A 57,671-nucleotide genomic window follows, 5' to 3' on the forward strand; every position below is an offset into this window, starting at 1 on the left:
TGATCGAATGTCGTAATATCAGCTACATAAGCAAATATAGCTGGCACAAGTAACGCAGCACCAATTCCGCCGACAACACGAGAAGCATACAGCAGCCAAATGGAATTAACGGCATAGAAGATAAACATGGACAGCGTCAAGCCAACTAGTCCGTAGATAATCATCTTTCTACGACCGTATTGATCCGTCCATTTTCCCGCAATCGGAGAAAAAATAAGTTGAGCTCCTGCGAAAATTGCAATCATAAGTCCTGCAGCAGTTCCACCTTGATTAATGGATGCTAAGTATGCTGGTAAAATGGGAATAATAATTCCAAAACTTCCTATTGCTATAAACATATTGATCATAAGAACGATCATCTTTTTACGTTGTTCTGTTGACATATATTACCTCTCTTTCTACAGTTACTCAAATCAACCATTTAATTGGCATGATTCATTTTTTGGCACGCTCCCTATCTTATAGTTTTTGATGGATTGTTGTCAATTAGAAAGGATTGTATAACATGGATGATTCAGGTGAATTATTTATGTTGCATACAGGGATTAAGGAGCGTGACAGCTTCTCACAGGAATTAGTAGAGCCGTGATTGGTTGCATACGACTTAACTAACGTGCAAACATGCATGAGAATGTATTGTCTTAAAGGAACCTATGGCTGTAAAAACATTGCAGAACAGTTAAAAATTAATCCTGCTACTGAAACAGCAAATGGATCGGCTTGAACGGAAAAAGTTAATTCAACGAGTACACGGCGAGGATGACCGACATGTCGTTCATATCCAATTCACTGATACTGGGAGAGAAACATATCATTCCATACATCGGCGCTTTTCAAACATGTTTCGCGATTTTTATAACGTTTTAAATGATGGGGAACTGCAACAACTTGAGCAAATCGTGGTATAACTAACTGCGCACGCCACGTTACGTACAGAGAATGAGATGGAGAATGCGTGAAGAAGAGCTTTTATATAGAGCGATCCAGTCTCTTCTATTATATAAAAAACAATTCCGCAAAGAGTGAAAGATTGTTCAGGGATTTTATAGATCATTACTGTGCTCTTACAAAAATAATAAATAATCTGAAAGCTGTTTTTAATTGATAAATCTATTTCAGTATATTTAAAAATAATAACAGTCGTATTTGGGGGATAAGAAAAGGTGGCTTCGAATAAAGGTAAGCCACCTAAGAATTCGTTGATGTTAGCTGTTTTATTTTTTTAGATGATAAGGTACAGTCGTTATAACCACGTTTCTGCGATAAAGCAAGAGTGTACGAATCAGTATACTTGATTGGTTATGAAGAATATTGTGCCAGCCTTTCTTAGGGATAAATTGTGGAATAATGACTGTAACTTGATAATTCGATTCACTTGCTTTATGTTCAACGATATCAATAAATTTGGTCAGTGGCTGAATGATACTTCTGTAATAAGAATGCAGTGTCACAAGTCTAATATCAGGTTGCCATTTTTTCCACTTTTCTTCGAATTTCTTCTCATCTTCTCTTTCAAAAGCAACATAAACGGCAATAATCTGTTCTGGCGAGAGAGATTTAGCATAGCTTAATGAGTTCTCTACGACTTGAGTAATGCCAGCAACAGGTACTATCATTACATTGCCTGCAATTGGTATGGAAAGTTCAGAATTGGCAACCCTGAGTTGATCACTTACTGCTTCATAATGCTTTTTAATTTGATAAAAGATAAAAATGATGATCGGTAAAAAAATTAAGACTGGCCAAACCTGTGTGAATTTAGTTAAAAAGAACATGAGCATAACGATAAAGCTAATCAGGGCACCGATTGTATTAATCGTTAGCTTAGGGATCCATCCTTTAGGCTTTTCGCGAATCCATTTAACGATCATGCCCGTTTGGGACAAAGTAAATGGGATAAATACTCCGACAGCATAAAGTGGGATAAGATGTTCTGTTCGTCCTTTAAAAGCGATAATTAAGATGACAGAAGCAATCCCAAGTATCATAATTCCATTAGAATAGCCTAAACGGTCACCTCGAATTGTAAACATTCTTGGGATAAACTTATCTTTGGCAAGGTTAACTGCTAACAAAGGAAAAGCAGAGTATCCCGTGTTAGCTGCAAGGATTAATATCATAGCAGTTGTACCTTGAATAAAGTAATACATCAAATTTCGCCCAAATGTATCTTCAGCAATTTGAGACACAACAGTTACTTTCTCGCTGGGAACAATTCCGTAATAATAGGCTAAAAATATCATTCCACTAAATAAAACAGCAAGCAAGGCCCCCATCGCAATGAGGGTTTTTGCGGCATTATTAGGAGCTGGATTTTTAAAGTTTGGTATTGCGTTGGATATGGCTTCAACCCCTGTTAAAGCAGAGCTACCTGATGCGAACGCTCTTAGAAGAATAAATAAGCTGATTCCCGCTACCGGTGTACCGAGTGGTGTATGCAAGGCTGGGGGAACTTGCCCCGAAACTATATGGTAAATACCTACTCCAATTAATATAAATAACGCTAAAACAAATAAATAAACCGGATAAGCTAAGATAGAAGCAGATTCAGTTACCCCTCTTAAGTTCAAGAGAGTAATAAATATTACAAATATAATGGCAATCTCTACATTATAAAAATGTAATGCAGGAAAAGCAGAGGTGATGGCATCTGTACCTGCAGACACACTTACTGCCACGGTTAAAATATAGTCCACTAGCAATGAACCGCCCGCTATTAACCCTGGATTCATACCTAGATTTTCTTTCGATACTATATAGGCTCCTCCCCCGTGAGGATACGAAAAGATAATTTGTCGATAAGACAAAATCAAAGCCGTTAATAAAATCAATATCCCTAAGGCAATAGGAATCGAATACCAAAATGCTGTAGCGCTCACTGTAACTAGGACAATCAATATTTGTTCTGGACCATATGCAACTGATGATAGTGCGTCAGAGGAAAGGATCGCTAATGCTTTCGTTTTGTTAAGCTTCTGTTCCCCTAATTCAGTTGATTTTAATGGACGTCCAATTAAAAATCTCTTTACTGAAGCAACCATTGATATTCACCACCAAATAGTAATAAGTGTACAATTCCTAGACATTTAAATAATTATCTCGGCAAACAGCATCATTACATAATTAAAGTGGAAACATACCTACAAGTCATAGTTGAATAGACTTGTAAACAGCAATTTTTTTCTCACAAGTACACCTTCCTTCTCAATATTTGCTTACGAGGTTAGCTGTCGGATTTGGGCCTTGAGTAGCCCTACCTTAAAAGGATTCACCCCCTGGGTTATGTAACAACCCATAATATCGGTTCCCCCGTACCATATGGTTTCAGCAACTTAGAAATTTGAAACTGGAGATTATCATACTCCCGTGTTTTAAAAAAGTAAATGAAAAATGTGAAAAATATGAAAATTTAAACGTGGAGTGTTATTTTCAAAATGAATGATATTCCTTCTTGTGTGAACAATAGCTAATAATATATCAAGATAGTGTAGGAGAAATAATATGTTTCAAGAAAATAATCCTTTATTATCAGATGATTTTTTAAATGAAATAGTAAGAAAGATTATCCAAGAATTTGGTGGCCCTATAAAGGAACCAGATGAGGATCTGACAACGAACGATTTGAATAATAAAATAGAAGAATAGGCGTTGTCAAAAGCGCCTCAATAAGTATAACTAGCTACAGTTTCCTTGGTGTTCTCTTTATGTGTTCCATTTTTTAAAAAGCGGCTTTACAAAGTTTATTTGAGCGCGTCTATCCTTGATGGGCTTGACCAGTTCTCGCCATTAAATGATCTTGGTATAGCGGGAAAGATTTAATAGGACACTTTTTGAGTCATCATTAAGGGGAACAACTCTTCTTTAGATTGTATTTCCCTGCACGTCAGAAATTGACTTTTTCCTATATTATGATATATTAATATAAAATTACTTTAACGCTCGAAAGCGTTAATATAGAATAGAATAACTTGATTTTGATGTAATTGAATAGTAAACAGATATTCATTAGGAGAATGGAAAATATAACAAATGAAAGAAAGGTATGAACATCGTGGGAGAAAATCATCATGATTTAAGAAGGGGCTTATTGCCGCGACACGTCCAGTTTATTGCATTAGCAGGAATGATTGGAACAGGTATTTTTAAGGGAAGTTCAGATACTTTAAATTTGGCTGGTCCAAGTGTAGTAATAGCCTATTTAATAGGTGGACTCTTATTATTTATTGTAATGGCAGCCCTAGGAGAAATGGCTACTGTTTATCCCAATTTAAATGTGCAACACTTAATAAATAAAGCTTTTGGATTTCGAATCTCCTTTATCGTAGGATGGCTCTATTGGGTTAACTGGGTAATTGTGACCGTTGTAGAGTTGATAGCATCTGGAAGCTTTTTGCAATATTGGTTTCCGAATATCCCATTATGGTTTTTAAGTTTAATTTGTACAGCCCTAATAGTAAGTATTAACTTGTCTCAAGTAAAATACTATGGGGAGCTCGAGTTTTGGTTTGCAGGTGTTAAAATTATCGCCTTAATTGCTTTTATTATTTTAGGTTCTTTCATTTTACTAGGAGTATTCTCTAGTACCATTCCAGTTGGATTTTCTAATTATACGGCACATGGCGGTTTTTTTCCTCATGGAATTAGTGGAACTTTAAGCGCATTTTTAGTTGTCATGTTTTCCTATGGGGGAGCTGAATTAATTGGTATAGCTGTCACAGAGACAAAAGACACGAAGAAGGTCTTACCGAAAATAATTAAAGGAACCGTATGGCGAGTCATTCTATTTTACATCCTACCTATTCTTATTATTTGCGGTATCATACCTTGGGACAAAGTAACGACAGAAGAAAGTCCTTTCGTACAAGTATTCAGTATCACAGGACTTCCTGGAGCTGCACATGTAATGAATTTCGTTCTTTTAACAGCTGTACTGTCCGCTGCAAATTCAGGAATATACGCGACATCTAGAACTTTATTTACTATGTCTCAAACGGGGGAAGCACCTAAAGCATTTTCTAGAACAACAAAAAATGGAATCCCGTTAAATGGAATAGTAATCACTGCATTATGTATATTAGTTGGTGTGTTTTTATCTTATTTAACTCCTGATCAGGTCATAAGCTATCTTATGACGATTCCTGGTTTTACCGTGTTATTATTATGGATCAGTATTTGTTGTGCACAATTGAAGCTTCGTCAGCAATACACGGACACACCATTTTTCCGTGTGAAATGGTACCCATACACAACGATATTTGCAATCACGGCTTTAACTCTTATCTTTATTACTTTTATTTTTAATAAACAAAATGTGATTGGTACCAGTGTATGTCTGATAATGGTAGGATTAATTGCCATCCTTTCATTTATAAAGAAACAAAAAAAGTAAAGCTAACTTCATAAAATAAAGCAGTCCAGGGATTTCAAATGAATTCCTGGGCTTTTCGATTTAATAGACTACAGCGTAGACTGAAGGGAAGTATCCCTCGGTGAGTTAAAAATTGCAATGGATTTCAATTGTCATGGATTAATCTGTTTGAATAAGCTGTTTTAAGACTTTCGGTTTATTTTACGGCTTTACAATAATAGAGAAGCTCTTTCAAGTGAACCGTTTTATATATTGGGATGGTGTGAAAGATGTCATTTTTTTGAAAACTCTACTAAAATAATTGAGATCATTGAATCCGACCATAAAAGCAATTTCTGTAATCGATACATTTCCTCTTTGGAGGTATAACTTAGCTTCTTCTACCCTTTTTTGATTAATATAATCGATGATATTCATAGTCGTCTCTGACTTAAATTTGCGAGAAAGATGGGAAGGATTCACGTGTAAAGTAGCAGCGAGATCATGAAGTGTTAAAGGGGTTTCTAAGTGTAAATGAATATAATCAACTGCCTTTTTGACGATGAAGCTATAATTACGTGTTGAAAATGTTTGGACAAGTTCACAGTATTCATTAATCATCACGATACCCAATTTCTTTAAATGAGGTAGATTCGGTGCTCTTTCAATCAAGATAGCAAATTTTTCTGAAATAGTATGAATATAAATGGGATGTACTCCTCCTCTTTCAGCAGCTTTTCTACAAACCGTGTTCATAACCAAAGTTATATTTTTGGCAGATCTAATCGGACTTTCGGGGATTCTATCTGAAATATGTAAGAGACTATTACTTTCATTTGCAATCCGAGCGATTTCTTCTCTGTCTCCTTTTGCGATCGCATCCATTACTCTCTTCTCAAATTGATATCTAGCCTCGATCATCGTTTTACTTTCAGCAATATTGGTTTTTAGTTGCTCTTTATTTAGTGGTGGGGTGATGATTTCAGAGGTTATGAGTTGTGAATCAATATGTTTATGGATACACATATTAACAAGTAAATCGCCGATGCTATTAGAATCCATACTACTAATAACGGTTAAGGATGTATAGAATTCTTCGAGCTGTTTTCGTTCACTAACAGGCAGCTTGTTTGTAGATAAAATATCACTAATAAATCCAATACTAGGAATACTTGAAATAAAAGGACCTATTAATGCGGAACCATAAAATATGCTATTTCTCCAAATACCAGCTGCAATATACTCAAGGCCAAACGAATTTACATGATAATAGTAGCTATTCGTTTCATTCTTTCTTAGTGTTTCATTAATTGTAAAATACTCATTGTTGATGTTTTGTAGTACAGCGGGAATATGATGATTAACGAGCTGTAAAGTAGCATTCCCGTCTTTATCAATTAACCGGACATCCATTTTAGTAATCGCATTTATTATCGTACATTTTTTATAGAAATCATTAAAATAAAATCCTGATTCCTCTGACATATAATCACCTCTTCGATGGATTCTTTCAATTATTATATCTGTAAATATGCAAAAAAAGTCGTTTTTATGCTAATTATGTCAAAAAAATGCGATTATAAATATTAACCTTACAATATAATGAACGTAAGAATACGGAATTAGTCATGAAGGTACTTATAGTTGATAGTTGTTTTATCTGAAATGTAATCGTTCCCATATATGAAAAGATAAATTTAGGAGGAATTACAATGAGAAAAATTATTAATATGAATGATGAATGGAAATTTATAAAGCAAGATGAAGGACAAGCAATGGACCAAGCTTATAATGATGAAAGCTGGGAAGTTGTTCATGTACCCCACACATGGAACGCTATTGATGGAGCAAATGGCTTTGATTTTTATAAAGGGGCTTGTTGGTATCGAAAAGAGTTTGTCGTAGATACATTAGCAAAAGGGAATAAAGTATATATTGAGTTCAACGGCTCTAACAGTATTACGGATGTTTATATGAATGGCCAACATCTGGGACAACATAAAGGCGGTTATTCTACTTTTAGATTTGATATAAGTGATGTGATTCAATTTGGAACGAAGAACACACTAGCTGTAAAGGTAGATAATACTGTTGTTGATGATGTTTATCCACAAATGGCCGATTTTACTTTTTACGGTGGGATCTATCGTGATGTAAATCTAGTGATTGCTAATCATGTTCACTTTGATTTAATGGACTATGGTTCACAAGGAATCTATGTCATTCAAGAAGAAGTAAACGAAGAGAAGGCTTCATTAACGATTAAATCTAAAGTAGTCAATGATCATGAAGAAGAAAAGAAAGTAAGACTGTGGGTCGATTTAGTAGATGCACAAGGAAAAACAGTAGCTTATGCTGCAAAAGAAGTCGTGCTAGCTTCACGTGAAACAAAAGAAGTTGAAGTGCCAGTTGTGATCGATAACCCAACATTATGGAATGGTAGAAAAAATGCGTATATGTATGAAGCGAAAGTATCTTTGCAGAGCTTTAACGATACTGTAGATGAGCTATCGATTCCTTTCGGAGTAAGATACTTTGAAGTGGATGCTGAAAAAGGTTTCTTCTTAAACGGTGAACATCTTGCTTTAAATGGTGTTTCAAGACATCAAGATCGCAAAGATATGGGCTGGGCAATTACTAAAAAAGAACACGAAGAAGATATGGACTTAATTAAAGAGGTAGGGGCTACTTCAATTAGATTAGCTCACTATCAACATGACCAATATTTCTATGATTTATGTGACCAAGAAGGAATGGTTATCTGGGCTGAAATTCCATTTATTTCTGTGATGTCAAAAACGGAATTAGAAGGAATAAATGCCAAACAACAAATGATTGAATTAATTAGACAAAACTTTAACCATCCATCAATTATGTTCTGGGGAATTCAAAATGAAATCCAAATTAGTGGTGAAAGACCAGAACTTAGAAAACTTGTGAAAGAATTAAATGAGCTAACAAAAAATGAAGATCCAACAAGATTAACGACAATGGCGAATGTGATGTTCGTGCCAGATAAAGATGATTATAACTATATGACAGATATCGTTGGCTATAATAAATATTATGGTTGGTATCAAGGCAAAGCAGAAGATTTTGCCGGTTGGCTTGATGGATTCCATAAGACGAATCCTACGGTGAAATTAGGGATTTCAGAATACGGGGCAGAGGGTATTTTACAATATCATAGCAATGATCCGAAAGTAAAAGACTATACGGAAGAATACCATACGCTCTATCATGAAAAGGTTTGGAAAATTTTCTCGGAACGTCCTTACCTCTGGTCCACATATGTATGGAATATGTTTGATTTCGGTGCCAATATAAGAGATGAAGGCGGCGTTAAGGGAAGAAATAACAAAGGGTTGATCACATACGATCGTAAGATTAAAAAAGACGCGTTTTATATGTATAAAGCAAATTGGTCAGATGAAAAATTCGTGCATATTACAAGCAAACGCTATATCGATCGCGCTGATCGCGCCATTTCTGTTAAAGTGTATTCGAATTGTGAGGAACTCACGCTTTATGTAAACGGCAAAGAATTAGAAACGAAATCAGGTCATAGAACCTTTACTTTTGAACATATTGAATTACAAGATGGCATGAACGAGATCAAAGTTATTTCGAACCATGATGGTGTTGAATTACAAGATGTAGCTAAGTTTAACAAAGTGACAGAACCTAACCCAAGTTATGAGGCTCCTGAAGCGGAAACAGGTGGACTAGTAGCAAACTGGTTCCAAATGCCTGATCTAGGTGATGATGAAGAAGTTGAAGAAATTCACATTACTGATGATGTGTATTCAACAGCTGACACATTTAAAGATCTTATGGAAAATGAAGAAGCGAAAGCCGTTCTTGAAAAATATTTAGGTAATTTCTCAGAACACCCAATGTTTGGAATGGCACAGGGAATGCAGTTGGATTTCATCGCGTCTATGGACGAAGACTTGTTCAATGAAAAATTGATGTATCGACTAAATAAAGAACTAACACAAATTAAAAAGTCATAATTGAAGCGCAATTACGAGTGGCAGATTCGTGGATCAGCATCTGTAAGTAACAGTACGCTCCTAGCAACGTGAAAGATGTGAATAAGTGGAAAAAGAGTTGCTTACATGAGCAACTCTTTTTCCACTTATACGAGATTTATCGCAATCGGCTTTCGACGCTCAAAAGTGAATATCGATGTAAAACCACATTGTATCGCCATATCAACAGCATCCTCAAAATTCGAACCAACGGCGTCCGCAAAATGAGAATCAGAACCGATTGTTAGAATTTCGCCACCTAAATCTTTATAAAGTTGTACGATATTAATAGAAGGAAGAGCTTGCTTCAAGTTTCCTCTAAGTCCTGAAGTATTAATTTCAATGCCAATGTTTCGTTTGATCGCCTTCATTAAAATCGCTTCTAATATCTCTTTGTGATCTTCAAAATGATACATGCCAATCGTTTTGACGGCATAGCGTTTGAGTAAGTCTAAATGTGCAATCACATCTATATCTGCTGAACAAACCATCTTGTACACTTCTTCAAAATAGCTTTGATACGCTAAATAGGTATCCTTATTCTCCAAAAATCTACGTAATTTAAGGTTGTTAATATTATGTACAGACCCTAAGATGAAATCTAAATCCAACGGTGACAGTGCCGCTTCATATTCCTGTTTAAGCAGGTGTGGTTCACAAAGTTCAATTCCAACTTTGATAACCAAGTGATTGCCGTATATTTCTTGACATTCCTCGATCTCGTTAAAATAATGTGTGAAATTCATATGACCATAAGTAGGAGCAAGGGGGTTAACCGAAAAGTGTTCCGTGAAACAAATTTCTCTGATTCCTTTCTCAATGGCGGTTTTACATACATCTTTCATGGAAGCGGTAGAATCAAACGAATGATTTGTATGGTGATGATAATCGATTAAATACATAGCAGGGCATCCTCTCCGTTCATGACTGATGATACATGATTCTAACAAAAGAAACAGTACGTGGCAATGAAGGATGTCTACTTAATGGGGGAAAGAACGCAGTATACTTGTAACTCCAATTAATCCTTATATTTTTATCAATTTTGGAACGAAGGATCGTAGAACATGATATGGTTTATATGATGATAACTGTACTCAAATTCATATAGAAATGTAATGGAGGAAACACAATGAATTATGACAAAGCGCAGCGAAAGCAAATAAATAAAGTAGTGGAGTTTATTGAAGATCATATAGATGAAAATCTTTCGCTAGACCAGTTAGCTAAAGTATCTACGTATTCTCCTTTTCATTTTCAACGATTGTTTAAAGGGATCATTGGCGAAACACCGGCTGGCTATGTGAAACGTCTTCGTCTTGAGAATTCTGCACATATGTTGATATATGAACAGCAGATCCCGATTACTCAAATTGCGTACATATGCGGTTTTGCGTCTCTATCATACTTCACTTATTCATTTAAAGCATATTTTAATATGAGTCCTAAACGGTGGCGAGATGGTGCTTATTTAGAACGGTTCCCCAGAGAGTATGATAGCAAGAAATCTAAACTTTTAAGCACAAATACGAAAGTAGAAAATGATCAAAACCCTTATACTGAATTTAAGTGGCTAGACTTATCAAAAGTGAAAATCGTACATTTTCCAGCGTGCACAACTGTTAACAGGCATAATATTGGCTCTTACATGAATGGAATACCAGACGCATGGGAAGATATTTATCGATGGTCAAGTGTGCGAGGGTTAATCAAACAAAATACAATGATCTTCGGTGTCCCAAGGAACAATCCGTATATCACACCTCCAGAAAAAAGTCGCTACGATTGTCGTATAACCATTCCTCATGGTGAAGAGGTCAGACGGGATGACGAAGAAGTATATCCTTTTAGTGGTGGGAAATATGTGTTGTATGAGTTTGACGAGCCTGTCAGTTATCGTGAAAGAAGTAAACTGATAGAGTGTTACTCAGAGTTGTATAGCTTTTGGCTGCCCAAGAGTGGCTACAAGTATTTAGGAAATCCGATTGAACTTGTTGTAATTGAAGAAGTAAGGGGCACATTAACTCTTACTTGTAAAATCAGTGCAATAGCTTTAGCCATTGAACCAAAATAGACCGGAGGAATTGTATGTTATTTAATGTGAGTGAACTTCATTATATGGCAATTATCGCAGGTGGATTCTTGTACATGATATATGGAACCATCTATTATTCGATATTACTAGGGAAGAATAAAGAGGGTGGGCAAAGTGAAGGCCCATTGAAATATATTATCTCAGTTATCGTTGCATTTATTAGTTCATTTTTTGTTGCCCTACTCGTCCAAGTCTCTAGCGCTGAAGGATTAATAGAGGGGGCAGCTGTAGGTATTATCATTGGGATCCTCATTATGATTGTTTATTTGAAAAATACATTATTTGGACTTGTAACGAAAAAAGCTTTTTTACTTGTTATAGGCGACCACCTTATCATTTTTACGTTACTAGGAGCGCTGCACGGTCTTTTACAATAATATCAGAAACAATTGTTGTAGGTTTTGATAGGGTAATTAGCTACAAATCAGTCAATGGTTCGTTCTAAAAATAGGCGCTTTCCTTTTTAAGGATAAGCGCCTATTAGGCATGAAATCCATAATACTTAACGACAACAAATTATCTATTTATCCAACCTAATAGGCGCTTTATGATATTCAGTTATTTCCTAATTTATAAGTAAAGAAAGGCAGAATGCACGAAAGTTAATGCGTTCTGCCTTTCTTAGTCTTTAAAATTCATAATAACGACGAAGTAAATACGAAATCCATTTACAATGAGGATGATTTCGAATATTTTCTAGTAATCCTTTCACAATAGCAGGACTTAAAGTTGGTTCAAGAAGCTGTTGCTTTAGCAGGATTAACGATTCTTTTTCAATCGACTCATCAATTTCTTCAATTTTTTGCTCGATGTTTTCGAGTATTTGTTCCTTCGTTACGTCTTCTTTCGTTGGATGGTTAATCATTTCAACAAGATCTTGTGAAATAAATGGGATGGTAGTATGTCTTGCTAGTAAATTTGTTTTTTCCACAAGGGATTGAGACAGTAACTCCAAATCTAAAGGTACGTTATAGAATAAAAATAACTGTAAATAAGTACTCATGAAGCCTTTGATACAATAAATCAAATCATATTTGATCAGTTCGACTTCTTCTCTATATAAACGTTTAATCATTGATAAGATAATTTTCTCGTTTAATTGATTATAGTTATGCATTCTTTCGATTAGTACTTCATTAAATGACAGTATTTGCTCTTTAATAAGAATTTTGGCGAAATCAGAATGCTTATGAAACGTATGAAACATGGTGTAATAAAATTCGTATAAAAGTTTTTTATCATCATTTGTGTTTCTGACCGTATAGTCAATATCAGAAGTGATTTGCATCATAAAATGATCAATCAATGCTAAAATCAATTCGTCCTTTGACTTGAAAGATAAGTAAAAAGAGCCTTTGGAAATCCCGCAATGTTCTGTTATTTGTTGAACAGAAGTGGCTTCAAAGCCTTGTTTTGCAAAAAGATCTAACGCCTTTTCCATAATTAATTGTTTTTTAATCATTATTTATATCGCTCCTAGATACCCTATCGTTGACAAATGACTCACTAGTCATTACTATAAATAAATAAGCTTGATAAGTCAATTTAAGGTGGGTGTAATAGTGAAAGGGTTAGTCAATTTTGTCTTAAAGAATAAACTAGCGGTATGGCTGCTTACTATTATCATTACAGTATCTGGTATTTATTCAGGTACAAAAATGAATATGGAGACGATTCCTAATATATCGATTCCTTACTTAATGGTCATGGACGTATATCCTGGAGCAACTCCTGAAAAAGTAATGGAAGATGTGTCCATGCCGATAGAGAAAGCGGTAGAAAATCTTGAAAACGTGAAATCCGTTTATTCAAATTCCTATTCTAACATGGCAAGTATTCAAGTGGAATACGAATACGGTGTGGATATGGACGAGGCGAAACGTGCCTTGCAATCTGCGTTAGATGCAGTGAAATTACCAGAAGGAGCACAAGAGCCGACAACTACAGCGATTAGCATGAACATGATGCCAGTTGTTGCCTTAAGTGTAAGTAGTTCAAAAGAAGATATCGTTGAATTAACGTCAACGGTAGAGGAAAGTTTACTGCCAAAAATCGAGAAAATCGATGGTGTTGCGTCGGCAGCGATTACAGGTCAGCATATTGAAGAAGTAGACCTTACGTATAACAAAGCAAAAATGACTGAACTCGGCTTAACAGAAGATCAAGTAAAGCAAATGATTCAAGCGAGTAACGTAGCTGTTTCACTAGGTCTTTACGAGTTTAAAGCAGGAGAACAAGCCGTAGCAATCGACGGTAAGTTCATGACAGCTGATGAATTAAAGAATATGCTTATTCCGGTAACACCAACAGCTGCAAGTCCGTCACCATTTGTGAAATTGAGCGATATTGCTACCATTGATGTAGTTGGTAAAGTACAATCCGTTTCACGTACAAATGGCAAAGAGGCTATTGCGATTCAAATTGTCAAAGGGCAACAAGCAAACACTGTTGATGTTGTAAACAGTGTGAAGAAGTTAGTGAAAGAAGAAAAGGCAAAATACGATGGTCTTGTCATCGATGTAACGCTTGACCAAGGTGCACCAATTGAAAAATCCGTTTCAACGATGATTGAAAAAGCGTTATTTGGTGGTTTAATTGCCGTATTAATTATTCTTCTATTCCTACGTGATTTTAAATCAACGATTATTTCGATCGTATCGATTCCCGTTTCAATTTTCATGGCTTTACTGATATTAAACTGGATGGATATTACGCTAAATATTATGACACTTGGTGCGATTACGGTTGCCATCGGTCGGGTAATTGATGACTCCATCGTAGTCGTTGAAAATATTTATCGTCGTTTACATTTAAAAGAAGAGAAGTTAACAGGTCGCGCACTTGTACGTGAAGCGACAATTGAAATGTTCAAACCAATCATGTCATCTACATTAGTAACAGTTGCGGTATTTGCGCCACTTATCTTCGTTGGTGGTATGGTCGGCGAGCTATTCATGCCGTTCGCATTAACAATGGCGTTTGCGCTTTTTGCTTCATTAATTGTTGCGATTACAATCGTTCCGGCACTATCTCACTTCTTATTTAAGAAGAAGTTATATGGTGAAAAAACCGAAAGTAGCCATAAAGAGGCTGGTAAATTAGCGAAATGGTACAAAGGGGTCCTTAATCGGGCACTGAATCATAAAGTGATTACTTCCCTAATTGCGATTGTTTTATTAGCTGGTAGTTTGGCGTTAACGCCTTTAATCGGCTTTAGTTTCATGGGTAGTGAAGAAGATAAAGTGATGTACTTAACGTACACACCAAAAGCAGGCGAGCTTAAGGATGATACATTAGCAAACATTCATGTTGTCGAAGAGAAGTTACTTAAACGTGATGATATTGATATTGTTCAAGTTTCTGTAACAGATAGTGGCGATCAGATGTCAGCGATGATGGGTGGCGGAGCAGGCGGCGGATTAATGTACTTAATCTTTGACCCGGAAATGGATAACTTTCCAGAGGTTCGCACAGAAATTGAAAAGTATGTGACGAACATTGGTCAAACAGGCGAATGGAAGAGCCAAAACTTCTCATCTATGTCGGGATCGACAAATGAAGTAAGCTACTCATTTTATAGTGAAAATCTAGATAAACTAAATGAAACGGTAAAACAAGTAGAAGACGTAATGAAGAAAACGGACGGTTTAAAAGATGTTTCTTCAAGTGCAGAAGATGCCTATGTTGAATATACGTTCAACGTAGCACAAGATGAATTGCTGCAGTATGGGTTAACAACAGGGCAACTCGTCATGATGTTAAGCCCAGCAAAAACACAAGATGTTTTAACAACGGTTGAAAAAAATGGTGATACATTAGATGTAATTGTTCAGCAAGAACAAGCTGCACAACCAGAATCAATCGATGATATTTTAGCAACACCAGTACCGGTAGCGCAAGGCAATACAATGCCACTTTCTGAGCTTGTAACCGTGAAGAAAGGGACAACTTTAAATACACTTGCACGTAGTAAAGGTGAATACTACGCAACGGTTTCAGGGGAAATCATTGGTGATGATATTTCCAAAGTAACAGCTAAAGTAGATAAAGAGATTGATCAATTAGATTTACCTAAAGGTGTTACAGTGGATGTTGCTGGTGTAACGGCAGACATGACTGAAACATTTACACAACTAGGTGTAGCTATGGCTGCAGCAATTGCGATTGTGTACTTCATCCTTGTGGTCACATTCCGTGAAGGTGTCGCGCCATTTGCAATCCTATTCTCGTTACCATTTGCAGTGATTGGTTCATTTGTTGGTTTATTAATCGGCCATGAAACGATCTCAGTCTCTGTTATGATGGGTCTATTAATGTTAATCGGTGTCGTTGTAACGAATGCCATTGTACTTGTAGACCGTATTATTCATATGGAACGTGATGGTATGAATATGCGTGAAGCGATTCTTGAAGCTGGCGTAACGCGTCTACGTCCAATCCTCATGACCGCAATCGCAACGATCGGTGCATTAATCCCATTAGCGATTGGCTCAGGCGGCGGTGGATTGATCTCCAAAGGCCTTGGTATTACAGTAATCGGTGGTCTAGCAAGTTCGACGTTATTAACATTAATTGTTGTACCAATCGTTTATGAAATCCTATCGAAGCTATTCAAGAAAAACCGTAAAGAAGTAGAAGAGAACTAATGGTTTAAGCCCTACAAGAACATGATCTTGTAGGGCTTTTTAAACCCCAATTTGAGGGGGACTAAATTTAATACGAACAGGTAGATCAAACATGCTACATCAGTTTGGAGACGCCTAGTATGCGTTCAAAATAACGACCTGTTTGATTGTGTGTCAGCTCATGCTATAATGAGAAACTTAGGATAGTTACGACTTTTGCTCATGATTGAACGGATGCCAAGAAAAGCCTCCGCTAAAGCGTAAATATGGAGGTGTTAGAGAATGAATAAACGATGGACGATCAGTAAGATTAAAGAATTTGTTGCGAACAATTCGGAAAGTAAGTTACTATCGACGGAATATCACGGTTTTTCGCAAAAGTTACTATTTAAATGTGCATGTGGTAGCAATTTTGAAAAAACATTTACGAAATTTAAAAATAATAACCAACGTAAATGTGAAGTGTGCCAACCGACAAAAGCGTCACGCTAAACGTATAGCGAATAAACGAAGTGCCGATTTCTATTAAGATAGAAGTTGGCGCTATTTTTATTGAAAAGAGACCGAGGCTTATCCTAAAGACAGGGCAGCCTCGGTCTCATCTGATTAATTCACTTCATATTCCCTCACATTGCGCTCGACAACTCTTGCTCCTTTTGCGCTAATGAATGATCCGGACGCTGTTGTGAACACATTGCTCGCTATGACTGCATCCATAGCCGTTTTCACTTTTTCTACGTCAACGGGTTCAATTGGATCGGCAACGGAAAGTGTTGCTGATTTACCGCCTTCGGTTAGAAACAATAATTCTAGTGTTTTTGCCATTTTCTTCACCCCTTTCATTTTTTAAAAATTAATTGGATAGAACCGTTGTCCCAATTTGAGCGACTTTTGAGAGAGGATGCATTTGTAACCCTGCGATTGCTTGAGTTGCCACTAAAATATCATCTGACGCAGCATCTGTTTTTACATTGGAAAATGATTTACGCTTCACAATCGGTATGCCTTTTTCATCCATGCCTGTTTCAAACTCTAAACGGATTGTTACAGCTTCAAGAATTTCAATTGCCACGTTGCTCACCTCCTTTCACTTTCTTTATAAGCGTTAAAGCAGAAAAAGTAGCATCGGGGGGGAAGTTTTTAAACGAGTTTATAGATTGAATTCCGCCTTTTTTAAAATTAATATCTGAAAACTTTAACTTCAATCAGTAGTTGCGGCCCAGGCTGCAGCGAGTTAATTTCCAAAGGTCTTGGTATTACAGTAGTCGGTGGTTTAACCAATTCGACGTTATTAACATTAATTGTTGTACCAATCGTTTATGAAATATTATCTAAGCTACTCAAGAAAACCGTAAAGAAGTAGAAGAGAACTAATGGTTTTAGCCCTACAAGAACACGATCTTGTAGGGCTTTTTTATTTAGATGAAAGTTATATCCGTTAAAAGGAATAACGCATAGAATCAAATAACTCGATGCGTTAATTTTATAATTCATTAAACCATTCATCATCGACAGGTTCTAACCAATCCGTTTCTCCCGGTGTCATTGCTAAGTGTACAAACCAACTGTCTTTTGTCGCACCATGCCAATGTTTTACATTCGGCGGAATATTCACCACATCTCCCGTTTTGAGTAACTGAGCTGTTTTTCCTTCTTCTTGATACCACCCCTCACCACCTGTAACTAACAAAACTTGTCCAACTTTATGAGCGTGCCAGTTATTGCGAGCTCCTGGAGCAAAGGTTACATTCCCGATTGATGTATTGAGGGGCGCCGGATCGGTAAACACCATTTGTAAGTATGCATCCCCGATAAAGTTTGCTTCAACTTTTTGTCCTAATGGAAAGATTGTGCTATTACTTAATTGTTCATTTGTCATTTTTTTAATACCTACTTTCTTTAACTTTTCTGTATTTAACTTTGTCTAATTAAAAAATGATTATTCATACTTCATCCATAGCCCAGCTCCTTCAAAACCATCACAACTCTACTTTTTTACAGTATATCGAAGCCAGATACTATCATCACAAACAGGCTCGACACTTTTAAGTGAAAATGCTACAGGCGCTTTTGGTGGTAAATAGTCTGCCTTTTCAAAGAGTGTCACAGTACTCGGTTCGCCATCAGTCACTGGTGCCATCACGATGCTTAATTCATCTATTAATTCTTCCTGTAAAAATGCCCAGTTGATAAAGCCACCACCAGATAGCATGAGTACCTCAATCTCAAATAACGATTTTAGTTTTTCAACAGCTAACGTACAGTTTAAGCGATCGACACCAGCAAAAATATAGGAGATTTCATACTTTTGTAAATACGCGATATAGGCATCAGACACCTTATTTGTCAGTACTTCAATAATGTGTGCTCTCGGTCTTTTCATGTAATCAACATAATTTTGTGTCCATCCTAGCTTGCCAGAAGGGTCAACAGAGACAATATACATTTTGGCATTTTGCTTTGCGACATAATCTGTCCGGGGATAAACAAGAGCATTTTCATCAAGCTCTGGTTGATGCCCCTTCGTAAAATTCTCCTCCATTGTGACACGTCCGCAAAGCCATGCATGTGGCTGAAATGTAGCATTTGTACGCTCATATTCTTGATCTGCCAACCTTATTTCAGGTAATTTCATAAATGGACCTGCAATTTTCCCGTTTAACGATGTCATCATATGACAAACGATATAAGGACGATTAGCACTTTTTACATCATATTGTGTGCCCATTTTAAGACCTCCACTATTAAAATTACATTAACCGACTTGTACTGTTGGACGAACAATTATTTCATTGATGCCTACCTCTGCTGGTTGCTCGATAGCAAATGCGATTGTATGGGCAATATTGTCCGCTTCAATCGCCACTTGGTAGAAATCATCTAGGCCTGCTCTCATTTCTGCATCTGATGTAGTGTCTAATAATTCACTGCTAATAGCCCCTGGCGAAATATTTGTTACACGGATATTTGTACCACTCATCGCTTCTTCTTGACGTAATCCTTCAGAAATGGCTCTTACCGCATGTTTTGTACCACAATATACTGTTCCACCTGGATAAATATTGTGTCCTGCTACTGAAGAAAGGTTGATAACATGACCTGATTTACGTTCTCTCATGGAAGGTAGCACTGCTGCAATTGCATAAAGAACCCCTTTAATGTTTACGTCAATCATCTGATCCCATTCCTCAATTTTTTTCTTGAATAGGAAAGCTTGTGGCATAATGCCCGCATTATTCACCAACACATCGATTTTTCCAAACTGTTCTAGCGCATATGCAGCTAGTTCTTCCATTTGTTCATGGGAAGTCACATCAGCCATTTTATAAATCGCTTGCCCACCATCGTTTTGAATCTCTTCTTGTAATTTTTTTAAACGGTCTTCACGACGAGCTGCTAGGACCAGCTTTGCACCTTGAGAGGCAAGTTTTTTTGCAGTAGCTTCTCCAATCCCACTAGATGCACCCGTAATAAGGACAACTTTATCTTGAATATTAGACATCCTATTTAACATCCTTTCTTAAATAAATGAGTCTTTAAATTTTTATTTTTACTCTTCTATTTGGCCGAAGGTAGTTAAGTTTGATTTCGACAAAAAATACATATTGATGCATTAATGCTCATCTGTGTATAATGTAAAATAAAAACAGGGTGTTTTCAATGACCAAATGACCACGATTCGTGCATTAGCGCACAAATCGATTCATATTGTGCAATTATTTTTAAGAAAGTTTGGTGACTCTCACAATGTCTAAAGTAGATAGAAGAATACTCAAATCGCAAGAAGCGATAAAAAACGCTTTTGTTGAACTGATGTCTGAAAAAAGTTTTGATGAAATCACGATGCAGGATATTGCCGACAGAGCAAATGTTGGTCGAAGAACCATCTATCTTCATTACATGGATAAATATGATCTACTAGATAAGCTTACAGAAGAACATATTAACGAACTAAGTAAACTGTGCGAATTGGCAGCTGAAATGAATTATATAGATGCCGAATTGTTATGGTTCGAATATTTTGAGCGCCATTATTTATTCTTCTCAACGATGTTAGCGAGTAAAGGGGCTCTTTATTTTCGTAGTCGGTTCCTTGAATTTGTCCTCGAAGAGTTAAAGAATGAAGTGGATATAAAAGAAGGAAAAAATCATGGCGAAGATGTTACTCTTCAATTTTTTGGAGCAGCGATCGTAGGTGTAGTGGAATGGTGGTTCAAGAATGGAAAGCCTTACTCACCTCAAGTGATGGCAGAACGAGTGGGGAGTTTGTTAGATAGGAATCTATAGTTATGCCATATGGAAAGAGTTAAAAATCATATCGAATATTAATCAGGAGGTAGAAAATGGAGTTAAGAGTACTGCGGTATTTTCTGACAGTTGCACGTGTAGAAAGTATTACTCATGCAGCTGAAATTTTACATATAACACAGCCCACATTAAGCAGACAATTGGCGGATTTAGAAAAAGAGTTAGGAGCTCAACTACTTGTACGTGGAAAAAGAAAGGTATCGTTAACCGATGCTGGTATGCTTTTATGTCAGAGAGCAGAAGAAATTCTTACGATTTCTGATAAGACAGAGAAAGAATTTAAAGATCAGAAAAATCTAGTTGGAGGAACAATATCTATAGGCAGTGTTGAATCACTGACATCGCAAGTTTTATCTAAATTGTTAAAAGCATTTTACAATGAATATCCACAGGTAAGTTATCATATTTTTAGCGGAACAGGGGATGATATAAAAGAAAAAATAGATAAAGGAGTACTCGAGGTCGGAATTTTATTAGAGCCTATCAATATTGAAAAATATGATTTTATCAGATTGCCACTAAAGGAACGATGGGGAATTCTTACAAAGACAACGTCTCCTCTTGCAGAGAAAGAATATGTGACTCCAAAGGATCTTATTGGAGTGCCTTTATTCATTTCTAGTCGAACTGTAGTACAGAATGAAATTGCTAGTTGGTTTTCCGATGAATATTCTCAATTACATTTTGTAGCTACCTATAACTTAATTTCAAATGTAGTTAATCTTGTGGAAAATGGTATGGGAACGGCAATCTGTATTGAGGGTGCTCTTATGATGAAGGATTCTGAACATCTTTGTTTTAGACCGTTTCATCCTGAACTCAAAGTAGGCTGTGTCATTGTTTGGAAAAAACACAAGATTTTTAGTCCAACTACTACTCGCTTTATTCAATTTATCAAACATGCCTTACAGGCATAATAAAGCATAGATTATAGGTATTGGATATAGTTATTTATGTGGTGCTAATATAAAGGTGTAAACGGATTCAGCCTTTTATTATTGCCGATAAATAACTTTTTTATTTTGTAAAAAAGTTATTGGACTAGTTATGTTATGGAGGTGAATAAGGTAAAAGAAATTTTAAGCAGCGGTTATGACATAGAGGGTAAATCTTGTTTTAGAATTTATCTTTAAGCACAATGGAATAATTAATTTTACTCTTTTATTTTTACTTTTTTGTATCAGCGCTTTCTTAACATAACTAGCATTCAAGTTGGAATCGTCTGAAGTACACAGAGGGAACAGCCATAAATAAATACCAAACATACATATTCTTTTTGAATGCGTACTCATTGTAATAATTTACAGTTGATCAGTTATATTAGCAAAAATTTTAAAGAGAGAGGGCATTGTTGTATGAGCAAAAAATATGAAAAATTAGCTCAGGATATCGCAGACAAAATTGGTGGCAACGAAAATGTTTCGACACTAACCCATTGTATGACCAGACTTAGATTTGCACTAAACGATAATCAAAAAGCGGATCTAGAAGGTGTTAAAGCGTTAGAGGGTGTTATTAATGTCGTCGAAAGTGGAGGACAATTTCAGGTTGTCATTGGGACACATGTGGAAGAAGTCTACGAAGAAGTCATTAAGCATTTAAAACCCTTAGAAAATTCCGAGGGTAAATCGTCTAAAAAGAATAAAGTAGGTCTTTTAGACAAATTAATAGATTTTATTTCCGGAACGTTTAGTCCAATTGTTCCAGCTATTGCTGGCGCAGGGATGATAAAAGCACTTTTAGCTTTACTCCTTTTGTTTAATTTGATTTCAAGAGATTCCCAGACCTATTATGTAGTGAATTTTATAGCCGATGCCGCTTTTTATTTCTTACCGTTTTTGTTAGCTTATTCAGCTGCAAACAAATTAAAATGTAATCCTGCCTTGGCAATGGTGCTAGCGGGAATATTACTACACCCTAATTTTGCGCAATTAAATACAGCTGGAGAGGCAGTGGAGATCTTTGGAATGCCTATGAGACTTGTTTCATATGGCTCATCTGTTATTCCAATTCTATTAATCGTTTTCGTGCAGTCTTATATAGAACGATTTGTAAAAAAAATAATTCCAGATGCAATAAAAATTATCTTTGTGCCGATGATCACCATTTTCGTAACTGCAATCTTAGCTTTAACAATAATAGGGCCACTCGGTTCTTTTGTCGGAGATTATATGGCGATGGGATTTGAGTTTTTAGGATCTCAAGGAGCTTGGTTGGTGATTTTCTTAGTTGCTACCCTTTGGCCAATACTCGTTATGTTTGGTATTCACCATAGCATTGTTCCTTTATCTTTAGCACAAATAACAACAGCAGGATATGAAAATATTTTAGGTCCAGGAGCCATCATTTCAAATATTTCACAAGGTGTCGCTGCATTAGTTGTAGGTTGGAGAACGAAAGATACATCATTTAAACAAATCGCAAATGCTAGTGGAATTACAGGTTTGATGGGAATTACAGAACCAGCACTTTACGGTGTTAACTTACCTAAAAAATATCCTCTAATTGCTGCTATGATTGGTAGTGCTTGTGGAGGGCTGTACGCAGGATTAATGGGAGTTTCACGTTATGCAACAGGTGCGTCAGGTATTCCAGCCATTCCACTTTACATCGGAGAAAACATTTGGAATTTGTATAGCATATTAATTGCATTAGTAATTACAGCTGTTGTTACTGCAGTAGTGACCTATGCCTTAAGTCTTAAATATGAAAAAGATACACCTAAGCAGAAGGAAAATAGCAAAGATGATAAAACACTGAGAATTAAAGATACAGTAATAACAAATCCAATTAAAGGTCAAATTGTTGCATTAAAGGATGTAAAGGATAATGCCTTTGCCTCAGAAGCGATGGGGAAGGGAATTGCGATTGAACCAAGTGAAGGAAAAGTGGTTGCCCCTTTTAGTGGGAAAATTGTTTTACTATTTCCTACGAAACATGCAATTGGTTTATTATCGGATGACGGGGTTGAGATACTTATCCATGTTGGATTGAACACAGTTGAATTGAATGGAAAGTATTTTGAAGCACACGTTGAACAGGGTCAAAAAGTCACCAAAGGACAGACTTTACTGACGTTTGATTTAGAGAAAATTAGACAGGCAGGATATGTAACTCAAACCCCGATTATTGTTACGAATACTCACAATTATTCTGATGTGATAACAAATAACAGCAATCGAAATATTGATTTTAATAATGAATTGTTAGTTTTAAAAGGATAACATTATTTAATTAAGGAGTGTATGTAAAATGACTTTAAGAAAAGATTTTCTGTGGGGAGGAGCAACTGCTGCGAACCAATGTGAAGGTGGATATTTAGAGGGGAATAAGGGATTATCTACGGTAGATGTTATTCCAGCAGGTAAGGACCGCGTTTCTGTAATGAAAGGTAAAATGAAAATGCTAGAATGCGATGACCAGCATGATTATCCAAGTCATGAAGCCATTGACTTTTATCATCATTATAAAGAAGACATAGCTTTATTGGCAGAAATGGGTTTCAAATGCTTCCGATTATCTATTGCGTGGACTCGAATCTTTCCTAATGGCGATGATGCAACACCAAATGAAGAAGGTTTGAAATTTTATGAAAATGTTTTTGATGAATGCTTGAAATATGGTATAGAACCTTTAGTTACAATCACTCATTTTGATGTACCTATACATTTAGTAAAAACAATCGGTTCTTGGAGAAGCCGTAAAATGGTAGATTATTATGAAAGACTATGTGAAACCATCTTCACTCGTTATAAAGATAAAGTAAAGTATTGGCTTACTTTTAATGAGATCAACATGTTATTACATCTACCTTTTGGGAGCTCGGGATTAGTGTTTGAAGAAGGAGAAAATGAAGAAGCTGTAAAATATCAGGCAGCCCATCACCAATTAGTGGCAAGTGCAAAAGCAACTGAAATTGCCCATAGAATAAATCCTGAATTTAAGATAGGTTGTATGTTAGCAGGTGCCAGCACGTATCCTTATACATGTGCTCCAGAAGATGTATGGAAAGCCATGACAAGAGATCGTGAACATTACTTCTTTGTTGATGTGCAATCCCGTGGGGAATATCCGAATTATGCAAAAAAGATGTTTGAAAGAATGAATATACACATAGAAATGCAAGAGGGTGATGTGGAACTTCTAAAGAAAAATACAGTAGACTTTGTTTCATTTAGTTATTATGGATCACGATTAACAAGTGCTGATCCAGAAGTAAATACACAAACCGCTGCTAATCTATTTCCAACATTACGAAACCCATATTTAAAAGCAAGTGAATGGGGATGGCAGATTGATCCACTTGGGCTTAGAATTACATTGAACGCATTATATGATCGCTATCAAAAACCATTGTTAATAGTGGAAAATGGATTGGGAGCCGTAGATACACCTGATGAAAATGGGGATATCGAAGATGAATATAGAATCGAGTATATTCGTGAACATATCAAAGCATTGAAAGAAGCGGTAGAAGAAGATGGCGTGGACTTGCTAGGCTACACTACCTGGGGATGCATTGACTTAGTAAGCTCTAGTTCTGGAGAGATGAACAAAAGGTACGGGTTCATCTATGTGGATAAAGATAATGATGGAAACGGAAGTATGAGACGAAGTAAAAAGAAGTCATTTCATTGGTACAAAAAAGTAATAGCTAGTAACGGTGAAGATTTAGAATAAAGACTTAAATAATAAATTTCAGGTTTAAAGGGGCTTTTGCAAAAGACTGATCTTTACGGGCAGACCATATGTGTATAAAAAATCAGCCCTTTTAAATAAGTGGCACGGGATTGTTACTACAAGCAGGCAAAACTTAAATCGCAGAAATTAAGCACGCTTTGTGTCTTCAATTCTAGTGATTTAGGTTTTTCCTTTTTTGCTAAAATCAATTTAGCTTTAACGAAGTAACTTAAAATGATAGATGGAATAACATGAGATCTTTTACTCAAGGAGGAATGCAAATTGGAACGCCTATGGACAAAATCGTTTATTCTCATGACCGTAGGGATGTTTTTCCTATTCACAGCATTTTATATGTTGTATCCAACATTGCCACTGTTTATTAAAGAGATGGGTGGCAACGAATCACAGGTCGGTCTGGCAATGGGGGCTTTTATGCTGTCTTCTGTTATTTTTCGCCCGTTCGTCGGATGGCTGTTGGACCGGTTCGGTAGGCGCCCGTTTATCGTCTGGGGACTGCTATTCTTCGCTATAGCAATGTACATGTACAATTGGATTGGCGGAATCGCTGTTTTAATGGTCCTCAGAATATTGCATGGGGTGACTTGGGCCGTTTCCACAACCGCGATTCTCACCGCGGTTACGGATTTGATTCCGTCCAAACGCCGCGGGGAAGGTCTAGGGTGGTCTGGGATGGCGATGACTTTAGCTATGGCAATCGGTCCGATGTTCGGTCTATGGGTTGCACAGAACTTCTCGTATCATTCTTTATTTCTACTAGCAGTTGGAATCTCTGCCGCAGCTCTGTTCTTAACGTTTGGAGCCAAAACGTCTTTTAAGCCTCAAACGAGGGCAAGGAAAATCGAGCTTTTCGAAAAATCGGTCTTGCCCGTTATGGCATCAATCTTTTTGCTGTTTATCGCTTATGGCGGCATTACCACCTTTGTACCGTTGTTTGCCGACTCGATCCAGGTCAATTCCGGGACATTCTTTCTCGTTTATGCAGCCGCGCTTGTCCTAATCCGTCCCATTGCGGGGAAACTTTCAGACCGGTACAGTGAGACGTTTGTTATTATACCTGCACTAGTGATTACGGTTTCGGCTTTGATTGTCTTGAGTTTCTCGACCAATTTGTTCGGCGTGATCATTTCGGCGGTTATGTACGGGATTGGTTTCGGTTCCGCGCAACCTGCTCTTCAAGCGGCAACGATCCGTCTTGTCAGTCCAGAACGTACAGGGGTAGCCAATGCTTCATTTTCGACTGCTACCGATCTCGGAATCGGACTTGGTGCAATCATACTAGGTTGGGTTTCCCAGTACACGAGCTACCAAGTATTGTTCACGGTCAGTGCCGTGTCGGTCGTGTTTTCCCTGTTGCTGTTCATTTTCTTTGTAAAGCGTTTGTTGAAAAGCAAAGAGCTTAGCCAACTTAAAACAGGTACTCTATCCTAAAAATAGGTTAACCGCTGCATCTCGCAACAAAGTATGGCGGCTCGGTGAACCTTACCATAAGTAAATAAGGTTTTTAAGTAAAGGTGTCTCCTAAGACTAGATAAAACGGAATACACTATATGGTGGGATAATTTTGGTGGAAATTTCAACAAAATATTAGATACCTAATCGTTCGCTAACATGTGAAGACCATTGGAGAAAATTCTCTGATGGTTTTTACTACTATGTAAACAATGCAGTGAAGGAATTCCTGTATAGATAGTAGTAGGATAAATAATAGGTAAAATACACGTTCATTTTTGTTAAACAGAAAAATAGTAACGGTAGTTTCCTTGAATAAGTATGTTTCTATTTAGGAACAAGTATGCTGTAATAGTGATAGAACAATCGTTCATCCTGTTCTAAGTAGTCAAAGAAGTGAGGAATTGATCGTGAAAAAATTTAAGAAGTTTTACTTAGAGATTACAAGTGTATGTAATCTTGCATGCAGCTTTTGTCCGCCAACAGAACGGCAGAAGCAATTCATTTCTGTGGAGGATTTTTCTAAGAGATTAGACCAAATTAAACCGCACACAGACTACATTTATTTACATGTAAAAGGTGAGCCATTGCTCCATCCTAAAATAGGCCAATTGTTAGACGTAAGTCATGAAAAAGGGTTTAAAGTTAATATTACAACCAATGGAACATTAATTAATAAAAAGAGAGAAAAATTATTAAATAAGCCTGCGCTAAGACAAATGAATTTTTCACTCCATAGCTTTGATGGCCATATTGGTTCTAAAGATAAGGAAGGGTATGTGAAAAGTATCCTTTCTTTTATTAAAGAAGCAACGAGTCAATCAGAAATGATTGTTTCCCTGAGATTATGGAACCTTACACAAGACAATACGACGAATATTGAAAGAAAACGAAACAGAGAATTACTAGAAATGATTGAGAAAGAATTTGATTTAGACTACAAAATTGAAGAGAAGGTCGTACCAGGAAGCGGCGTGAAAATTGCGGACCGCATCTTCATCAATCAAGATTACGAGTTTCAGTGGCCTGCGTTACATGAAGAAGAAGATGATGGGAAGGGCTTCTGCTATGGCATGCGAAATCAAGCAGGTATTTTAGCAAACGGAACTGTTATTCCTTGCTGTCTAGATGGTGAGGGAGTGATCAACCTTGGAAATATTAATGATGATTCATTTTCTGATATTATCGAGATGGATCGAGCAAAAAAACTTGTAGACGGTTTTTCACGAAGAGTGGCAGTGGAGGAACTATGTAGAAAATGCGGATATCGCAAAAGGTTTGGAAAATAGATAGGCAAATGGCTAGGATTTAGTAAGTTAGATGAAGTCATTCCAACTCATTATCTCATTTAGATATAACGCGAAATGCTTGGAAAATAAAACGAATCATTAGAAAATGATTATGTTAGATCGTATTAAGAGGCCGAGGCTGTCCTAATTACAGGACAGCCTCGGCCTCTTTTAATTAATTCACTTCATATTCACTCACATTGCGCTCGACAACTCTTACCCCTTTCGCGCTCATGAATGATCCGGACGCTGTTGTGAACACATTGCTCGCTATGATTGTATCCATAGCTGTTTTCACTTTTTCTACGTCAACCGGTTCAATTGGATCAGCAACGGAAAGTGCTATTGATTTACCGTCTTCGGTTAGAAACAATAATTCCAGTATTTTTGCCATTTTCTTCACCCCTTTCTTTCCTTCGAAAATTAATTAGATAGAATAGTTGTCCCGATTTGAGCGACTTTTGCAAGAGGGTGCATTTGTAACCCTGCGATCGCTTCAGTTGCCGCTAAAATATCATCTGAAGCAGCATCTGTTTTTACCTTGGAAAATGATTTACGCTTCACAATTGGTATGCCTTTTTCGTCCAAACCCTTTTCAAATTCTAAGCGGATCGTTACAGCTTCAAGAATTTCAATGGCCACGTTGCTCACCACTTTTCACTTTCTTTATAAGCGGTAAAAGATAAAAAGTAGCATCGGGAAAAAGTTTTTAAAAGGGTTTCTAGATTGAGTGATTGTATCCCGACTTTTCTATGGAAAAGGGGCGGTTTTTACATTTGAAAATAACTAACTTTGTTTTAACCCCGTTCTAAAATCAGAACAGGGTTATGCGTGTTTGTGGTTTTAAAATTAAAGAGCTATATTGTCTTACAAAAGCGACTAGCATTTATATAACATTTATACTCACAACCCGAATTTAATTTGAAAAAAATGGTGTTATATAAGGGGTTTTATTAATAGATTATTAAAAAAATGTTATAGATTAACAAGATGTACCGTTATTTACAATTATCAAAAATTAAAATCAGTTAATATGAGATTTAAATCGATGGTATCCAAAAGAGTACACTGATAATGGTACTTTCTTATATTCACGGATGCATTAGATGAGAGTAATTTAGGATATAAATCGAAAAAATTTGGAGGTGTCTAATGTTATTGAGAGAATAATAATAACAAATTTTAACATGGTTCGAACGTTAATATTTGTAATTTTCAGAATGTGATAAAAAGCAATATGCGTGTAAATGAATCATCTATCGTAACATAAAGCCAATTAGTAGAATTTGTTGGACTAATATAAAGGGAGAAGAGATATGGAAGCATTAAAACTTAATGAAGAACCTCGAAAACATAATGAAAAGGAAAGTAAACGTAACAAGACCTCTATTTATCGAATCGTTTGGAGATGGCATTTTTACGCAGGACTTATATTTTCCCCATTTTTAATTATTTTGGCTTTTAGTGGTGCAGTATATTTATTCAAGCCACAAATAGAATCCTTTCTATATCAGGACCTCTACTATGTGAAGGAGAGTCATTCATCTCTGATTTCTCCTTCAGAGCAGATAAGTCTGGTAAAAGAAAAGTACCCTGAAGGGATTGTAAATTCGTATAAAACGTATGATGACCCATTACGAACATCAGAAATTAGTATTTCTAATGCTGGCCAATCACTTTCGGTATTTGTAGATCCATATACAGGTACAATAACTGGATCGCTAAATTCAGAAAAGAAATTTACAGAGATATTTAAAAAGCTGCATAGCGAATTAATAATAGGTGGTACATTCGCCAACCGCTTGGTGGAACTTGCTGCATGTTGGTGTGTAATCTTGCTTATAACTGGTCTATATATATGGTGGCCTAGAAATAAGGCGTCTATCTGGGGGACTATTCTACCTAGATTCAACAAGAAAGGCCGGATATTCTGGAGAGATATGCACGCTGTTCCTGCCTTTTGGTTATCGATATTTGTTTTGATTTTAATAGGGACGGGGCTTCCATGGTCAGGAGTAATGGGTGAACAAATAAACCGTTTCGCTACTGCTACTAATACAGGGACTCCTCCTTATGCGTACAGTTGGGATGCAAAACCAGAGTCTATCATTAGAACGAAAGATGTTGCACAAGATGGACCATGGGCAACTGAAAATTTGGCAGTGCCTTCTTCTGAAACAAGTAGTTATTCGACTATTTCACTGGAAGACGTTTCTTATATTGCTGGAAATAACAAGGTGGCAAAGCCTTATACCATATCTATGCCACAGTCTGAAAAAGGCGTATATACCGTCACAACTTCCCATACAAAACCAGGAGATAACGCGACATTAAACATTGATCAATATAGTGGAGCGGTATTAACAGATGTTCGCTTTAACGATTATGGAATTACGGCAAAGGCCATAACAGTCGGCATTGCATTACATGAAGGAAGATTATTTGGATTAGCCAATCAAATCATTGGTCTCATTGTATGTATGGGATTAATAGGGGTGGTCATTAGTTCATTTATCATGTGGAAAAAACGTAAACCTTCTGGTAAATTAGGTGCTCCTTCTAAAGTTCATGATAAGAAATTAACTAGAACTGTATTTTTTATCATGCTTGTATTAGGAATAGTCATGCCGTTAGTTGGTATTTCTATAATTTTGGTGTTTTTATTAGATCGTTTTGTTCTACCTAAATTTAAGCCGTTAAGAGGATGGATAAATTAATAGAAGAAGAGAGGATATTTGAGTACCATGAGAAAATATATTTTCATACTATCTGCATTTATACTTGTTTGTATGATTAGTGGATGTAATGCAACTAGCAGTTCCTCTCAAGAAAAAATGCAAGTGATTGAAGCGGACATCATACTATCTGATGCTGTTTCATTGAACCAAGAATGTATATTCAAAGTTCATGTAACGCAGGGATCAAGCAATGTAGATGATGCACAAGATGTTCAATTTGAAATTTGGAATGCTACTACTCAAGATAGTGAAATGCTTCAAGCTGATTTTACAGGTAATGGAACATATACTGTTTCTAAACAGTTTAGTAAAGATGGAATCTATTATGTTCAAACTCATGTCAATGCCAGAGGACTTCATGTCATGCCTAAAAAACAACTTATTGTTGGGGAAGTCTCAGAAGAGGAAATAAATGCTTTAAGAGAAGAGCCTGTTAAGAAAAGCAATCATCAGGGTCATCATCATTGAACGATTGATTTAGATAAGAGAGATGTATGACAACACCGGTTTATTTTCCCCCATTATTATGGGTTATCCAGTTACAGTGGCAGGGGAAATTCCTGCCTTTTTCTTTTAGGAGAAAAGTTTCACCCTTGATATTTATAGAAAAGAAGTCTTTCAATTACTTTTAGAAATGCTCCAGGTGAACGAATCTCGTCCAATGGTGCATGTATGTTCATTAGTTTTGACAGCAATCTACCAAGTTCACCAATTTTTCACATGTTTTATCATGCGTCTACTTGTTTTATCTTCTAAACTTAAATATTCTTAAAGGAAATCTATATGAAAGCGAGGAAACCAAAGCAATGAAAATATTGAACTACATAATGTTTCTCCTCGTTTTATCATTATTCATGCCCGCTGTGTCTGTTGCAGAAGGCACTTTACAATCTAAAATCGACGAGGCACAAAAGGGTGCCACAATTGAACTAAATGAGGGGGAATATGAGGAAACATTGGTAATTACCAAGCCAATAACCTTAAAAGGAAAAGGTGAAGTCCTTCTTCGATCTTGTCAATCTGATCCGGTAGTTACAATGAGCGGTGAGTCAGTTACTCTAAAAAATATTAAAGTGGAACACTGTGGAGATGAAAAAGAAGATACAGCCATTTATGTTACTGGTTCCAATCATAAACTGGAGGGACTTGCTATTGAGACGACGCGTTTCGGTATTAGACTTGATCATGCGAATGGCGTAACGATCCAAGATAGCGAGATTGTTGGCAGGAAGCAAGGCAATGGGATTGATTTATGGAAATCCAATCAGAATACGTTTGAAAATCTTAAAATTACCAATGTTACGGATGGAATTTATTTGGAGCAAAGCAATGGGAATACTATACATAGGAATGATATCCAAATATCCCGTTACGGTATGCATCTCATGTTTTCAAATGAAAATGTACTTGACGAAAATGCATCTAGAGCGAATATAACAGGGACAATGTTAATGGAATCAAAGCGGACAGTCGTTAGTAATAATAAATTTTTGTCAAATAACAAAAGTGTGAATGCACAAGGACTGTTAATTTATTTGTCTATTGACACTGAAGTGATTGGAAATGAGTTTATCTCCAATCGTGTAGGCATTTTTATTGAAGAGGCTGAAAATAACCGAATAGATTCCAATAAAATCAAGGACAATTTTATCGGGGTACAATTTAAAAAATCGAACGGAAATAATATAATGCGTAATACATTTGTTGGAAATGTCAATGATGCACAGGCAATAGAAAGTGCAAATAATCAAGTTAATGGGAACTATTGGGATGCAGCAAGCAAGGTTGATGTAAATGGAGATGGCAAGAGTGAAATTGTCTATAGCGCTGATCCGTATTTTCTTACTTTGACAAACGCAGTTCCAGAATATCAGCTATTTTTCCAAGCACCAGGGCTTATCCTGTTACAAAATATATTGAAAAGCCCGGCTGACCAATTGCTTACAGACTCAGCCCCTTTAATGAACATGACGATAGAAGTCGAAAAAGAAAGATCAACGAGTTTTAGTTTATGGATCATAAGTGTAGTAATGATTTTATCCAGTTTTAGTCTATTTATATTTGGGAGGAAAAGAAGATGAAGAAAAAACTGTTTAGTTTTATTGTGTTGGCAGGATTAATAATGATTCTTGCAGCGTGTGGAAATGATAAAGCGCAACCAGTTGCTATTAATGAAGCAACGGACACTTGCGAAACATGTAATATGGCTGTTATTGACAACCAATATGCTACCCAGATCATTTTGGAAAACGGAAAATCTATGGTTTTTGATGATGTAGGTTGTATGTACGAATGGGTAACTAAACATGAAAATGAAAAAATTGATGCTGAATTTGTCCGTGATTATCATGATAAAGAGTGGATGTTAGTGGACGATGCAACTTATGTATATAATCAATCGGTTAAAACGCCAATGGCTTATAATGTAATATCATTTAAAGATAAGGCTACTGCAGAAGAGTTTGCTGCGGAAAATGAAGGCAGTACGATAATGACTGCCAATGATTTAGCTGGCCATGATTGGAAGCAAAAGCAAGACAAAGCGAACCATTTACATTCAGACGGTGCAAAAGATGATCATAGCCATTCTCATTAATAAATAGAGGGCCGGCTCCGTTTTCGGACGGTCCCTTTTTCTTATCAAAAAGCTTCTTTTAATACTATGGGAAGAAATTAGTGGATTGAATTTAGACAATAAAGCTATTTATGGTGAAGAATTTTCGAAAAGAGGAATTAAGATGTGGAATATTTGGCACTCTGAACTGCGCATGACGATACGACAGCGATCTTTTTATTCTTTTTTAGTCTTATGGGTTACTGTACTTTCTCTCTTATTTTTAGTGCAAAGTAGCGCTCCATCCTTATCTGGATATACAAATATGACTGGAACTGTGGTCAATGTTGCCTTATATATCATTCCGCTTTTCATGTTGATCATTGGTTCCTTTTCTATCGCCAATGAAATGGAAAATGGACAATGGCGGTTGTTGAATACCTATCCTTTATTTTCTATATCGTACATATCAGGGAAAATAGGTGGTCAATTCACTGCTCAAGCGATCGTGTTTACGTTTAGTTATGGAGTTAGCTTGGCAATTGGACTAGTAAGTGGAAATGGTTTTTCTAGTGAATGGCTTCTGTCAATTTACTTTTTTTCTATGAGTCTAATTTTTTTCTTTCTCGTCCTTGGTATAACACTTGGATGTATCGTATCGACAAGGTGGCAGGCGTTATCAATATCAGTCATTATTTGGTTTTTCTTAATCATGATTTGGCCGACTGCGTTAATTGGTGTTTTAGGTTTGGTCCCTTATCCATGGATTGCCCCGTTAATGAAACTAGCCCTATTTGCCAATCCAGCTGAATTTATTCGGGTGTCCTTAGTCATAAACCTTGATGGAGGAGCTGTTTTTGGGCAAGCATATGATTCACTTGTGCCCTATTTAGACCCACCGTATGGAATTCTTAATTATATTTTATATTTTATTGGATTTATGGCAATTACATTATTGTTTTCGATGCTCATGCTGGAATGGAGGAAAAGGCGATGACAGGATTAAAAGTGGAAGATGTCTCGAAAGTTTATAAAAAAAAAACAGCGTTATATCCATGTTCCTTTGAAGCAACGGAGGGGATTTGTGTTGTTTTATGCGGTGGAAATGGTGCTGGCAAAAGTACATTACTGCAAATCATTGCTGGTATCCTTTCTCCATCAAGTGGCACAACCTCTATTAACGGGAAAGGGATTATCTTAAACCGTGAGAATTATTTAACCGAAATTGGTTTTATGCCAGATGATTTCCATGCCCAGGAAATGATGACGATTGAAGAGTTCCTTAATTTTTATGGATCATTCCGGAAAGTGAAAAAAGATCGAGTAAACGAAGTAATCGATTTGATCGGTCTAGTTGACAAAAAACGTGAGTTAGTAAAAAGCTTATCTAAGGGAATGAGGCAGCGTCTAATATTCGGTCAATCAATTTTAGCCAAACCGAATGTCTTGTTATTAGATGAGCCGACAAACGGATTGGATCCCTACTGGGTAAATCGGTTCGTTGAAATTCTTAATCAGATTAAAAAAGAAGGCACAATCATTGTTTTTTCTACACATATGATGGATGTAGCAGCTGAGACGGGTGACGTCATTCTATTTATGAAACAAGGGGAAGTCATTGAGACAATCCATAATGAAAACAAAATAGAAGAGACGACGATGAAGTTGATGAAGCTTCATCGCCAATGAGAGTAGCTTAAGCGCTCCTTCCTCAAGTGGATAAAGCTATTTTTCACCTGTATACCCTGCTGTCGATAAAATCCGCACTTTTACCTGCGGCTAGCAAACCTGTGAAATTCGGTGCTAGTAGTGCTGCCCCGATTGTTATGCCTGTTTGGATTTTAAAATTAAATAACTTGATTGTCACTTTACACAAGGAGACCGAGGCTGTCCTAATTACAGGACAGCCTCGGTCTCCTTTCATTAATTCACTTCATATTCACTCACATTGCGCTCGACAACTCTTACCCCTTTCGCGCTAATGAATGATCCGGACGCTGTTGTGAACACATTGCTCGCTATGACTGTATCCATAGCGGTTTTCACAATTTCTACATCAACCGGTTCAATTGGGTCAGTAACAGAAAGTGTTACTGATTTACCACCTTCGGTTAGAAACAATAATTCTAGTGTTTTTGCCATTTGCTTCACCCCCTTCTTTCCTTAGAAAATTAATTAGATAGAACAGTTGTCCCGATTTGAGCGACTTTTGCGAGAGGGTGCATTTGTAACCCTGCGATCGCGTCAGCTGCTGCTAAAATATCATCTGAAGCAGCATCTGTTTTTACATTGGAAAATGATTTACGCTTCACAATCGGTATGCCTTTTTCATCCATGCCTGTTTCAAACTCTAAGCGGATTGTTACAGCTTCAAGAATTTCAATTGCCACGTTGCTCACCTCCTTTCACTTTCTTTATAAGCGTTAAAACGAAAAAAGTAGCATGGGTAAAAAAAGTTTTTAAAAGGGATTCTAGATTGAAAGATTGAATTTCAATTTTTTAGAGCATTAAAGGAATCCGCTTCAATGGTCGCTTAGAGCCTTAGTCTTGCGGTCTTATTCGGTGTATTTACTATTTAAATTGACAGAATAATTCAGTTCCCTTATGGTTGAATGGAAATGGAAATAGATGGGGGGTAATGGCTGACGGTAATGTGGAAAGTAAATAATCGCTATTATTTCGCTAACACAAAGGGGAAAGGGAGTAGCATGTTTAGAGAGAATAGGGAGGAGAACAGGACATGTGGTTTTTTTTCGCAGGAGCTGCGGCTATTTGCTTCGGGATTAGGGGAATTCTTTATCAATGGACGTCACAAAGACCGATTGATCGTAATCTATTACTTTTAGGTGTCTACATATCTGGTACTTTGATTGCTTTGATTAGTAATGTTATCGCCAAACAACCTTGGTCAATCGGTGCATGGTATGGAGTTTTAATGGGATTGTTTTCATATATAGCCAACGCTTCTATGTATAGAGGGTATGCGGTGGGTAAGGCCTCGATTATTGCTTTATTTTCAGGACTGCCGCCGCTAGTTGTCGTAATTGTTGCCTATATACTATGGGGAGAGGTTCTATCAACCTGGCAATTAACCGCGTTTTTTATTGTCTTACTAGGCCTGATCCTTATTAAATATTCACAGGATTTAAAGCTCAATCAGTTAAAAGGGATTCAATGGGGAATTCTAACGATGCTTTTCTTCGGCTTTTCAGATGTGTCCATCAAACAATCAACCATTGCTGGCGCAGCTACACTACCTGCATTAATCATCATGTATGTAACCGGAACAGTATTGTTTGGTATTACCTGGGCCATTACCTATGCAAAGAGTAAATCTACTGTTCAGGAAAAAGATCAGTATGAGGAAGCGCCAAACAAGACTACACAACAAAATAACATTCCACACTGGACTTTGAAAAGAACGTTAGGCTGGGGAATGTTTGTAGGGATTACGAATATAGCGGGCATGATGTTTCTCTTTCCCGCATTCCGCGAAGGGATCACCGGAATTGTTTCGGCCATTAGTGCAATGAGCGTTGCACTCGTCATTTTATATGCTCATTTTTATTTGAAAGAAAACATGAGTAAACGTGAAATTACGGGACTTGTCGTTACAGTTGTAGGCATTCTTGTCTTACGTCTAACCTCTTAAACAAGTACGCAGATAAAATGTTTATTCAAAAAGAGCAAAGTCGTTTAAGAGATGATAGTCTCTTAAGTTTTAAGTGTAAGGAAAATGAATGGGTAAAACTATTAGATGGAGAAGGTGGTTAAACGTATTAGATATAAACTGATCATGATTCAGCATTAAAGGACGGTCTGGAACGGTATTCGATTTATAATCGTAACGTAAAATATGAAATTGGTTTAAAGAAAAGAAGTAAAGGTTGAGATGAAAAGTCGATGTTACAAGAATCGCTCAATATGGAAGTATACACAAGAGAAATCGAGAAGTAATGGGCTAAAGTGAAGAGCAGACCGTACTTAAACGTACAGATACAAGCAGCATTATGATTGCAGCAAAGTGAAAAAAAGAAAAAAGCTTGCAGAGTGGTCAGATTGAGACCTGTCCTGCAAGCTTTTTTTGAACTAGAAACAAAAGATAAAGAATTTTCGTGAAAAAAAGAAAAATTTTACAAATAATTAATAATGTTGGGATTTAAAGTAAAAAAAGATAAAGAATTAGTAGGTGAAAACGCTGCAATTCATTAAAATATCGGGAATTGAATACAGAAAATTTATAATATAAATCAACGGATTAAATATGTCAAGAATTAGAAAATAAAACGAGTTGAGTTTTAAAGAGTTTAAAGGGAATTTCTCCATTTAGTAATTGAGAGAGTTTTACAAAAAGAGTGCTTCATAGGATAATAGGAAAAGATAACCATTACATTAGTTGGATAAAAGAGGTGTGCGACATGACATATCAAGAAATGAAAGTCACGATACCAGGTAAATACTTCCAATCTTTCGGGAGGAAAGTCTTGATTTCACAAATTAAATTCCAGACATTGCAAGCGATTTTTGAGATTGATCAAGAGGTTCAAAGAAAGTTAGATGTAAAGCGAAAATTTGAAATACGGGATTTTATTATTCAAACATTGGAGGAAAATGATTTCTATTTCTCGCCATTTATCTTTTCTAGTAGAGGAAACATTGTCGAAACCGATGGAGGTGGCGAACTTTCAGATGGTTGTAAAGTGTATATACTTGACGGACAGCACAGAACTGCAGGATTGATCGCGGCGATTACTCACCTGCAAGGCTTACAAGAAACGGCAGAACTAATGGATAATCAAATGGAATTAAGGAAAGTTCAAGCACAAATAAAGAAGTTGAAGGGATACCCGATTAGCGTCCAAATTTATCTCGACTTAGACAAGCAAGAGGAGCAGCAACTTTTTTCAGATTTAAATACAAAAAGAAAAGAACCGCATTTAGGCTTGGTGATGCAGTATGATCAGCGAGACCATTATGCAGACATTACACGGCAAATTGCAAGCCGCTTGGCATCTAAAATGGAGATTGAAGATAAACTATCACGGATTTCGATGAGCAACTCGGCGCTTACTTCCCTCACAATCATGAGACGCTGTTTGCTTGCTCTTTTCGATGGAAACTTAACGGTTAGTACAAAACGGGTCAAGCTCGGAGGACTTACGAATGAAGAAGCTGTTACAATCGGAACGGCATTTTTTGAAACTTGGCTCACGATTTTCCCGAGGAATCCAGCGAATCGAAAGAAATTCACATCTGGCTATAGCGGTATCCAAATAGCACTTGGTTTGACAGCTTTTCTATTGCATAAACATCATAAACTCACCTACGAAGAAGCATTGCAGCAGATGGAGAAACTTCAAATATATTGTACATGGAAGCATGATGATCCACACTATCCTCACATCTACGACCAGCAAAAGAAACGAATTAATAATCACTCAAGAACGACAAGCATGCAAAAAACAGCGATAGCATTTTGCGACAGTTTGGAAAAAGAAAGGACATGGTAGGATGAGCCTTCAGGAATTACGTACAAAAAAAAGAAGCATGACTTCCTTTTCTATCGAAGAGCTAATCTCTCTCGTTCGAAATGGCCAAATACAGGTAAGAGAGACAGATCAGACAAGGGTCCGCTCTATCAGAAATTATTTATTGGAAAACGCCCTAACAGAAAATATTTATATTCCACCATTGATTGTGAACTTGGAGGAAGGAGAAATCAACGATTCATCTACAATGAAACTTTCAATTATTGACGGTTCACAAAGAATGAAAGCCTTCGTACAGCTAGAGGACAGCATTTTCAAAGCGTTAAAGTCATTTGATGATACGAAGGTAGAACAAGCCTATAAGCTGAAATACCTCATCAAAGAAACGCATATCGCACTCCAAGTGTTTGAAAACCTCTCAGAAGCAGAAGCAGCGCAGCTTTACCTTGATGTGAATTTAAAAGGCAAGAAAGTAGCTCTCTCCAAGCGGATATCTTTTGATTCCCGGAACCATTTGAATGTCATCACAAATCAAGTGTTGCAAAGTCATCCAAATTTAAAAATAGCCGGGGTAGAGTTGGAAAAACAAAACATTATCCGACCAAAAAATAAAAATTTAGTTTCGCTATCCCAGTTAAGGCAAATCGTTGGTATCTTCATCACCGGTCACTTCGCAACGAACATTGAAGACAAGATCAAAACAACATATTTACAAAACGGGGAATACCTCCAACTCATCCACCTTTGGCTTGACCAACTCTTTAAGCTATGTCCGCCAGAGGAAATCGGTGACTATCACCAGTCTATGTTAGCAAGCTACCCAATCCTAACCGCCGTCGCTCAATTTGCCAACGACCAAATGGAAAATCAGCCCTTCACAAATCGACAAGAATACATCGTGAAGAGGATGGAGAGTTTACAGGATGTAGATTGGACACCGGATAATCCAATCTGGAGAGAAGTATTTAGTGGAACGATGAAAGGACGAAAGCCACTATTTTATCTGGCCAATGACAAAAGCAATATGAAAAAACTAAGAACTTGGCTTTATTCTTGTGGGAGGTGAGATTTATCTGAAAATGGGAAATAATACAAAAAATAACCCATGAGCAAGGGTCCTCCGAAGACGTTGCTCATGGGCGTTTCAGTCAGGATGAATCCTGTCTTATTATCTAGTATACCTTTTTAAAATCATTAGTAAAGAATTGGCGATTAAAAAGGAAAACAGATCAAGTAGAGAAAGTGTATGGAAACAGAAAATGTATTGTGTATGGATGATAGAAATGAAGGATTGGTTTTAGCTAATAAAGTGAAACTTCAATCAGTGGGGGGTTTTATCCCCACTGATTGTTAGTTGAACCAATCGGGCTTTTACGGGCAGTTATCTCCCACCCTCGCTTCTTTGATTCCTCTAAGCCTTGAGGGAGGGGTCTTGACTTTCCGTTAATGCGGGATAAATCGGAACAAAGGAACGTGTGAATAATCAATCACCTAAATGAGGAGTGTCAATGATGTTCAGTAAACGATTCTATATAATAAACAGAGAAACAGTATGCTTATTTTCCGAATATGACAAGCAAGGAAATGAAAATACGAGGGTAATAGAAGGAAAAGATTCTATCCTTGTTAAAAAGCCAATTAAAGATGTACTCGAAGAATCCTTTAACTATTATGCACGCGATTTAGATGGGGCCATAGTAGGAGCACGTTCGATTCTTGGCGGGAAATACTTTTTACCAGTTGCACTGAATGCCGAGCATGGGATTATTCTAGCTCCTTTCCATACATCAAATAGTAAAAAGAAAATCTGGATTGTTACTCCAAAAATCATTAGACCTGAAGTAATTTCTAATAAAAAAACAATTTTACACTTAATGCATGGACACAGCATTACTATTTCACTAAAAAGTGAACAAGTCGATAAACGGCGCGGATACGCAGCTGTGCTTCAGATTACTTTACAAGTACGTCATACGATTGAAAAAAGCAGGACTTTACTATATGAACCAGGTAGCGGCCTTACAATAATAGAAGAAAAGGGAGAATATAACTTGCATTTGAGAAAAGAGGGGAAGGAAGAAGAGGAATAAAATAGACGGAGGAGGATACCCCAAAAGGGTAACGGGTTCTCTTTTGGGGTGCAAACATTGCAAAACACATCACATTTTTTGTCACTAATATCAATATAATTCTCAATAGAATTCTGTAATTAAATAACAATAATAAACGCAGAGAAGGGATAGCTTAATCGGTATCCCTTCATCTTAATTTCACTATCTAATCCCGTTGGTTGAAGAAAGTTGTTGTCTGTTTTTATTAAGTGTCTTCGTCGCTTTTGTACTCCAAAATATCACCTGGTTGACAATCCAAAGTCTTACAAATCGCTTCTAATGTTGAAAAACGAACCGCTTTTGCTTTCCCATTTTTCAGAATGGAAAGATTCGCCATCGTAATCCCAACCCTCTTGGAAAGCTCCGTTACGCTCATTTTTCGTTTTGCTAACATCACATCAATATTAATAATAATTGCCATATCCTCCACCTCAGACCGTCAAATCATTTTCTGATTTTATGTTAATCGCTTCTTGTAGAAGCCGTTGGAGGATAGCAGCAAAAACGGCGATAACCAACGAAGCAAAAATGATGATGAGTCCCATTAATCCAATAGGAGGGTCAACTTTCTTCGCTATAAAATGAAAGAGTGGCAAACCTAATACATACAAACCACTGATTGTAATCGCACAGCACTTTATGTTCTTTAAGGCCTTTACAGATAATTCCGAGAACGCGGTGCCCTCGTCAATGTACCGTAATAGATTGAAAGCCTGATAGAGAGCAAAGTAAAAAGGCACAGCCGCTCCGTACATCACGATGAAAACGAGATATTTCATTGAGGCAATATTTGGATACAAATTTGCTGCGAAATTCGCCAGATGAGGCACTAAAAATATGCACAATGCAAGAACTGAGATTCCCATAAAAATAACAGCTAGCTTTAAAAAGAGTGTCGTAACTTGTTTCATAAAAAGTACCTCGTTAATTAAATTTTTTCAACCCGTTAATCATTTTTTGACTTAATATCTGGGACATTTTTCAATGGCTTTTGAAGGGTATCCACAATGGCTGCGATGATACTTGTTGCTAAAATACCCATTAGACTTAGTGATATAGGACCTGCTGGGTCGTCTCCTGTGATTTTAGCAAGCACCTTTAAGCTTACTATTCCTAACAGAATGAGGAAAATGACTGTAAAAGCACATTTTTTTATAACCTTCAAAGATTTAAGGGATAATTCAGAGAAAGCATTGTTTTTTTCGATATAGGTTAGTAGTTTAAATGCTTGATACAACGCAACAGAAAACGTAATACAGAATCCATATGCACATACTAAAAAGGGGATTAGGAAATAAGCCGTATCTGGATGTACCTTTGCATCTTTAATGGCTATCTCAGGCAACCAATAGATACATAAAGCAAGCATCGCAATTCCAATCAGAAAAATAATTACCTTTAAGAAAATGGTTGAACCTTGTTTAACATTCATTTAAAGCACCTCACTGATTTAATAATAAAATGACTTTAACACATAATTTATCGTTTTACAATAAACTCATATCGTTTTTAATTATATTATTATTGTTATATCCTTTTAATTTTGACAAAAATAAAAAGCATTTCTCATTACAAAGAAATGCTCTTATTTTAAAATGTTAAATTTACAACTTGTTAAACAAAACTTCCCAATAGTTTAATAAAGTAAATCAACAACGAAAGATAACAGAACCTACTTAAAATAAATAATATCCTTCATCGTAAATTGTTTATCGGCAATTCCCAATCTTTGAGCTGGTGTAGCCTTCACTTTATCCCATGAATTGTATGGCAAACACCAAACAATACGTCTCCAAACACGGAACGAGGAAAAGACATTATCTTCAATGAAGCAAGAGGAATCAATTTTCATTTATTTGTAAGGAAATACAAAATGATTGATAAGAAAAGAGAACCTTTTATTTATATTGGCAAAGGAAATGCAGTTGAATATGAGGGAGAGAAGCCAATAACGGTGAAAATTAAATTAGAGCATGAAATCCCTGAAAACTTGTATAAGGAATTCACGATAAAAATATAGTCTTCTCAGTTGAGAAGACTAATTTTTTCAGAAAGTAATTGTTCAACGGCAGGTATATCTGCTGGTGCCCATTTTAATGAAGCTAAATTATCTCTTTTTAGCCAGATGAATGTAGAGTGTTCGTTTGGAAGGGGTCTTCCATCAATAATTTTGCATTTTATGGAGAGTAAATGAATAATAAAGGTTTCATATTCATGAGTATGATCATTAAAGAGTTCTGCTGTTTCGATTTTGCATGATAATTCTTCATCAATCTCACGTACTAATGCAGAATAAATATCCTCATCCTTTTCTACTTTGCCGCCTGGGAATTCCCACATATTTGGAAGAGACATTTCGGGAGATCTTAAAGCACAAAGGATTTCATTTTGATCGTTCTCGATGATTGCTGCAACTACCTTAACTACTTTTTTCATAGAAACCTCCACTAAGTGTTATTTTGTTATCATATCATGTTTAATCGGATGATCCCAAATAGTTTGGATACTAGTTGCATACATAGAAGTAGCCATGAATTTACGCTTCTTTCTTTGAGTGTGGTAGAAAAGAGAATAATGTTATAGTTTTTTTGTTAAACTACTTGTTCGGTGAAGTGTCCTAGAAGTGATAGAAAGAATGAAGAGCACTAAATGAAGAAAATACATTGAGAAACGTGAGAGGAAACCTTTTGAGGAGTTGTTAGAGTGCATGAAGGGTGATCAAATTTGAAATATTTTGATAGCCATCTGGTAATGATAAACTTACAATCGGGTAATGGATAATATAATTTTATGATAATATTGAAAAGGCTTTCAAAAGATGATATTATAATCACGTAAACGTTTTCGTTATTTTATTTTACGAAGTAGGTGGGAGTATGGCGTATACCATCAAAGATGTAGCCAAAAAAGCAGGTGTGTCTATAGCAACTGTTTCTAGAGTTCTTAATAATCAACCTGGTTTTTCGGAAAAAACAAAAAAGAAGGTTCAACATGTTATTGAAGAACTGGGGTACGAACCAAATGCTGTAGCAAGGGGTTTAATCAATAATAAGACACATACAATAGGGGTGCTCTTTCCTGAATTATCAAGTATGCTGGTAACAGATTTCTTAAACGGTATTGAAACGATGGCCCATGAACTTGGCTCAAGTGTAATTGTCTGTCATACCGAGGCTGATGGTGAGAAAACAATGAAGTACCTTCAGTTATTAAATGAAAAAAGAATTGATGGCATAATTTTTGTAAGCGCCATCTTAAAAGAGGAGTATTACAATTATATAAGAAAAATGGGCATTCCGATGGTTCTCTTATCTACAGAATCTTATTCTTACCCAGTACCTTATGTAAAAGTGAATGATCAGCATGCTGCTTATTCAGCAACCAAATACCTACTTAATAAAGGGCATAAAAAGATAGGGATGATTAGCGGTAACAAAGATGACCTAATTGCTGGTAAGCCACGAATTATGGGATTTGAAATGGCTCTTAAAGATCAGGGTATCGCTTTTACAGAGAATAATATTATCTATAGTAAGGGATTCGGTTTTCAAGATGGATTAGATGGCATGGAGAAGCTTATGAAGCAATCACCTGAAATATCCGCTATCTTTGCGGCTAGTGATGAAATAGCCTTTGGAGCATTGTCTTTTGCATATCAACATGGAATAAAGATTCCTGACGATGTATCGATAATTGGGTATGATAATTTGAGTATTGCAGAAATGGCTATTCCACCGCTAACCACTGTTGGACAACCTTTAATTAAAATGGGGAAGACAGCAGCAAGTATGCTTTTTGAAATGCTTGAATCTGGAAATGTTTTTGTTGAGAATCGGATTTTACCACATGAAATTTTGGAAAGGGAAACGGTAAGAGAAAAGCGTTAAACTTTTCTTTTTACTCTTTTACGTAAACGTTTACGTTGGGTGGAAATTATCAATCTCACATTTGGAGGGAATATTATGTTTAAAAAAATAACTACAGGTATCGCTACAATCGCTTTAGGAACTATCATTCTAACTGGCTGTTCATCCTCTGATTCAAGTGATGGTGTTAAGCTAGAGCTTTTTTCGAATAAATCAGAGAGTATTGATACATATAAAGAACTTATAAAAGAATTCGAGGCAGAAAATCCTGATATTAAAATAGAATTTAATTCACCGCCAGAAGCTGAAACGGTGTTAAAAACACGTCTAACTAAAAATGATTTACCAGATTTGATGTCTATTGCTGGTAATGCCACATATGGTGAATTGGCGCGTGCTGAAGTTTTAAATGATTTCACTGACTCAGATTTAGTTAAAACTGTACAACCTTCATATATTGATATGATAAACCGTTTGGTTGGTTCAGAAGTAGAAGGCGTATATGGTCTTCCGTATGCAACGAATGCAAATTCTGTTATTTATAATAAACAAAAATTTGCTGAACTTGGGCTTGAAGTTCCAACTACTTGGGATGAATTTATCGCATTACTTGAAAAGGTAAAAGCAACCGGAGAGACACCTATTTATTTCACATTAAAAGATGCATGGACTGGAATGATTAGTTGGAACTCGCTAGGTGCTAACATTGCTGGTGAAGACTTTGCTGAAAAGAAAAATGCAGGCGCAACTTCATTTGTCAAAAGCTATGATGAGGTTGCTGATAAAATGTTGAAGCTTATCTCATATGGTCACAAAGATAATATGGGCGTTGCTTACGGCGACGGAAATAATGCATTTTCAAAAGGGGAGGCAGTCTTGTATATCCAGGGTAACTGGGCGATCCCTGAAATCTTAAAAGCAAATCCGAATATCGAACTTGGTGTTTTCCCGATGCCTGTCAATAATGATCCAGCACAGAATAAATTAGTTTCTGGTGTTGATGTCTTACTGACGATGAATAAGGAAACGAAACATAAGGACGAAGCAATGAAATTTATTGAATTCATGATGAAAGAAGAAATCTCTCAAAAATACATTAATGAGCAGAAGGCTTTCTCAGCTATTGCAAACGTTTACCAAGAAGATTCTGTTTTTGAAGGAATAAAAGGAAACTTTGAATCAGGTACAATTACGAGTTACCCTGATCATTACTATCCAGCGGGAATGGGTGCGGAAAACCTCGTTCAGGAATTCTTAATTAAACAAGATAAAGCTGTCTTCCTGAAGAAACTGGATAAAGAATGGGAAAAAGTGGAGAATCGTTGATTTCTAGATTATGAGGATGGCCCATAAAAAAGGAGCAAACCCTTTTTGAGTCATTCTCATCTTCTAAAAAAGGAGATGTCATCATATGAAGAAAAACCATGTATTCATGGCTATTGCATTGCCTGCTCTTGCTCTTTTCTTTATTTTCCATACGTATCCTGCTTTGCAAGGAATTTTTTATAGCTTTACAGATTGGAAAGGGTATGGAAGTTGGAATTTTGTTGGGGTAAAGAACTACCTGAATGTCTTTAAGGACAACCGTGCAGGAGCAGCCTATATTTTTACCTTTCAATTTGCCATTGTTACTACGATTGTTGTAAATATTATTAGTTTGCTCATTGCTATTGGCCTTAATTCTAAGATTAAATTTCGAAAGACGCTTAGGGCCATCTATTTCTTACCCTATATCTTAAGTATTCTGATCATTGGTTTCATTTTCAACTTCATTTTTGCTCATTTCCTACCACAAATCGGAACAGTACTGGGTTCAGAATTACTCTCTAAAAATATTCTTGGTGATCCGAATTTAGCCTGGATTGGTATCGTCATTGTTGCCGTTTGGCAGGGTGTTGCCTTTAATACCCTTATTTATTTAGCTGGGCTGGTCACGATTTCAGAAGACTTATATGAAGCAGCGAGTATTGATGGAGCAGGTATCTGGAAGAAGTTTTGGAAGATTACATTTCCAATGATTGCTCCTTTCTTTACGATCAATATGGTGTTATCGATGAAAAACTATTTAATGGTATTCGACCAGATTGTCGCTATGACAGGCGGAGGACCTGGTAAATCAACAGAATCGATATCTTTGCTCATTTACCGCGGAGGATTTGAAGGTGGCCAATTCGCTTATCAATCTGCCAATGCTGTCGTGTACTTTGTCGTCATTGTCATCATTTCTATTATTCAACTCAAAATTTTAAATAGAAGAGAGGCGGCTAACTAATGACTCGCAAGAAAACAAACTGGATAATTACCGTTCTCTTAATTTTAGGTTCACTTTTTATTCTTTTCCCAATATATTTAGCGATTACGATTGCTTTTAAAACACCTCCAGAAATGGCAGGGAATTTACTTGTACTTCCGAAGTCTTGGTCATTTGATAACTTTAAACAAGCCATTGAAATGACGAATTTTTTCAATGCCTTTAAGAATAGTTTTTTTATTACATTCTTTGTGGTGATTTTTACGGTTTTAACCAATTCCTTAGTTGCTTACGCTATTGCAAGAAATTTGCATAAGAAGTTTTATAAAACATTGTACTTTTATTTTCTTAGTGCCATGTTCATCCCGTTTCCCATTATTATGCTCCCGTTAGTTAAACAAACAAGTGCCTGGGGAATGGATAATTTAGTTGGTTTAATTGTTTTATATGTTGTATTTAATTTATCATTCAATGTATTTATTTATATCGGGTATATAAGGTCCATACCGGTTGAATTGGAAGAAGCAGCGATTATAGATGGTGCAAGTACATGGGGCGTATTCTGGAAGGTCATCTTCCCGTTATTGGCTCCGATGAATGCAACAGTAGCTATTATTACTTGTCTTGGTGCGTGGAATGACTTTATGCTCCCGCTCGTGCTTTTAAGTGACCAAAGCATGGCAACATTGCCACTTGTACAGTACATTTTCCAATCACAATTTAGTACGGATTATAATTTAGCATTCGCATCCTATTTAATGGCTCTTGCTCCGATGATTTTAGTGTATGTCTTTGCTCAAAAATGGATTATTAGTGGAGTTATGAGAGGCTCAATTAAATAGAGTATATTCTAGCATATTGGAGTGAAAAACTTGGAAAAGTCATGGTGGAAAGAAAGTGTTATTTATCAAATCTATCCTCGAAGTTTTAAGGATAGTAATGGGGATGGAATCGGCGATATTAAAGGAATAATTGAAAAACTCGATTATTTAAAAAAACTAGGGGTGGATGTGATTTGGTTATCACCGGTGTATAAATCACCTAATGATGACAATGGATACGATATTAGTAATTACCAAGAAGTTATGGATGAATTTGGAACTTTAGAAGATTGGGATCAATTATTACATGAAATTCATTCACGGAGCATGAAGTTGATTATGGACTTAGTGGTAAACCATTCTTCAGATGAACATGCTTGGTTTACAGAATCTAGAAAATCAAAAGATAACCCATATCGTGACTATTATATTTGGCGTCCTGGTAAAGATGGCAAAGAGCCTAACAATTGGGAATCTGCATTTAGTGGTTCTGCATGGCAATATGATGAAGATACTGATGAGTATTATTTACACTTATTTAGTAAGAAACAGCCCGATTTAAACTGGGAAAATCCTACTCTACGGAATGAAGTATACAAAATGATGGCTTGGTGGTTAGATAAAGGAATCGACGGATTCCGCATGGACGTGATTAACTTTATTTCTAAGGTGCCTGGCTTTCCCGATGCGGCGAATCCAGAGGAAAAAGCTTATGTGGGTGGCGGACAGTATTATATGAATGGCCCTCGTATTCATGAGTTTTTACAAGAAATGAATAAGGAAGTGCTATCTAAATATGACATTATGACGGTCGGTGAAATGCCAGGTGTTGATGCTGAAGAGGCAAAGCTTTATACAGAACAAAACCGTGGGGAATTGAACATGGTGTTCACGTTTGAGCATATGGATCTCGATTCAGGCCCTAATGGAAAATGGGATCTAAAGCCGCTCAACCTTCTTGATTTAAAAGAAAACATCACGAAATGGCAAACTGGTCTTCATGGTGTCGGATGGAATAGCTTATATTTAAATAATCATGATCAGCCCCGGATGGTTTCTCGATTCGGAAATGACCAGGAATACAGGAATGAATCGGCTAAAATGCTGGCAACCTTCCTTCATATGCTTCAAGGAACTCCTTATATTTATCAAGGGGAAGAAATCGGCATGACGAATGTTCGTTTTGGAACAATAGATGAGTACAGGGATATTGAAATCTTGAATATGTACAAAGAAAAAGTGATAGATGGCAATATGGATAAAAACAAGGTATTGGAATCGATTTACGTAAAAGGAAGGGATAATGCAAGAACCCCTATCCAGTGGGATGATACAGATCATGGAGGATTTACTAGCGGTCAGCCATGGATCAAAGTAAATCCGAACTATAAGCAAATTAATGCTAAGCAGGCTATACAGGATCCAAATTCTATTTACCATTATTATCGTAAGCTAATTAGATTGCGCAAAGAAAATGAAATCATTGTGTATGGAGAATATGAGCTAATTTTGGCTGAACATGAACAGATCTTTGCTTACACGAGATCATATCAAGAAGAGAAACTTCTTATTGTGACGAACTTTAGTGAAGAGCAAGCGGAATTTGTTATGCCAAAGGATTATACGTTTACACCGAATGAGCTGCTCATTAGCAATTATGTTTTAGAAGAAACAGAAGCGAAACGAACATCGTTTACATTAAGACCATATGAAACAAGAGTGTACAAAGGGTATTAGGAGTAAAATTATGAATAAAGCTTGGTGGAAAGAAGCGGTCGTTCATCAAATTTATTGGGGAAGTGATGTAAAAGTAGCAGTGACTACTTCTGATAATCAACTGCTATATAAATCATTAGAAGAAGTGTAGCCATTTCATTGGTCCAAAGCTTATCAAGATCTTCACAACTAAGGAGCTTTCGTTGAACAAACTGATATAAAATTTTGTACCTACACGTGTCCTGCAATGCTTGTTCCCAAACACAATATTTGCCTTGGGAAATTATAGTCGGTATACTTCTACATATATATCGTTGAAGGAGAGATTCCATGAGCAACTTAATCAAGAAGCAATTTGAACTGACAAGAGGATATTTCATTAAAAATGCGGAGTCCTTATCTAATCAGGTAATGGACGTGCAACCAGCAGGCTTTAATAATACGATTCATTGGCAGATTGGCCATGTTCTGATTTCTGCAGAGTCGCTTTTATTAGGCTTCCCGCAAAGCGGGAGTCTACCAGCTAATTATGGGGAGTTGTTTGGAACCCGTACTAAGCCAAGTGATTGGCAAGGTGAGGTCCCGACTGTTGAAACGTTAATTGAACAGTTGAAAGAACAACTTACTCGTCTTACGGCGATCCCGGATGCTCGTTTTGAAGAAACGCTGCCAGAACCATTTTTAGGAATGTCTTCTGTTGGTGAAATAGCCAACTTTGTAGCGTTTCATGAATCGCTTCACTTAGGACAAGTTCAAACAATGAAGCGTTTGATCGAAGCTTCATTATAATGATTTAACCGGTTAAGAATAAATTCTTAACCGGTTTTTTGGTGACGGCAGAAGCATTTTTTAGAATACTTAAATTTGCAAAGTGAACTATATACGTACAATGAAATGGATTAATATTGTACTAACACTACGTGAAGGATTTTTATTCTTATCAGTAACATTTAAACTATTGATTTTTAGTAAAATAATATTGAGAACGTTACGTCAAATCTATTAACAGGCAAGTTACATATTTTCTAAAATAGATTGGTATATTATTCTAATGGCTTCTTCTAGCTCATTTTGACTCATTGCTAAAACAGGCATAAATGTTAATACTTGATCTAATTGGCGGATGATCAGTCCTTTTTGACGTGCAGCTAAGACAATGTTATCAAGTTTATTTTCTTGAATTGGGAAAATAGTTTTCGTTTCTTTGTTTTGTACAATCTCTATTCCAACCATTAATCCTCGTTGTCGAATGTCCCCTACAATGTCTAGCTTATATAATTCTTGTAATTGTTCTTTTACGAATGAAGCATTCACTTGAACTTTTTCGATTAATGCTGTTTCTTCCATTAATTGAATATTTTTTAGTGCAACGGAACAGCTTAGTTGGTTACCGGTGTATGTATGACCATGGTAAAACGTTTTATGCTCCTCTTTTTCTCCTAAAAAAGCATCAAAAATCTTTTGACTTGTAATCGTTGCTGCGAGAGGCATGTAGCCGCCAGTTATTCCTTTTCCTACACATAATATGTCGGGTACAACCTCTTCTTGTTCACAGGCAAACATTGTTCCGGTGCGTCCAAAGCCAACAGCCACTTCATCACAAATGAGAAGAATATTATATTTTCTACAAAGGTTTTCTACACCTTTTAAGAAACCAGATGGATGAGTAATGATTCCCGCTGCTCCCTGTACTAAAGGCTCAATGATTATCCCAGCTATTTCATCGGCTTTTTCTTGAAGTAAGCTTTCTAACCGCTGTAAGCAGAAATTCTTAACATCTTCGGCATGATCAAATTCTGTCATTCGATACGTGTGAGGTGTTGGTAATGAGACACGTTTGAAAAGCAATGGCTCAAAGATGCGATGATATAAATCCATACCACCTACGCTGACGGAACCGATTGTGTCACCATGATACGCATCGTCTAAGGAGATAAATGTATGTTTATTTTTATATTTTTCAAGATTGGTATTTTGCCAATATTGATAAGCGATTTTTAAGGCGATTTCAACGGAAGCAGAACCTGTATCAGAATAGAAGACTTTACATAAGTTGCCTGGTGTGATTTCTGCTAATTTCTTTGCTAGTAGAATAGATGGAACATTGGCAGAACCTAATAAAGTAGAATGAGCGATTTGATGTACTTGATGGATCAGTGCTTCATTTAACGCAGGAACATTATGTCCATGGACATTTACCCATAGAGAAGCATAGCCATCTAAATATTTCTTGCCTTCAATATCATACAAATAGCTACCTTGTCCTCTTTCAATAATCAGCGGTTTATTTTGTTGATACATTTTCATTTGAGTAAATGGATGCCAGACATATTCTTTATCCCAGTTTTCTAAATTTTGTACTTCATCGTGTTTCATAACGGAAAACCTCCTTGATTTGCTTCTTGAATGATTCGGATTGTATACAGTTTTCACAATAGCGCTCTAATTCATTTTTGACATCTTCAAAAAAAGGAATAGCTAAAGCAGGCAACTGAACGATTCGCTTTAAGGTCTCGACATTGTCCAGATGAATGATGTTCGTTTCTTCAAATCTATTGAAAAGTAATAATTGAATAGGGATTTCATAATGGTTAGCATATTGGTTAGTTGTTAAGACATCATGAATCGAACCAAGACCGCTTGGACTAACAAGAATAGAAGGCATATTCGCGTCTTTAATAAAATCTTTTGTCATGTAAAAGTCATCTTCTCGTTCTATTAAAGGAACGGCTAATCCTCCAGCTCCTTCGACTAAGACGATATCATTCGCTTGTTCTAATTCTTTCAGTCTTTGTAAAACAGCTTCGATGTTCACTTTGGCACTTTGTAGCTTAATCGCTAGATGAGGAGAAGTTTCAGGTTCCAAGGCATAAAACCCCGCATTGCTAACACCAATGACCGACTGGAACCAATCTAAATCAGGATAAGTTTGTGTTTCTTCAATTAACCCTGTTTGAAACGGTTTAAATACGGTTGTTTTCAATCCAAGCTTGTTTAATGAGTAATATAAGAAACCGGTAGTGATCGTTTTGCCAATATCTGTGCCTGTTCCTGTAATAAAGAATGATTGACCCATCTTTCATGCAGCTCCTTGCTTAATAATGGTATTTTTTAATCTTGGACGCACTTTAGCAATGATAGCAGCACTCATCGCAGCTAATAATAGATCACCGGGAGCAGGTAAATAGAAACCAAATAACAATGTTTCATGAAGAGAAAGAGGTTTTTCAATCACCCATTTCATTGCTCCATAAAGCCAAATGCATCCAAAGAAGTACACAATGAGGAGGGTACTTAAGTTGGCGAAGAAAATAGAATAGATTCTTTTTAAGTTAAACCTTTGAATAAACCAGCCATTTGCATAGGCCCCCAATATAAAACCGATTAAATAGCCAAATGTCGGTTTGAGAAGATAGCTGGGTCCGCCTCCTTCTGTAAAGATTGGTAATCCGACTAATCCGATTAACACATAGCAAAGTTGACTTAAACTGCCAAGCTTAGGCCCTAATAGGGCACCAGCAAGATAGACAGATAAAATTTGTAGTGTAAAAGGAATAAAGGGAATAGGAATTTTAATGAATGCCCCTATTGCGGTTAAGGCAGCGAATAATGCTGCGAACGCTATGGTTGTATTTTTCACTATTTCACCTCGTTTATTTTTTTACTTGAATATTATTCTGCATGATTTATAATTCTATTGTCAACTTATTTTATTTTTAGGTTAACATTAAAGAGATTCTACAGAAAAGAGGAGAAATGGATATGATAAAAGAAATGGAGCTACAACAATTAGCGGAGCGAGTAATAAGTGGGGAAGCAGTGAGTAAAGAAGAAGCCCTGTCTCTTTTGCAAATAGAAGATACCAAGATTTTAGAATTAATGAATGCTGCTTATAAGATTCGGTATCATCACTATGGAAATAAAGTTAAATTGAATATGATTATTAATGCAAAGTCAGGTCTTTGTCCTGAAAATTGTGGATACTGTTCACAGTCAATCGTTGCAGAAACACCGATTGACAAATATGCCTGGCTAACGAAAGAGAAAATTATTCAAGGTGCAAAAGAGGCTATTTATCGTAAAGCGGGTACATATTGTATTGTTGCTTCTGGAAGACGTCCTACTAATAAAGAAATTTCCCATGTTGTTGACGCTGTAAAAGAGATTCGAGAAACGACAAATTTAAAGATTTGCTGCTGTTTAGGGTTCCTGAATCCAGATCATGCGAAAGCTCTAGCAGATGCGGGGGTTCATCGTTACAATCACAATGTCAATACACATCGTGATCAGTATGAGGAGATTTGTACAACACATACGTATGACCAAAGAATAGATACTGTACAGCAAGCGAAAGAAGCGGGAATATCCCCTTGTTCTGGTGCTATTTTTGGAATGGGGGAAAATGAAGAGCAGCGAGTAGATATCGCCTTTGAATTACGTGATTTAGATGCTGATTCGATACCTTGTAACTTTCTCGTGGCAATTGAAGGAACACCATTAAGTGAAATGAAAGAGTTAACACCGATAAACTGTTTAAAGATCATTGCGATGATGCGATTTGTAAATCCAACGAAAGAAATTCGAATTTCTGGTGGACGGGAAGTGAATCTTGGTTTTCTTCAGCCGTTAGGCTTGTTTGCAGCTAATTCGATTTTCGTTGGGGATTACTTAACGACAGAAGGTCAGCAACCATTAGATGATTGGAGAATGATTGCGGAATTAGGTTTTGAAATCGAAGAATGTGCTTTGTAATAGACTCTATTAAAATGATTATGAATTTTCTCGGAAATTTTGCTATTCCGAATAACGATCAAAGTATTGATTAATCATAAGCGAACGCGTACTATTTGTTCATACCAATTGAATCAAGTTATAAATACTTCTTGTATATTATCAGTAATATGGTCTGATCGTCTCTACCTAGTAGCCGTAAAATACTAGACTACAAGAAAGTTTGAATTAATGTAGATTGGAAGAACCATGTAGTGGATGAGTTTTGTCTATGTCATATATCTCTTCCTATGAAGCTCTTATTTTTCATTCTTTCTGTTGATCAGAATATATGAAAAGTAAGAGCTTTTTTGTTGTTTGGCGTATAAAGGGGTTTTTAGTTGTGGATAATTATAGTAGTGTTTCTACATCCAAATCCAGTACCTTAGCCTTTAATGAGTTGCATCTTTTGTGAAATCAATGAATGATTTTGTAAAAATGGTATATATGCAATCGTGAGGCGAATACGCTGTTAATCTTGTTGAAATCCACATCTAGGAGCTGCTTTCATGTACTTTTTGTTAAATCTATTAGGCGTTTTTGTTGTCTTAGGCGTCGTGTTCTTGTGTTCTCCAAATAAGAAAGAAGTGAAATGGAGACCGGTTATTTCACTCATTGTAGTCGAATTGCTTATTACATGGTTTATGTTAGGAACAACAATAGGGAGCTGGGTCATTACTAAAATAGCCTCATTCTTTACGTGGTTAATTGCCTGTGCAAGTGAAGGAATAGCCTTTGTCTTTCCATCGGTTATGGCAAATGAAACAGTAGACTTTTTCTTTAGTGCATTGTTGCCTATTATTTTCGTTGTTACTTTCTTTGACATTTTATCTTATTTTGGCATTTTAACGTGGATTATTGATAAAGTGGGCTGGGTGATTTCTAAAGTATCACGCTTGCCCAAACTAGAAAGCTTTTTCTCGATTCAAATGATGTTTTTAGGAAATACCGAAGCGTTAGCTGTCATTCGTGATCAGCTATCTGTTTTAAAGGACAATCGTTTGCTTACCTTTGGAATTATGAGTATGAGTAGTATTAGCGGATCGATTATTGGTGCCTATTTATCAATGGTCCCGGCAGAATATGTCTTTACTGCGATACCTGTAAACTGTTTAAATGCACTTATTTTAGTTAGTATTTTAAACCCAATCCATGTACCAAAAGAGGAAGATATTATTTATGTACCGCCAAAATCGGAGAAAAAGGATTTCTTCTCGACGATTTCGAATAGTATGTTAGTCGGTATGAATATGGTTATCGTTATATTAGCGATGGTGATTGGCTATGTCGCTCTTACAGCTGGCCTAAATGGAATTTTGGGTGTTATTGTAGATGGTCTGACGATTCAGAAAATCTTTTCAGTCATTTTTAGTCCATTTGCCTTTTTACTTGGTTTGACAGGGCATGATGCTATGTATGTCGCACAGTTAATGGGAATTAAATTGGCGACGAATGAATTTGTGGCCATGATGGATCTAAAGAGCAACTTAGATACACTGCCACCACATACGATTGCGGTTGCAACAACGTTCTTAACATCATTTGCGAATTTTAGTACAGTCGGTATGATTTATGGAACGTATAATTCGGTATTATCAGAAGGAAAATCAGCGATTATCGGTAAAAACGTCTGGAAGCTTCTCGTCAGCGGCATTGCGGTTTCCTTATTAAGTGCGATGATTGTCGGCTTATTTGTATGGTAATAAAGCAGTAATCAAGAGGATGTCCCAAAAGATCTGACCTCACAGTCTATCCATCGTTTATTATGCATATAGAGATAAACGGTATAAAGTAGATGTGGATCTGGTCTTTTGTAATGGGACATTCCTTTTTTTATAGGAAAAAGTTAATTAGGAGTCCTAGAATGTTTGTTTCCCCGAACTACGTACGATTATTACCAACGATAGAATTCTTTTTTGTAATCAATAGTTCTTTCTTTTTTCTTCCAGGCTGTATTTAATGTATGATTAATCATGTATTTCAAATAGGAAAGGCTTGATTTAGATGGGATTGACAAAGAAAAAACGGGTAGTAAAAGAAGTTCAACAATTAATTATGATTACAATTGGTGCGATTATTGCTGCTGTTGGGCTTGAATTATTTTTAGTTCCGAATGATATTTTAGACGGTGGGATTATTGGTCTTTCGATCATTACAGCGGAATTAACTGGTTTAAACATGAGTTTATTTCTCATTATTTTCAATATACCATTTCTTTATATCGGTTATAAGAGAATAGGTACGAAATTTACCCTTCATACTTTATATGGCGTTATTGTTTTATCTATATTTACTTCTTATTTGCATCATTTTGAGCCTTTTACAGATGATTTATTTTTAGCAACGGTAGTGGGTGCAGTCATACTAGGAGCGGGTGTTGGTTTAGTTATTAGAACGGGTGGTGCTTTAGACGGTACAGAAATTATTGCCATTCTTGTAAGCAAAAAACGACCTGTTTCAGTCGGACAATTTGTCATGATTGTCAATGTATTTATTTTTGTCCTTGCTGCCTTATTAGTATTTAGTTGGGAAACAGCTATGTACTCTATTATTACTTATTTTATTGCTTATAAAATGATTGATATTGTCGTTGAAGGTATGGAAGAATTAAAATCAGTAACGATTATTTCTGATCAACCAGAAGAAATTGCAAATTCTTTAATACAGGAATTAGGTCGCGGCATTACGTATATTCATGGTGAGGGTGTTTATAGTAACGAGCCCAAAAAGATCATATATACGATCGTATCTCGGATCGAATTATCTAGTTTACGTACCATTGCTCAAGAAATAGACCCGAAAGCTTTAATCGCCATAGAGAATGTTGCTGATGTTTCAGGTAGTAACTTTAGGAAAAGTTCGGCTCATTAAAATGAACGAACTTCTTATTATCGCAGATCACGAAGACAATGTTTACGGTTAATCGGTTTAAACGCAAGACAAAATCAGTGTATTGTCGCGAGTTTGATTGAAAGAGCAAAGGACCAAGCAAAAACAGAGGGCACTGTAAAAGTCCCCTCCGAATAGAAAAAGGTGTAATCCTTCATTTTGCGAAGAGATTATACCTTTTTTCTGTATAATTAGAGTATCAATTTTATATGGGGGGTACGATGATACAAACACAACAATCTATGATATTCAGTCCGTTTTGGTCATTTATAACACCTCAATGGACGTATACTATTTAAAACCATAAATGTAGCAGAATTGTTATTCCAAATTACTGTGAAAATCAATAAAATGATAAACAAATCCTATTTTATATATTCATTACTCACTAATTGATCTTGGATGACATCAGTTGGAATAATGAATTCCACCACACCCATAAAACCAGGAGAAACCTCATATTTATCAAATGAAATAACTAACTTCCCTTGATTATTTATATAAAAGTTTTGCTCTTTACCTATTTTTTCAAATGAATCGAATACTTCTTCACCGATCCCACTTACCCAATATGACACTTCAGGGTTCGCTTTCATTTGTGCTCTCATTTGTTCT

56 protein-coding genes and 2 riboswitches (2 of these 58 cut by a window edge) are annotated in these 57,671 nt (G+C 36.4%); of the genes, 33 read left to right on the top strand and 23 right to left on the bottom strand.

Features of this window, described 5'->3' with window-relative positions; genetic code table 11:
* On the bottom strand, positions 1–383 hold the beginning of the coding sequence (locus tag ACIQZI_RS01490) for an MFS transporter (protein WP_062176220.1). The gene continues 823 nt to the left of window position 1, outside the view; only the first 383 of its 1,206 coding nucleotides appear in the window; the start codon lies at positions 381–383; its stop codon lies beyond the left edge, outside the window.
* Positions 384–1,214: 831 nt separating this feature from the next.
* Positions 1,215–3,041 (bottom strand): APC family permease, encoded by a 1,827-nt coding sequence (locus ACIQZI_RS01495; protein WP_403068473.1) that lies wholly within the window; start codon positions 3,039–3,041, stop codon positions 1,215–1,217.
* A gap of 155 nt (positions 3,042–3,196) precedes the next feature.
* Positions 3,197–3,340: riboswitch (cyclic di-AMP (ydaO/yuaA leader) on the bottom strand.
* Between the two features lie 161 nt (positions 3,341–3,501).
* On the opposite strand from ACIQZI_RS01495, the gene ACIQZI_RS01500 reads away from it, so the two are divergent.
* Both ACIQZI_RS01500 and ACIQZI_RS01505 read left to right on the top strand, forming a co-directional pair.
* Positions 3,502–3,645, top strand: a complete 144-nt coding sequence (locus tag ACIQZI_RS01500) for a hypothetical protein (protein WP_403068476.1) — start codon at positions 3,502–3,504, stop codon at positions 3,643–3,645.
* 397 nt (positions 3,646–4,042) lie between these two features.
* Complete coding sequence (locus ACIQZI_RS01505) at positions 4,043–5,389, top strand: amino acid permease (RefSeq protein WP_403068479.1); 1,347 nt, start codon at positions 4,043–4,045, stop codon at positions 5,387–5,389.
* Between the two features lie 210 nt (positions 5,390–5,599).
* Here ACIQZI_RS01505 and ACIQZI_RS01510 read toward each other — a convergent pair whose 3' ends face one another.
* Positions 5,600–6,832 (bottom strand): helix-turn-helix domain-containing protein, encoded by a 1,233-nt coding sequence (locus ACIQZI_RS01510; protein WP_403068482.1) that lies wholly within the window; start codon positions 6,830–6,832, stop codon positions 5,600–5,602.
* Between the two features lie 227 nt (positions 6,833–7,059).
* Between ACIQZI_RS01510 and ACIQZI_RS01515 the strand changes: the two genes are divergently transcribed.
* Positions 7,060–9,363 carry a glycoside hydrolase family 2 protein gene (locus ACIQZI_RS01515; RefSeq protein WP_403068485.1) on the top strand — a complete coding sequence of 768 codons (2,304 nt, stop codon included), beginning with the start codon at positions 7,060–7,062 and terminating at the stop codon, positions 9,361–9,363.
* A gap of 125 nt (positions 9,364–9,488) precedes the next feature.
* Here the strand turns inward: ACIQZI_RS01515 and ACIQZI_RS01520 are convergent, their stop codons facing one another.
* Positions 9,489–10,283: a histidinol-phosphatase HisJ family protein gene (locus ACIQZI_RS01520; protein WP_403068488.1), complete on the bottom strand. Its 795-nt coding sequence runs from the start codon at positions 10,281–10,283 to the stop codon at positions 9,489–9,491.
* A gap of 230 nt (positions 10,284–10,513) precedes the next feature.
* Between ACIQZI_RS01520 and ACIQZI_RS01525 the strand changes: the two genes are divergently transcribed.
* Complete coding sequence (locus ACIQZI_RS01525; protein WP_403068491.1) at positions 10,514–11,455, top strand: AraC family transcriptional regulator; 942 nt, start codon at positions 10,514–10,516, stop codon at positions 11,453–11,455.
* A gap of 14 nt (positions 11,456–11,469) precedes the next feature.
* The gene (locus ACIQZI_RS01530) at positions 11,470–11,853 is read left to right on the top strand and encodes a DUF1761 domain-containing protein (protein WP_403068494.1); all 384 of its coding nucleotides are present in this window, start codon (positions 11,470–11,472) and stop codon (positions 11,851–11,853) included.
* A gap of 251 nt (positions 11,854–12,104) precedes the next feature.
* Here ACIQZI_RS01530 and ACIQZI_RS01535 read toward each other — a convergent pair whose 3' ends face one another.
* Positions 12,105–12,938 carry a TetR/AcrR family transcriptional regulator gene (locus tag ACIQZI_RS01535; RefSeq protein ID WP_403068497.1) on the bottom strand — a complete coding sequence of 278 codons (834 nt, stop codon included), beginning with the start codon at positions 12,936–12,938 and terminating at the stop codon, positions 12,105–12,107.
* Positions 12,939–13,038: 100 nt separating this feature from the next.
* Here ACIQZI_RS01535 and ACIQZI_RS01540 point away from each other — a divergent pair, with 100 nt between their 5' ends.
* Positions 13,039–16,122, top strand: a complete 3,084-nt coding sequence (locus ACIQZI_RS01540; protein ID WP_403068500.1) for an efflux RND transporter permease subunit — start codon at positions 13,039–13,041, stop codon at positions 16,120–16,122.
* A 261-nt stretch (positions 16,123–16,383) separates the two neighbouring features.
* Positions 16,384–16,593: a hypothetical protein gene (locus ACIQZI_RS01545; protein ID WP_062176249.1), complete on the top strand. Its 210-nt coding sequence runs from the start codon at positions 16,384–16,386 to the stop codon at positions 16,591–16,593.
* A 114-nt stretch (positions 16,594–16,707) separates the two neighbouring features.
* On the opposite strand, the gene ACIQZI_RS01550 is transcribed toward ACIQZI_RS01545, so the two are convergent.
* From ACIQZI_RS01550 to ACIQZI_RS01570, 5 genes are all read right to left on the bottom strand, one after another.
* Positions 16,708–16,926: a DUF2922 domain-containing protein gene (locus tag ACIQZI_RS01550; RefSeq protein WP_403068504.1), complete on the bottom strand. Its 219-nt coding sequence runs from the start codon at positions 16,924–16,926 to the stop codon at positions 16,708–16,710.
* A gap of 28 nt (positions 16,927–16,954) precedes the next feature.
* Entirely contained in the window at positions 16,955–17,173 is a 219-nt protein-coding gene (locus ACIQZI_RS01555; protein ID WP_403068507.1) for a DUF1659 domain-containing protein, read from the bottom strand.
* A gap of 411 nt (positions 17,174–17,584) precedes the next feature.
* Positions 17,585–17,980 carry a cupin domain-containing protein gene (locus tag ACIQZI_RS01560; RefSeq protein ID WP_403068510.1) on the bottom strand — a complete coding sequence of 132 codons (396 nt, stop codon included), beginning with the start codon at positions 17,978–17,980 and terminating at the stop codon, positions 17,585–17,587.
* 108 nt (positions 17,981–18,088) lie between these two features.
* Positions 18,089–18,829 (bottom strand): dihydrofolate reductase family protein, encoded by a 741-nt coding sequence (locus tag ACIQZI_RS01565; RefSeq protein ID WP_403068513.1) that lies wholly within the window; start codon positions 18,827–18,829, stop codon positions 18,089–18,091.
* A gap of 27 nt (positions 18,830–18,856) precedes the next feature.
* The gene (locus ACIQZI_RS01570; protein ID WP_403068516.1) at positions 18,857–19,603 is read right to left on the bottom strand and encodes an SDR family oxidoreductase; all 747 of its coding nucleotides are present in this window, start codon (positions 19,601–19,603) and stop codon (positions 18,857–18,859) included.
* Between the two features lie 245 nt (positions 19,604–19,848).
* On the opposite strand from ACIQZI_RS01570, the gene ACIQZI_RS01575 reads away from it, so the two are divergent.
* The 6 genes from ACIQZI_RS01575 to ACIQZI_RS01600 all read left to right on the top strand — a co-directional run bounded on the left by ACIQZI_RS01575 (position 19,849) and on the right by ACIQZI_RS01600 (position 27,851).
* Entirely contained in the window at positions 19,849–20,388 is a 540-nt protein-coding gene (locus ACIQZI_RS01575; RefSeq protein WP_403068519.1) for a TetR/AcrR family transcriptional regulator, read from the top strand.
* Positions 20,389–20,444: 56 nt separating this feature from the next.
* Entirely contained in the window at positions 20,445–21,326 is an 882-nt protein-coding gene (locus tag ACIQZI_RS01580) for a LysR family transcriptional regulator (RefSeq protein ID WP_403068522.1), read from the top strand.
* 438 nt (positions 21,327–21,764) lie between these two features.
* Positions 21,765–23,633, top strand: a complete 1,869-nt coding sequence (locus ACIQZI_RS01585) for a beta-glucoside-specific PTS transporter subunit IIABC (protein ID WP_403068525.1) — start codon at positions 21,765–21,767, stop codon at positions 23,631–23,633.
* Positions 23,634–23,661: 28 nt separating this feature from the next.
* Positions 23,662–25,089, top strand: a complete 1,428-nt coding sequence (locus tag ACIQZI_RS01590) for a 6-phospho-beta-glucosidase (protein ID WP_403068528.1) — start codon at positions 23,662–23,664, stop codon at positions 25,087–25,089.
* A gap of 282 nt (positions 25,090–25,371) precedes the next feature.
* The gene (locus ACIQZI_RS01595; protein ID WP_403068531.1) at positions 25,372–26,541 is read left to right on the top strand and encodes an MFS transporter; all 1,170 of its coding nucleotides are present in this window, start codon (positions 25,372–25,374) and stop codon (positions 26,539–26,541) included.
* Positions 26,542–26,972: 431 nt separating this feature from the next.
* Positions 26,973–27,851 carry a radical SAM/SPASM domain-containing protein gene (locus tag ACIQZI_RS01600; RefSeq protein ID WP_403068534.1) on the top strand — a complete coding sequence of 293 codons (879 nt, stop codon included), beginning with the start codon at positions 26,973–26,975 and terminating at the stop codon, positions 27,849–27,851.
* A gap of 175 nt (positions 27,852–28,026) precedes the next feature.
* Here the strand turns inward: ACIQZI_RS01600 and ACIQZI_RS01605 are convergent, their stop codons facing one another.
* On the bottom strand, positions 28,027–28,245 hold the full coding sequence (locus ACIQZI_RS01605; protein ID WP_403068537.1) for a DUF2922 domain-containing protein: 219 nt from the start codon (positions 28,243–28,245) through the stop codon (positions 28,027–28,029).
* A 29-nt stretch (positions 28,246–28,274) separates the two neighbouring features.
* Positions 28,275–28,493 carry a DUF1659 domain-containing protein gene (locus tag ACIQZI_RS01610; protein ID WP_403068540.1) on the bottom strand — a complete coding sequence of 73 codons (219 nt, stop codon included), beginning with the start codon at positions 28,491–28,493 and terminating at the stop codon, positions 28,275–28,277.
* A 674-nt stretch (positions 28,494–29,167) separates the two neighbouring features.
* On the opposite strand from ACIQZI_RS01610, the gene ACIQZI_RS01615 reads away from it, so the two are divergent.
* From ACIQZI_RS01615 to ACIQZI_RS01640, 6 genes are all read left to right on the top strand, one after another.
* Positions 29,168–30,568: a PepSY-associated TM helix domain-containing protein gene (locus tag ACIQZI_RS01615; RefSeq protein ID WP_403068543.1), complete on the top strand. Its 1,401-nt coding sequence runs from the start codon at positions 29,168–29,170 to the stop codon at positions 30,566–30,568.
* 72 nt (positions 30,569–30,640) lie between these two features.
* Positions 30,641–31,057, top strand: coding sequence for a FixH family protein (locus ACIQZI_RS01620; protein ID WP_403068546.1), 417 nt, complete (start codon positions 30,641–30,643; stop codon positions 31,055–31,057).
* A gap of 386 nt (positions 31,058–31,443) precedes the next feature.
* Positions 31,444–32,670: a right-handed parallel beta-helix repeat-containing protein gene (locus ACIQZI_RS01625; RefSeq protein WP_403068549.1), complete on the top strand. Its 1,227-nt coding sequence runs from the start codon at positions 31,444–31,446 to the stop codon at positions 32,668–32,670.
* On the top strand, positions 32,667–33,185 hold the full coding sequence (locus ACIQZI_RS01630) for a nitrous oxide reductase accessory protein NosL (protein WP_403068552.1): 519 nt from the start codon (positions 32,667–32,669) through the stop codon (positions 33,183–33,185). Before ACIQZI_RS01625 ends, ACIQZI_RS01630 begins: the two co-directional genes overlap by 4 nt.
* 142 nt (positions 33,186–33,327) lie before the next feature.
* Positions 33,328–34,140, top strand: coding sequence for an ABC transporter permease (locus ACIQZI_RS01635; protein ID WP_062182967.1), 813 nt, complete (start codon positions 33,328–33,330; stop codon positions 34,138–34,140).
* Positions 34,137–34,832, top strand: a complete 696-nt coding sequence (locus ACIQZI_RS01640) for an ABC transporter ATP-binding protein (RefSeq protein WP_062176285.1) — start codon at positions 34,137–34,139, stop codon at positions 34,830–34,832. Before ACIQZI_RS01635 ends, ACIQZI_RS01640 begins: the two co-directional genes overlap by 4 nt.
* Before the next feature lie 234 nt (positions 34,833–35,066).
* On the opposite strand, the gene ACIQZI_RS01645 is transcribed toward ACIQZI_RS01640, so the two are convergent.
* Positions 35,067–35,285: a DUF2922 domain-containing protein gene (locus ACIQZI_RS01645; protein WP_403068557.1), complete on the bottom strand. Its 219-nt coding sequence runs from the start codon at positions 35,283–35,285 to the stop codon at positions 35,067–35,069.
* 29 nt (positions 35,286–35,314) lie between these two features.
* Positions 35,315–35,533 (bottom strand): DUF1659 domain-containing protein, encoded by a 219-nt coding sequence (locus tag ACIQZI_RS01650; protein WP_403068560.1) that lies wholly within the window; start codon positions 35,531–35,533, stop codon positions 35,315–35,317.
* A 350-nt stretch (positions 35,534–35,883) separates the two neighbouring features.
* On the opposite strand from ACIQZI_RS01650, the gene ACIQZI_RS01655 reads away from it, so the two are divergent.
* The 4 genes from ACIQZI_RS01655 to ACIQZI_RS01670 all read left to right on the top strand — a co-directional run bounded on the left by ACIQZI_RS01655 (position 35,884) and on the right by ACIQZI_RS01670 (position 40,722).
* The gene (locus ACIQZI_RS01655; protein ID WP_403068563.1) at positions 35,884–36,795 is read left to right on the top strand and encodes an EamA family transporter; all 912 of its coding nucleotides are present in this window, start codon (positions 35,884–35,886) and stop codon (positions 36,793–36,795) included.
* A 766-nt stretch (positions 36,796–37,561) separates the two neighbouring features.
* A complete protein-coding gene (locus tag ACIQZI_RS01660) occupies positions 37,562–38,653 on the top strand; it encodes a DNA sulfur modification protein DndB (RefSeq protein ID WP_403068566.1) in 1,092 nt (363 codons plus the stop codon).
* A gap of 37 nt (positions 38,654–38,690) precedes the next feature.
* Positions 38,691–39,698, top strand: coding sequence for a DNA sulfur modification protein DndB (locus tag ACIQZI_RS01665; protein ID WP_403071968.1), 1,008 nt, complete (start codon positions 38,691–38,693; stop codon positions 39,696–39,698).
* A 442-nt stretch (positions 39,699–40,140) separates the two neighbouring features.
* Positions 40,141–40,722: a competence protein ComK gene (locus ACIQZI_RS01670; RefSeq protein ID WP_403068569.1), complete on the top strand. Its 582-nt coding sequence runs from the start codon at positions 40,141–40,143 to the stop codon at positions 40,720–40,722.
* A 226-nt stretch (positions 40,723–40,948) separates the two neighbouring features.
* Here ACIQZI_RS01670 and ACIQZI_RS01675 read toward each other — a convergent pair whose 3' ends face one another.
* From ACIQZI_RS01675 to ACIQZI_RS01690, 4 genes are all read right to left on the bottom strand, one after another.
* Positions 40,949–41,164, bottom strand: a complete 216-nt coding sequence (locus ACIQZI_RS01675) for a helix-turn-helix domain-containing protein (RefSeq protein ID WP_403068572.1) — start codon at positions 41,162–41,164, stop codon at positions 40,949–40,951.
* Positions 41,165–41,174: 10 nt separating this feature from the next.
* Entirely contained in the window at positions 41,175–41,654 is a 480-nt protein-coding gene (locus ACIQZI_RS01680; protein WP_403068575.1) for a DUF2975 domain-containing protein, read from the bottom strand.
* Between the two features lie 35 nt (positions 41,655–41,689).
* Positions 41,690–42,175 (bottom strand): DUF2975 domain-containing protein, encoded by a 486-nt coding sequence (locus ACIQZI_RS01685; protein WP_403068578.1) that lies wholly within the window; start codon positions 42,173–42,175, stop codon positions 41,690–41,692.
* A gap of 240 nt (positions 42,176–42,415) precedes the next feature.
* The gene (locus ACIQZI_RS01690; RefSeq protein WP_403072178.1) at positions 42,416–42,595 is read right to left on the bottom strand and encodes a hypothetical protein; all 180 of its coding nucleotides are present in this window, start codon (positions 42,593–42,595) and stop codon (positions 42,416–42,418) included.
* Here ACIQZI_RS01690 and ACIQZI_RS01695 point away from each other — a divergent pair.
* Positions 42,563–42,763 (top strand): DUF3427 domain-containing protein, encoded by a 201-nt coding sequence (locus ACIQZI_RS01695; RefSeq protein WP_403071971.1) that lies wholly within the window; start codon positions 42,563–42,565, stop codon positions 42,761–42,763. The genes ACIQZI_RS01690 and ACIQZI_RS01695 overlap by 33 nt on opposite strands.
* Before the next feature lie 5 nt (positions 42,764–42,768).
* Here the strand turns inward: ACIQZI_RS01695 and ACIQZI_RS01700 are convergent, their stop codons facing one another.
* Positions 42,769–43,179, bottom strand: a complete 411-nt coding sequence (locus ACIQZI_RS01700) for a (deoxy)nucleoside triphosphate pyrophosphohydrolase (protein WP_403068581.1) — start codon at positions 43,177–43,179, stop codon at positions 42,769–42,771.
* Between the two features lie 440 nt (positions 43,180–43,619).
* Between ACIQZI_RS01700 and ACIQZI_RS01705 the strand changes: the two genes are divergently transcribed.
* The 6 genes from ACIQZI_RS01705 to ACIQZI_RS01730 all read left to right on the top strand — a co-directional run bounded on the left by ACIQZI_RS01705 (position 43,620) and on the right by ACIQZI_RS01730 (position 50,186).
* Positions 43,620–44,630 carry a LacI family DNA-binding transcriptional regulator gene (locus ACIQZI_RS01705; protein ID WP_062176312.1) on the top strand — a complete coding sequence of 337 codons (1,011 nt, stop codon included), beginning with the start codon at positions 43,620–43,622 and terminating at the stop codon, positions 44,628–44,630.
* 75 nt (positions 44,631–44,705) lie between these two features.
* Positions 44,706–45,935, top strand: coding sequence for an ABC transporter substrate-binding protein (locus tag ACIQZI_RS01710; RefSeq protein ID WP_403068585.1), 1,230 nt, complete (start codon positions 44,706–44,708; stop codon positions 45,933–45,935).
* A gap of 85 nt (positions 45,936–46,020) precedes the next feature.
* Positions 46,021–46,881, top strand: coding sequence for a carbohydrate ABC transporter permease (locus ACIQZI_RS01715; RefSeq protein ID WP_403068588.1), 861 nt, complete (start codon positions 46,021–46,023; stop codon positions 46,879–46,881).
* Entirely contained in the window at positions 46,881–47,702 is an 822-nt protein-coding gene (locus tag ACIQZI_RS01720; protein ID WP_062176321.1) for a carbohydrate ABC transporter permease, read from the top strand. Before ACIQZI_RS01715 ends, ACIQZI_RS01720 begins: the two co-directional genes overlap by 1 nt.
* 30 nt (positions 47,703–47,732) lie before the next feature.
* The gene (locus tag ACIQZI_RS01725; protein ID WP_403068592.1) at positions 47,733–49,418 is read left to right on the top strand and encodes a glycoside hydrolase family 13 protein; all 1,686 of its coding nucleotides are present in this window, start codon (positions 47,733–47,735) and stop codon (positions 49,416–49,418) included.
* 309 nt (positions 49,419–49,727) lie between these two features.
* A complete protein-coding gene (locus tag ACIQZI_RS01730; RefSeq protein ID WP_403068595.1) occupies positions 49,728–50,186 on the top strand; it encodes a DinB family protein in 459 nt (152 codons plus the stop codon).
* Positions 50,187–50,411: 225 nt separating this feature from the next.
* Here the strand turns inward: ACIQZI_RS01730 and bioA are convergent, their stop codons facing one another.
* The 3 genes from bioA to ACIQZI_RS01745 are packed head-to-tail and all read right to left on the bottom strand — an operon-like array spanning position 50,412 to position 53,037.
* Positions 50,412–51,773, bottom strand: coding sequence for an adenosylmethionine--8-amino-7-oxononanoate transaminase (gene bioA / locus ACIQZI_RS01735; RefSeq protein WP_403068598.1), 1,362 nt, complete (start codon positions 51,771–51,773; stop codon positions 50,412–50,414).
* A complete protein-coding gene (gene bioD / locus ACIQZI_RS01740; protein ID WP_403068601.1) occupies positions 51,760–52,473 on the bottom strand; it encodes a dethiobiotin synthase in 714 nt (237 codons plus the stop codon). Before bioD ends, bioA begins: the two co-directional genes overlap by 14 nt.
* Before the next feature lie 3 nt (positions 52,474–52,476).
* A complete protein-coding gene (locus ACIQZI_RS01745; RefSeq protein WP_062176336.1) occupies positions 52,477–53,037 on the bottom strand; it encodes a biotin transporter BioY in 561 nt (186 codons plus the stop codon).
* 122 nt (positions 53,038–53,159) lie between these two features.
* On the opposite strand from ACIQZI_RS01745, the gene bioB reads away from it, so the two are divergent.
* The 3 genes from bioB (at position 53,160) to ACIQZI_RS01760 (ending at position 57,038) form a co-directional block, all read left to right on the top strand.
* On the top strand, positions 53,160–54,149 hold the full coding sequence (gene bioB / locus ACIQZI_RS01750; RefSeq protein WP_403068605.1) for a biotin synthase BioB: 990 nt from the start codon (positions 53,160–53,162) through the stop codon (positions 54,147–54,149).
* Between the two features lie 111 nt (positions 54,150–54,260).
* Positions 54,261–54,362: riboswitch (purine riboswitch) on the top strand.
* Positions 54,363–54,676: 314 nt separating this feature from the next.
* The gene (locus tag ACIQZI_RS01755; RefSeq protein WP_403068608.1) at positions 54,677–55,870 is read left to right on the top strand and encodes a nucleoside transporter C-terminal domain-containing protein; all 1,194 of its coding nucleotides are present in this window, start codon (positions 54,677–54,679) and stop codon (positions 55,868–55,870) included.
* A gap of 301 nt (positions 55,871–56,171) precedes the next feature.
* Positions 56,172–57,038, top strand: a complete 867-nt coding sequence (locus ACIQZI_RS01760) for a YitT family protein (RefSeq protein WP_403068611.1) — start codon at positions 56,172–56,174, stop codon at positions 57,036–57,038.
* 383 nt (positions 57,039–57,421) lie between these two features.
* Here the strand turns inward: ACIQZI_RS01760 and rsiV are convergent, their stop codons facing one another.
* Positions 57,422–57,671: the 3' end of an anti-sigma-V factor RsiV gene (gene rsiV / locus ACIQZI_RS01765; RefSeq protein WP_403068614.1), read on the bottom strand. It continues 617 nt past the right edge of the window; only the last 250 of its 867 coding nucleotides appear in the window; its start codon lies off the right edge, out of view — the gene reads right to left on this strand; it ends in the stop codon at positions 57,422–57,424.

This window comes from Peribacillus sp. NPDC096379 (assembly GCF_044762875.1).
Lineage (GTDB): Bacteria > Bacillota > Bacilli > Bacillales > DSM-1321 > Peribacillus.

Bases quoted from the DNA above. Each gene is read 5' to 3' on its own strand.
- ACIQZI_RS01755 (WP_403068608.1), top strand. From the start codon at position 54,677: ATGTACTTTTTGTTAAATCTATTAGGCGTTTTTGTTGTCTTAGGCGTC.
- ACIQZI_RS01535 (WP_403068497.1), bottom strand. From the start codon at position 12,938: ATGATTAAAAAACAATTAATTATGGAAAAGGCGTTAGATCTTTTTGCA.
- ACIQZI_RS01690 (WP_403072178.1), bottom strand. From the start codon at position 42,595: ATGAAAATTGATTCCTCTTGCTTCATTGAAGATAATGTCTTTTCCTCG.
- ACIQZI_RS01715 (WP_403068588.1), top strand. From the start codon at position 46,021: ATGAAGAAAAACCATGTATTCATGGCTATTGCATTGCCTGCTCTTGCT.
- ACIQZI_RS01720 (WP_062176321.1), top strand. From the start codon at position 46,881: ATGACTCGCAAGAAAACAAACTGGATAATTACCGTTCTCTTAATTTTA.
- ACIQZI_RS01625 (WP_403068549.1), top strand. From the start codon at position 31,444: ATGCCCGCTGTGTCTGTTGCAGAAGGCACTTTACAATCTAAAATCGAC.
- ACIQZI_RS01505 (WP_403068479.1), top strand. From the start codon at position 4,043: ATGAACATCGTGGGAGAAAATCATCATGATTTAAGAAGGGGCTTATTG.
- ACIQZI_RS01545 (WP_062176249.1), top strand. From the start codon at position 16,384: ATGAATAAACGATGGACGATCAGTAAGATTAAAGAATTTGTTGCGAAC.
- ACIQZI_RS01580 (WP_403068522.1), top strand. From the start codon at position 20,445: ATGGAGTTAAGAGTACTGCGGTATTTTCTGACAGTTGCACGTGTAGAA.
- ACIQZI_RS01525 (WP_403068491.1), top strand. From the start codon at position 10,514: ATGAATTATGACAAAGCGCAGCGAAAGCAAATAAATAAAGTAGTGGAG.
- bioA (WP_403068598.1), bottom strand. From the start codon at position 51,773: ATGAAACACGATGAAGTACAAAATTTAGAAAACTGGGATAAAGAATAT.
- ACIQZI_RS01710 (WP_403068585.1), top strand. From the start codon at position 44,706: ATGTTTAAAAAAATAACTACAGGTATCGCTACAATCGCTTTAGGAACT.
- ACIQZI_RS01635 (WP_062182967.1), top strand. From the start codon at position 33,328: ATGTGGAATATTTGGCACTCTGAACTGCGCATGACGATACGACAGCGA.
- ACIQZI_RS01565 (WP_403068513.1), bottom strand. From the start codon at position 18,829: ATGGGCACACAATATGATGTAAAAAGTGCTAATCGTCCTTATATCGTT.
- ACIQZI_RS01645 (WP_403068557.1), bottom strand. From the start codon at position 35,285: ATGGCAAAAACACTAGAATTATTGTTTCTAACCGAAGGTGGTAAATCA.
- bioD (WP_403068601.1), bottom strand. From the start codon at position 52,473: ATGGGTCAATCATTCTTTATTACAGGAACAGGCACAGATATTGGCAAA.
- ACIQZI_RS01585 (WP_403068525.1), top strand. From the start codon at position 21,765: ATGAGCAAAAAATATGAAAAATTAGCTCAGGATATCGCAGACAAAATT.
- ACIQZI_RS01630 (WP_403068552.1), top strand. From the start codon at position 32,667: ATGAAGAAAAAACTGTTTAGTTTTATTGTGTTGGCAGGATTAATAATG.
- ACIQZI_RS01680 (WP_403068575.1), bottom strand. From the start codon at position 41,654: ATGAAACAAGTTACGACACTCTTTTTAAAGCTAGCTGTTATTTTTATG.
- ACIQZI_RS01640 (WP_062176285.1), top strand. From the start codon at position 34,137: ATGACAGGATTAAAAGTGGAAGATGTCTCGAAAGTTTATAAAAAAAAA.
- ACIQZI_RS01655 (WP_403068563.1), top strand. From the start codon at position 35,884: ATGTGGTTTTTTTTCGCAGGAGCTGCGGCTATTTGCTTCGGGATTAGG.
- ACIQZI_RS01500 (WP_403068476.1), top strand. From the start codon at position 3,502: ATGTTTCAAGAAAATAATCCTTTATTATCAGATGATTTTTTAAATGAA.
- ACIQZI_RS01510 (WP_403068482.1), bottom strand. From the start codon at position 6,832: ATGTCAGAGGAATCAGGATTTTATTTTAATGATTTCTATAAAAAATGT.
- ACIQZI_RS01620 (WP_403068546.1), top strand. From the start codon at position 30,641: ATGATTAGTGGATGTAATGCAACTAGCAGTTCCTCTCAAGAAAAAATG.
- ACIQZI_RS01590 (WP_403068528.1), top strand. From the start codon at position 23,662: ATGACTTTAAGAAAAGATTTTCTGTGGGGAGGAGCAACTGCTGCGAAC.
- ACIQZI_RS01575 (WP_403068519.1), top strand. From the start codon at position 19,849: ATGTCTAAAGTAGATAGAAGAATACTCAAATCGCAAGAAGCGATAAAA.
- ACIQZI_RS01685 (WP_403068578.1), bottom strand. From the start codon at position 42,175: ATGAATGTTAAACAAGGTTCAACCATTTTCTTAAAGGTAATTATTTTT.
- ACIQZI_RS01670 (WP_403068569.1), top strand. From the start codon at position 40,141: ATGATGTTCAGTAAACGATTCTATATAATAAACAGAGAAACAGTATGC.
- ACIQZI_RS01700 (WP_403068581.1), bottom strand. From the start codon at position 43,179: ATGAAAAAAGTAGTTAAGGTAGTTGCAGCAATCATCGAGAACGATCAA.
- ACIQZI_RS01515 (WP_403068485.1), top strand. From the start codon at position 7,060: ATGAGAAAAATTATTAATATGAATGATGAATGGAAATTTATAAAGCAA.
- ACIQZI_RS01675 (WP_403068572.1), bottom strand. From the start codon at position 41,164: ATGGCAATTATTATTAATATTGATGTGATGTTAGCAAAACGAAAAATG.
- ACIQZI_RS01760 (WP_403068611.1), top strand. From the start codon at position 56,172: ATGGGATTGACAAAGAAAAAACGGGTAGTAAAAGAAGTTCAACAATTA.
- ACIQZI_RS01730 (WP_403068595.1), top strand. From the start codon at position 49,728: ATGAGCAACTTAATCAAGAAGCAATTTGAACTGACAAGAGGATATTTC.
- ACIQZI_RS01570 (WP_403068516.1), bottom strand. From the start codon at position 19,603: ATGTCTAATATTCAAGATAAAGTTGTCCTTATTACGGGTGCATCTAGT.
- ACIQZI_RS01550 (WP_403068504.1), bottom strand. From the start codon at position 16,926: ATGGCAAAAACACTAGAATTATTGTTTCTAACCGAAGGCGGTAAATCA.
- ACIQZI_RS01495 (WP_403068473.1), bottom strand. From the start codon at position 3,041: ATGGTTGCTTCAGTAAAGAGATTTTTAATTGGACGTCCATTAAAATCA.
- ACIQZI_RS01520 (WP_403068488.1), bottom strand. From the start codon at position 10,283: ATGTATTTAATCGATTATCATCACCATACAAATCATTCGTTTGATTCT.
- ACIQZI_RS01615 (WP_403068543.1), top strand. From the start codon at position 29,168: ATGGAAGCATTAAAACTTAATGAAGAACCTCGAAAACATAATGAAAAG.
- ACIQZI_RS01530 (WP_403068494.1), top strand. From the start codon at position 11,470: ATGTTATTTAATGTGAGTGAACTTCATTATATGGCAATTATCGCAGGT.
- ACIQZI_RS01665 (WP_403071968.1), top strand. From the start codon at position 38,691: ATGACTTCCTTTTCTATCGAAGAGCTAATCTCTCTCGTTCGAAATGGC.
- ACIQZI_RS01560 (WP_403068510.1), bottom strand. From the start codon at position 17,980: ATGACAAATGAACAATTAAGTAATAGCACAATCTTTCCATTAGGACAA.
- ACIQZI_RS01605 (WP_403068537.1), bottom strand. From the start codon at position 28,245: ATGGCAAAAATACTGGAATTATTGTTTCTAACCGAAGACGGTAAATCA.
- bioB (WP_403068605.1), top strand. From the start codon at position 53,160: ATGATAAAAGAAATGGAGCTACAACAATTAGCGGAGCGAGTAATAAGT.
- ACIQZI_RS01705 (WP_062176312.1), top strand. From the start codon at position 43,620: ATGGCGTATACCATCAAAGATGTAGCCAAAAAAGCAGGTGTGTCTATA.
- ACIQZI_RS01660 (WP_403068566.1), top strand. From the start codon at position 37,562: ATGACATATCAAGAAATGAAAGTCACGATACCAGGTAAATACTTCCAA.